We start from the raw sequence: 56260 nt of genomic DNA on the forward strand, positions 1-56260 counted from the left end.
CCGAATTCGTATCGGCCGTCGAGCCAGGCCTGACCGAAAAGGAGCAGGCATTGTTCGTAGTAGGGCAAGGGCGGCGTGCCGGGCGCGGCCGGCGCGGCGCGGCCACCGGGCACGCGCGCGACCTGGGTCGCCAGCGCGTCGGCGGCGCCCACCGCCTTGAGGTAGGGCAGCATCGCGCCCGCGAAGCCGAGCGGCGCCATGCCCCGCCCGGCGCCGCTGGCGGTGTCGACGTATTCGGGCAGGGGCTGTCGCTCGGCCAGCAGCTGGCCCGGGCCGCGCAGGTTCAGCAGCAGCATCTTGCGCGCCGGGTCCTTGTCGGAAAGCATGCCCGCCCAGAGGTAGTTGCGGATGGCGTCGTAGCTGCCGGTGGGCCCCTTCTGCGGGTCGGCCACGAAGGCGCGCTCGTCCGAGGACCATGCGCACCAGTCGGGCACGAAGCCCTTGGGCGTGACCGCGCCGAACATGCGCAGCGTGTTGTCGGTGACTTCGCCCCAGGGCCCCGTGGGGTCGGCCTGCTGGAAGTAGCGCAGCAGCTGCAGCGGCATGTAGCTGGGGTTGAGCCGCCATTGCGGGCCGCTGGCCACCGACTTGGGCCAGGGCAGCAGCATGCGGCCCAGGCCGGGCAGCGCCACCACCTCGTCTCGCACCACCAGCGCGAGCAGGCTGCGGCCGAGCGTGCGGTAGCCGGCGTCGTTCCACAGCCGGCCGCCTTCCATCAGCGCATAGGCGATCCAGAGGTCGGCGTCCGACGCGGCATTGGCGTCGAGCACGCCCCAGCCGCCTTCGGGCTTGCGGCCCCATTGCCAGGCGGGCAGCTTCTTCGCGAGGCTGCCGCCCGCGAGGTTGGCCTCGGTCCAGGCCAGGATGCGCGCGAAGGCGGCGCGGTCGTTGTGCACCAGCGCGAAGAACATGCCGTAGGACTGGCCTTCGGAGGTCGACTGCTGCTGCGGCGTGTTGAAGTCGATCACCCGGCCGTCGGCCTGGACGTGGCGCGCCGCGAAGGCGGCCCAGTCGGTGGCCGGGTGGCAGGTGGCGGGCGCCGGCTCCTGGGGCTGCGCGGCCGCGAGCTTCGGCAGCGCCAGCGCGAGCCCGGCCGCGCCGAGCAGGGCGCGCCGGGTGGCGGATGGGGTCGGCAGTCGTCGCATGGTTCGCCTGCCTACTTGTTCTTCGCGCTGCCCACCGACAGCCGGCGCCGCGCCCGCAGCTGCAGGCCGGCATACGACACGGCCGCGCCCAGCAGCGCCAGCACGAGCACCAGCCCGGCCAGCATCAGCGGGCTGCGCGACAGCGTCCACTGCACCCAGGCGACGGGCGGCAGGCGGCCGACGTAGTAGGTGTCGCCGCCGAGCACGCTGTTGACCTGCGTGTCGCGCATGATCGTCATGCTGCCCTGCACGCGCCGCAGCAGCTCGGGCGTCATCAGCGTGTTGAGCAGCGCCTCCTTCGAGTCGGGGCCGGTGATGGCGGCCACCACGCTGCGGCCGCCGCGCAGCGGCGACTCGAAGCCCGCGAGCACGGCGTCGCGGCCGTCGCCGCTGATGCCGATCTGCATCGAGCCCGGCAGGTCCTCGCGCGTGCGCGCGCCGATCACGAAGTCGATGGTGTTGTCGATCCAGCTGCCGAGCTTGATCTCGGGCGCGGCGCCGTTGCGCTTGAGCGGCATCCTGTCGGCCCATTGCGTGAAGAGCGGCTGGCTCTGCAGGTTGCCGATCACCAGCAGGTCCTTGTCGGCGAGCTGCGCGGCCTCCTGCGGCGTACCCACCTTCACGCGCAGCGCCGGGTAGCCGGTGGAGCGGCCGATCTGGCCGAGCAGGCCCAGGTAGGTCTCGGTGTCGGCGCTGTCGGGCTGCGCGGGCAGGATCACCGCGGTTTCCGACAGGTCGGCCATGCGCGAGAACGGGAAGCCGCCGTTGGCGTAGGCCGCGAGCTCGGGCATGGCGATGAAGTGCGGGAAGCCCGACACGTCGATGGTGGAGGTCGGGTCGATCGCGCCGCGCACGTTGTCCAGCTGCGGCACGCAGCGCCCGCCCACCGGCTCGAAATAGTAGTGCAGCCGAAGCTGGCTGCGCGGGCCCATGGCCAGCGGCGGCAGGATCACTTCCTTGTGCTCGGCCAGCGTGCCGTCGGGCATCAGCTTCACGGCCAGCGGGTTCCACCAGCGGTCGCCGGCCGGGTTGGCCGAGCGCAGCGGCAGGCCGCCCACGAAGTTCTCGTTGACGTTGACGTTCAGCGTCGACTGGTCCGGCCGCACGCGCGGCGTGTAGCGGTAGTTCAAATCGAGCGGAATGCCGCGGCTGCGCCAGGTGAACAGGTCGGGCGGCAGCTGCAGGTTCACGCGGACCACGTCGGGGTTGTAGCCCGACACCGAGAGATCGGCCGCCGTCGTCAGCTCGCCGAACTGCAGCGGGCGGTCGCTCGGCACCCAGCGCGGCGCGTCGTAGGGCTTGCGCGCCGGCGGCTCCTGGAAGGCGGTGACCGGCGCCGCGGCGCCCGCGAAGGCCTGGCTGTTGAGCGTCAGCGCGGCGGCGGCCGTGCGCAGGTCGGCCGGCGTGCGGCCCATCACCAGCAGCAGCTTGCCGGCGGCGTCGCGCGGGTTGTCGACCACGGCCAGGCCCGGCCCCTGGATCGCGGGCAGCGCGAGGCCGGGAATGTTCGACTCCGGCGTGACGAACACCACCGCGTGGCCCGTGGGCAGCTCGCCGCCTGAGACCGGGAAGGTCGCGCCGCGGTAGTCGGCCAGCGCGCCGAACCACGACGACACCACGCCCGCCGCCTCGAGCACCGGGCCTCCGGCGGCCGTGCCGAAGACGAAGGGAACGCGCGCGCGCTGCACGTCGCGGCGGTCGAAGAAGGGCAGCGGCAGCTTGGCCAGGTCGTTCGCGAGCTTCAGCGGCGCCACCGTCAGCTTCAGCGCGCTCGACGCGTCGATGTGCGCCCACAGGCTGGTGTGGGCCGGGTCCTCGCATTCGCGGGTGTAGTGGCCCACGAGCTGCACGTTGATGCGGTTGAACTCGGTGATCAGGCGCCGGTCGATCGGGATCTCGGCCGTCTGCGGCTTGCCCGCGTCGGCGCGGTTCACCGGCAGCGTGGCCACCAGCACGTCGTTGACCGTGACCTTCAGGTGCGAAAGCTCCGGGATCAGCGAGGGCGAGTACGCATAGTTCAGCTTGAACGACGCGGCCGTGACCAGCTCGTCGGCGCGCACGTTGAACGGGATGCCGATCGTGCCGCTGATGCCGCGCAGCTGCACGGCGTAGTCGATGCCCAGCTGCGTGAGGTTGAGCTCGCGCACGCTGGCGCCGGCACCCCCTGCCGTCGGCGCGGCGGCCGGGGCCGGCTGCGCAACCGCGTCCGTGGCGCCGATGACTCCCACGGCGCAGGCGAGGGCCGCGGCGAGCACCACGGCGGTGGCGGCGCGCGACGGCGCCCGGACGAGAGGCGCGTCGGGACGAGGCGCGCACAGGGTGGACATCACGTCGATTCCTTCGCTTTGACGGGACGCAGCCGCGAGGCGGCCGCACGGTAGTAGTGGCTGAACATGTCTCGGAAACCGGTGCCGCTGATGCTGATGATGTGGCCGAGCACGCGGTGGATCGGCACGCGCGGGTGGTTGCCCCAGCGCGCGGCCCAGATGTCGGCGCGCGCGGTCGTGCACTGCACCAGCGCGCGCTCCTGCGCGAAGCTCATCGGCGCGAAGCGCAGGCCCAGCCGCCTGCCGCCGCTGAAGCGCACCGTCGCCGCGAAGCGCGACTCCTGTTCGTTGCGGTAGAGCGCGATCTCCACCGGGGTCTCCGCGTCGAGCTTCATGTCCTGCGGCAGCTCCACGCCGAGCCCGCCGCTGGAGAAGTCGAAGGTGTTGCAGCGAAGCGAGCGGCCGTCCGCAAAGTACAGCGTGGCCGGCAGGCTGAGTTCCACACGGTGCGAACTGCGCAGTTGGCGCGACTCGTTGGCGGCGGCCACGCAGGCGCCCAGGATCATCATGTTGTAGACCGTCCAGGCCAGGTTGAGCCAGACGGTGGCGATGTTCTGCGGATCGACCCAGCTCAGGCGCCAAAGCCCCAGGCACACGCCCACGAAGTTCAGCGCCAGCAGCACCAGGCTGGCCTTGGCGATGCTGCTGTCGAAATATTCCTGCTGGATCAGGCCGCCCTTGGCCGTCACGTTGAAGCTGCCCAGCTTGGGGTTGATGAGCGCCACCAGCGTCGGGCGGAAGATGTACCAGGCCAGCACCGCCTCGTAGACCTCGTTCCACAGCAGGTAGCGGAAGCGCCCCTGGATGCGGCTGTTGGTGAGATTGGCGTGCAGGATGTGCGGCAGCGCGAACGCGAAGATCATCGACGCCGACGCGTGGATCACGCTCGCGCCGAAATACAGGTAGGCCAGCGGCGCCGTCAGGTAGATGAGCCGCGGCAGGCCGTACAGGAAGTGCAGCATCGCGTTCACGTAGCAAAGGCGCTGCGCCCAGTGCAGGCCGCGTCCGAACAGCGGGTTGTCGATGCGGAAGATCTGCGCCATGCCGCGCGCCCAGCGGATGCGCTGGCCCACGTGGCCCGACAGGCTCTCGGTGGCCAGGCCGGCCGCCTGCGGCAGCGCCAGGTAGGCGGTGGTGTAGCCCAGGCGGTGCATCTTCAGCGCGGTGTGGGCGTCCTCCGTCACGGTCTCCACCGCGATGCCGCCCACCTCCTCGACGATGGTCCGGCGCAGCACCGCGCAGGAGCCGCAGAAGAAGGTGGCGTTCCACAGGTCGTTGCCGTCCTGGATCAGGCCGTAGAACAGCTCGCCCTCGTTGGGCACCGTGCCGAAGGTGTCGAGGTTGCGCTCGAAGGGGTCGGCCGAGAAGAAGTAGTGGGGCAGTTGCACCATGCCCAGCTTCGGGTCGCGCCCGAACCAGCCCATGGCGATCTGCATGAATGAGCGCGTGGGGATGTGGTCGCAGTCGAAGATCGCGACGAACTCGCCCGTGGTGTGCTTCAGCGCGGCGTTGATGTTGCCGGCCTTGGCGTGGCGGTTGTTGTCGCGCGTGACGTGGGTCACGCCGACCTGCTCGCAGAACACCCGGAATTCGTCGCGGCGGCCGTCGTCGAGCACGAAGATCTTGAGCTTGTCGCGCGGCCAGTCGATCAGCTGCGCGGCCAGCACGGTGGAGCGCACCACCGACAGCGACTCGTTGTAGGTGGGAATGAACAGATCGACCGTGGGCCACTCGGCCGGGTCCGCCGGCAGCGGCACCGGCTTGCGCTCCAGCGGCCAGGCGGTCTGCACGTAGCCCAGCAGCAGCACCACGAAGGCGTAGAGCTCGGCCATCAGCAGGCCCACGCCGAGCACGAAGTCGACCGGGTTGTCCATGAACATGGTCTCGGTCACGCGCCAGTAGGTGTAGCGCGAGGACACGACGACCGACAGGAAGATCAGCACCAGGCTGGCGAAGCGACCGCGAAACCGGTTGGTGACGAGGGCGGCCAGGAAGATGCCCACCGACAGCGCGATCTGCTGCTCGAAGCTCATGGGCGCGATGATCAGCGCCGGCAGCGTCGCCAGCACGGCGATCCAGCCGAGGATGCGCACCGGCAGCAGCCGCAGGATGGCCGGGGCGGGCCGCGGCTCGGGTTGCTGCAGGGGAGCGGACGGGGCGCTTTTCATCGGTTCGGTTCCATGGTCCGCAGGGAGGGAAAGGCGGCGGCCTGCCGGGCGGTCTCGATGCGCTCGAGCACCCGGTCGGCGCAGGAGGAGAAGTCTTCCGCGGCCTGGCTCATCGGCGCGTAGCGCTGCACGGGCAGGGCCGAGGCCAGCGCTTCCGGAACCGCCTGGTCCAGGTGGAGCACGCCCAGCAGCTCGGGCCGCAGCCGCTGGCGCAGCACCTCGAAGACGTCGTTGTTCAGCCGCTTGCCCGGGTCGATCTGGTTCACCACGTAGCCGGTGCCGAGGTAGTCGGCGCGAGGGGTGGCGTACTTGCCGATCATGCGTTCGACGATCGGCAGCGTGGCGAAGGAGCCGGCGTCCGCCAGCACCGTGACGACGCCGAAATGCGCGGCGCGCAGCGCCTGCTGCAGGTAGACCGAGGCGCCGGGCGGCGTGTCCAGCAGCACCAGCGTGCCCTCGGGCAGCCCGAAGCGCTGCAGCGTCTCGGCCAGCCAGCCCGGGTGGCGCGCCAGCTGCTGCTCGAACGAGACCTGGCGTTCGTCGTCGACCTCGCCGAAGGGCAGCAGCATCGCGCCGCCGCTGGCCGGGCGGATCGCGTGGGCCCACGGGATCAGCCCGGTGGCGGCTTCCACCAGGCCGCTGTCGCAGGCCTGCGGTTCATTGGCGATGTGGAAGCGCAGGGCGTTCTGCGGATCGAGGTCGATCGCGAGCACCTGACGGCCGCGCTGCACGAGGGCAGTGCAGAGATTCGCGGCAATCGTGGTCTTGCCTACGCCACCCTTGGAGGAAATGACGGGGATGACGACCATCGTCACGTCGGCCTTCGCCAGCGTGACATGGGACCCGGCGCCGCGGCCGGCCTTTGCGGCCCTGCCAGGCGCGCAAACAGTTGCTCCAGCGGCGTCGGCGCGGAACCCGGGCCGGAGCCGGCGCCGGCCGAAGGCAGCGCCACGGCGGCCGGAGCCGGCGGGGGCTCGGGCGCGAACGCGGCGGCGGGCGGGGGCGCGAAGACCGGGAGCGAGGCCGGCGGGGGAACGGGAGCCGGTGCGGGCGAGGCCGCGGGCATCGCAGCCCCGACGGGAACGGACGCGGGCACCGGCGCGGGCTGGGGCGCGGCGACCGCCGGCGAATGGACGATCTTCTCGCCCGACAGCAGCGGCCACGCGCGCGGCGCCTCGGCGTCGGGGGGCGCGAATTCCCTGTAGCCGGTGCCGTTGCCGCCGAACTTGCCGAACAGGCCGGCAATGTCTTCGGGCAGGTGTTCTTCCGAACTCATGCGCCGACCCTCGACAGCCGCAAGTCGATGCGCGGGCCGGTCTCGGCCCTGGGCGGCAATGCCTGCACGCGCAGCGTCGTCGGCATGCGCTGCGCCTCGAACCAGGTCTGGTAGGCGCCTTCGAAGAAGCCGACGCTCCAGTCGGTCGATTCGGGGCCGAAGGCGGCGGCGACCGGGCTGCAGGCGTGGGTGATGGCGACGCCGTCGGCCTCCTCGTTCAGCACGGTGAAGCCCCAGTCGATGCCGTCCCACCGGGCGTTGAACTGGTCTTGCAGTTCATCGAGCGTGCTGCACGGCGCGATCGGCAGGGCATGCGCGAGACGCTGGCCGATGCGAAAGAAAAGCTGCCTCAGGTCCTCCGGAGGCAATCCGGCGCTCAACTCGGCGGCCATGCCGCGGTTGAATTCCAACCATTGCGCGCTGCAGGATTTCTTTTCGTAATAGTCGATATACGTCGCACCAGTTTCCATGCCGAGGCATTTTCTTGGATCAGTTAACCATTGACAATGAATGTGAACTAATTAGTACGAAAGGACTGTCTTTGACGGACCCGACTGTATGAATTCGGGGACGACCCAGGCCCCGAACCTTGCCGGTCGAGAAGCCTGTACGTCGCGCAGAGGCGATCGGATTTGTTTTTTTGGGGGAGCTTCAGTCCCGCTGCATCGGGGACGAGCACAGGCGCCGCCGCGGGCGCCTGTTTTCCGGTTCAGGGCCGCTCAGCGCGGTTCAGCGCGGCTCAGCCCGAAACGGCTTCGCTGGCGCGATGCTGCATGCCGCGCCGGCTGCGCTTGACCGCATACATGGCCTCGTCGGCCTGGCGCAGCGCCTGCGCGGCGGTGGTGGCGCGCGGGTCGACCGCCACCACGCCGACGCTGGCGCCGGCGTAGGCCAGCGTGGTGCCCTTCAGGCGCAGCTCGCCGGCGGTGCATTCGCTCAGCCGGTCGGCGAGCGCCCGCGCCGCGGCGGTCGTCGCCCCGCCGATCGCGGGGCCGGCGCCTATCACCACGAACTCGTCGCCGCCGCTGCGCGCCAGCAGTTCGCCGGCACGCAGCGAGGCCGACATCCGCCCGGCCATGGCCACGAGGAACTCGTCGCCCACGTCGTGGCCGTGCGTGTCGTTGATCTTCTTGAAGCCGTCCATGTCGATGAAGCCCACCAGCACGCTGCGCTCGTCGCGCTGGGTCTGCGCGAGCAGCCGGCGCAGGCCGTCGATGAGCGAGCGGCGGTTGGGCAGGCCGGTGAGCGCGTCGGTGGCGGCGAGGGTGACCAGCTCCGCATGGGCCTTCTCGAGCTTGCGGTAGAGCAGCTCGCGCTCGACCTGCTGGCCGATCAGCCGCGCGAACAGCTGCAGCACAGGCTCGGCGTGCGGCGCCAGCGGATGCTGCTCGGCGCTGGCGGCGCAGAGGGTGCCGAACAGGCCGCCGCTCTCGGTCTTGACCGGCGTGCTCACGTAGGTCTGGATGCCGAGTTCCCGCGCGGCGCCGGAGTCGCCCCAGCAGCTCGCGACGTCGCCGGTGTAGGTGCGGCCTTCTTCCATGGCGCGCTTGCACAGGGTGTCGGACCAGGGCACCGTGAGGCCCTCGGGAATGCTCAGCTGCCGCACGTTGCGCGAGAAGAGGATGTGCTGCTGCCCCTTGTCGAGGTCGATGGTGGTGAGGTAGGTCGATTCCAGTCCGGTCACCGCCTCGAGCATCTCGAGCATCGGGCGGGTCAGGTCCTCCAGCGTCCTGGCCGAAGCCACCGAGCCGGAGAGTTGTTCGATCAGGGATTCCATGCCCGCCATTCTGACGGCGAACATGACTTTGGGCACTTACGGGGTGGTTCGGCCGGCCCATAGCATCCGGCCATGACAGCGACCGACAGGACCTCATCTCCGATTCCCGAGGCGGCGCAGGATCCCGCGAGGCCGCGCGCCATCCTGGTCGTGGACGATCACGACCTCGTGAGGATGGGCGTGTGCGCGCTGCTGCAGGCCAACGTGTCGGCGACGCCCATCGAGGTGCTCGAGGCCGGCGATCTCGCGCAGGCGCTGGCCGTCTACGAGGACAACCAGGACGCGATCGAGCTGGTGCTGCTGGACCTCGCGCTGCCCGACACGCAGGGCCTGAGCGGCCTGATGGAATTCCGCTCGCGCCATCCCGCCGCGCGCATCGTGGTGCTTTCAGGTACAGGCACCACTTCGCTCGCGCAGGACACGCTGGCGCAGGGCGCGATGACGCTGGGCGCCTTCGCCTTCCTGCCGAAGTCCGCGACGCTCAGGGAGGTCGTGAGCTTCATCCGCGCCTGCGGGCTGCTGGGCGGCGACGCCGTGAACTACCCGGCCTTTCCCGCGCCGGCGGCCGTGGACGTCGCTCAGCCCTCGTCCAGCAATGCCCGCCACAAGCTGACGAAGCGGCAGCTGCAGGTGCTCAACTGGCTGCTGGAAGGAAAGAGCAACAACGAGATCGCGCTGCTCGCCGAGATCAGCGAGGGCACGGTGAAGAACTACGTCGCCGGCATCCTGCTGCAGTTCGGGATGCGCTCGCGCGCGCAGCTGATCAGCAGCCTGCGCTGAGGCCCGCCGCGGCGGGCGAGAAAACGGGGCTCGCGCAAGACCCCGCAGGGAGACAGAGGCAATGAACGACCAGACCCCCGGGCGCCTGCCCGTCGACGCCACGCTCGAGATGCGCGTGCTGCGCGAGCACGTGGCCTCCGTGTACGCGGGCAACACCACGGCCATTGCCGCGCACATGGGCTTCGCGATCGTGATCGGCTGCTTCGGCTACTTCTACGTGAACCCGGACTTCAGGCTGCTGATCGTCGCGCTGATCACGGTGATCGTGCTGGTGGACCTCTACGCGATGATCACGCCGCGCTGGACGCCGGCGGTGCCGCTGTCCGAGACGCCCTATTGGGAGCGGAAGTACACCCGCATCGTCACCGTCATCAGCACCGTCACCGCGCCCAGCAGCCTTTTCCTGGTCAGCATCCAGGAGCCGATGCTGACCACGCTCGTGACGGTGGTGATCATGGGCAGCTGGACCCGCGCCGTGCAGGCCCGCTGGCCGCTGAAAAGGGCGATGTTCGGCTACGGCATCCCGATGATGAGCGGGCTGATCGTCTCGCTGGCCTGGTACGGCGGCGCGCTCAACTGGTTCCTGGCCGGCTTCGCCTTCGTCAACCTGGTGCTGACGCTGAGCGAGGGCGTCAAGCAGAACAAGCGGCTCACGGCATCGCTGATCCTGCAGTTCGAGAACGAGGCCCTCGCGGCCCAGCTGCGCGAGCAGATCGCCGCCACCGAGCGCGCGAGCGCCGAGAAGACCCACTTCCTGGCTGCGGCCAGCCACGACCTGCGCCAGCCGATGCATGCCATCGCGCTCTTCGGCGCCGCTTTGGGCAACACGCTGCGCCATCGCCCCGAGGTCAGGAACGTCGAGCGGCTGATGCGCGCGGTCGACGCGCTCGGCGCCTCGCTGGACACCATGCTCGACATCTCGCGTCTCGACGCGGGCGTGGTCCAGCCCATGCCGCACGCGCTGGAACTCGACGAGCTGTTCCTGCCGCTGCACAACACCTTCTCGGTACTGGCCGAGCGCAAGAGGCTGCAGCTGCGCGTGCGCGCCAGCGGCCTGTGGGTGCGCAGCGATCCGCAGCTGCTGTACCGCATGCTCTCCAACCTCGTCGACAACGCCCTGAAGTACACGCGCCACGGCGGCGTGACGGTGGTCGCGCGCAGGCGCGGCGAGCAGGTGTGGATCGAAGTGCGCGATACCGGCATCGGCATCGCGCCGGAACAGGCGGACCGGATCTTCGAGGAGTTCTACCAGGTGAACAACCCGGGGCGCGACCGCTCGCGCGGCCTGGGCATTGGCCTGTCGATCGTGCGGCGCCTCGGCCGCCTGCTCGGCCATGCGGTCGAGCTGCGCTCGCGCCCCGGACGCGGCACGCGCTTTCGCCTCGCCGTGCCGCTGGCCGAGCCCACCGATGCGTCGCAGGACAGCCTTCCGCTGCAGGAACTCGAATCGCCCGTGCGCCACTTCTTCCAGGTGCCGGAGCTCGGCGGGCGCGTGCTGCTGATCGACGACGAGGAAGACATCCGCGAAGCGATGACCGAGCTCATGCGCGCCTACGGCATCGAGGTGGTGGCCGTGGCCGGCGAGGCCGAGGCCGTGGAGGTGCTGATGCAGCCGGACGCGGAACTGAACCCCGTGGCATTGCTGATGTGCGACTACCGCCTGGGCGAAGGTGCCGAGGGACTGCAGGTCGGGCTGCGGCTGCGCGAGCGCTTCCGGCTCGACGCGCCGATGCTGCTGATCACCGGCGAGACCGCGCCCGAGCGCCTGCAGCGCGTGCGCGAGTGGGGCGTGCCGGTGCTCTTCAAGCCGGTCAGCGCGGCCACGCTGATGCAGGCCATCGTCGAGCTCATGCAGGTCGAGGCGCACGCCGAGGGCGCCTGAGTTCGCCACAAGGCCGCCGCACCGGCACTGACATTCCTGGTCGCGCCGCGCGCGGGCGTGACAGCGAATGTCAGGCCAATACGTGCATTTCCGACGCAATGAATGCGATTGCATTCACCGGTGCGGGCAATGGCACGCCGTGCGCCGGCACAGTCGGATGGGCATGTGGTTTGCTGAATCATCTGTTTACAGATTTTGGCGAGCATGCATTCGTTGGACGATGACAAGAACGGCCTCTCCCTGGATCGCCGTGTTTTCCTTCTGGGTACCGCAAGCGCCCTGGCCCTTGGAACGACGGCTTGCGGAGGCGGCGGAGGCGGTGGCGGTGGCGGTGGCGGCGGCATCTCCCTTCCGCTGACGGGCGCCGGCGCGCAGACGACGACTGCCCCCACCGGTGCCACCGGCACCGGCACCGCCCCGACCACCGGCCCCGCGTCGCAGCCCCCCGCCACACAGGCCCGCAAGTTCGTCCACCCCGGCCTGCTGCACACCGAGGCCGACTTCGAGCGCATGCGCCAGAAGGTCGCGGCGCAGGCGCAGCCCTGGCTCGACGGCTGGAACGCACTGACCTCCAGCGGCCGCTCGCAGCTCGGCATGGCGCCGCGCCCGCTGGCCACGGTGATCCGCGGCGGCGACGGCCAGAACTTCGCGCAGATGTACATCGACATCTCGCGCGCCTACCAGCTCGCATTGCGCTGGAAGGTCTCGCAGGACAGGCGCTATGCCGACCTCGCCGTGGAGTTCCTGAACGCATGGTCGTCCACGCTGACGCTGGTCACCGGCAACTCCGACCGCTTCCTGGCCGCCGGCATCTACGGCTACCAGTTCGCCAACGCGGGCGAGATCATGCGCAGCTACGAGGGCTGGGCCGCGAGCGACTTCGCGCGCTTCCAGAACATGATGCTCACGCTGTTCTACCCGCTCAACCACAGCTTCCTGATCAACCACAACGGCTCCGAGATCACCAACTACTGGGCCAACTGGGACCTGTGCAACATCGCCTCGATGCTGGCCATCGGCGTGCTGTGCGACCGCACGGACATCTACGACGAGGCGATGAGCTACTTCAAGGCCGGCCAGGGCAACGGCGCGGGCCTGCAGGCGGTCTACCAGGTGCATCCGGGCTACCTCGGCCAATGGCAGGAAAGCGGCCGCGACCAGGGCCACTGCACGCTGGGCATCGGCCTGGCGGCCGCGTTCCACGAGATGGCGTGGAACCAGGGCGACGACACCTACGGCTACGAGAACAACCGCTTCCTCGCGGGCGCGGAGTACGTGGCCAAGTCGAACCTCGTCGACAGCAGCACCGGCACCTTCTACACCGTGCCTTTCTTCACCAACATCAACAGGCAGGGCACGCAGTCGGTGCTGTCGACCGGCGGGCAGGGCCACCGGCGCCCCGTCTGGGAGAGCGTCTACAACCACTACGCGAACCGCCTGGGCGTCGCCGCGCCCTACACCTTGAAGCAGGCGATACAGATGCGCCCCGAGTCCGACGGCGGCAATGGCGACCAGCTGGGCTTCGGCACGCTGACCTTCACGCGCGATCCGTTCTCGGCGCGGGGCAAGCCGAGCGGGCTCACGGCGCACGTGCGCGGCACGCAGGTGGTGCTGTCGTGGTGGGGCTGCCCCGATGCGCAGAGCTACACCGTCAGGCGCGCGAGCACCGCGGGAGGGCCCTACACCGACCTGGCGCCGGGCATCAGCGACACGCTCACCTTCACCGACAGCAGCGTCGCGGCCGGAGAGGTCTGGTACTACGTGGTCGTCGCGGTGAGCGCGTCGGGCGAGAGCGCCGCGTCCAACGAGGAAAGGGCGGCGATCAAGGCCGAGCTGCTGATGCAGCTGAAGTTCGACGAGCCCGGCGGTACGCAGGCCATCGACGCAACCGGCCGGTTCGCCGCGAGCGGGCTGCAAGGCGGCGCGACCCTGGTCGCCGGACACGAAGGCAACGCGGTCGCTCTCGACGGCACCACCGGCCACGTCGCGCTGCCCGCGGGCGCGGTGAAGAGCCTTGGCGACTTCAGCATCTCCACCTGGCTGCGCGTCGACACCCTCGCGGCCTGGTCGCGCGTCTTCGACTTCGGCTCGGGCGCACGCCGCTACATGATGCTGACCGTGCGCAACGACGGCGGCGTGCCGCGTTTCGCGATCGCCACCGAGCACGGCTACAACGAGCAGCGGATCGACGGCTCGGCGCCGCTGCCGGCCGGCCGCTGGGTGCATGTCGCGGTGACCGTGTCCGGCTCGCTCGGCACGCTGTACGTCGACGGCGTCGAGGCCGGCTCCAACACGCAGATGAGCCTCGCGCCCTTCGACCTGGGCGAGACGACGCAGAACTGGCTGGGGCGCTCGCAGTATTCCGGCGACCCCCGCCTGAAGGGGCGCATCGACGACTTCCGCATCTACGGCGGCGCGCTGGACAGCGCGGAGGTTGCGGCGCTGGCGCAGTAGGCGCTGCCGGCGCGCATCGCCTCAGCTGCTGTGCCGCACCACCAGCTCGAAGCCCAGGTCCACGGTGCGCTCGGCCACCGTCTCGCCGCGCATCAGCGCCAGCAGCATGGAGGCCGCGCGTTCGCCGATCTCGCGGCGCGGCGTGCGCACGGTGGTCAGCGGCGGCAGCATCTGGTCGCTGCCGCCCAGATCGTTGAAGCCGGCGATCGCCACGCGCTGCGGCACTGAAACTCCGGTGCGCAGCGCGGCCATCAGCGCGCCCTGGGCGAGGTCGTCGTTGCAGTAGAAGATGGCGTCCACGTCGGGGTGGCGCGCGAGCAGGTCCTCGAACTGGCGGCCGCCCAGCGCCATGGAGGTCGGGCCCGGCACCAGCAGCTCGAGCGCCGGGTCGTGGCAGCCGGCCGCGCGCAGCGCATCGCGATAGCCTTCCAGGCGCATCATCACGCGCGGATCGAGCTGGCCGGCCGCATAGGCGATGCGCCGGCGGCCGCCTTGCAGCAGGTGCTGCACGATGGCGCGGCCCGCGTCGCGCTGCGAGAAGCCCACGCTGTGCACGCCCTCATCGGCCGAGGTTTCCATCAGGTACACGCAGGGCGCGCTGCTGCGCTCGAGCATCTGCACGGCCGCGGCGCTTCGGTCGAAGCCCGTCAGCAGCACGCCCGCCGGGCGCTGCGAGAGGTAGCTGCGCAGCAGCGCCTCTTCCTGCTTCGGGTCGTAGTGCGTCACGCCGATGAGCGACTGGAAGCCGTGCGGCGACAGCGCGTCCTGCACCGCCTCGAGCAGCTCCACGAAGAGCTGGTTGGTCAGCGAGGGAATCAGCACCGCCACGTGCGAGCTGCGAGCCGAGGCCAGCGCGCGCGCCGCCACGTTGGGCACGTAGCCCAGCTGGTCCGCCGCCGCCTGCACGCGGACCTGCAGCTCGGGCGCCACGTTGCGCGCGCCGCGCAGCGCCCGCGACACCGTGATCGGGCTCACGCCGCAGGCGCGAGCCACGTCGTCGAGGGTGACGTGGCTGGAAGAGCGGGAGCGCGGGCGTTCAGGGGCGTCGGCCATGTTCGGTCGTTTCTCAGGGTTAATACCAATCCAGCTTTGGATAGCGCTGTCCTAGGATAGCGCTATCCCAGCCCGTGCCCGATTCGGAAAAACCCGAGCGCGCACCGGAGCTGGCTTTTTTTGAATTGTGCGGGACAGCGCTATCCAGACTGCCGTCCCACCCGCCGGGTTACCTTCGCGCCTTGCAGGCGAGGCCCGGATCCAGGAGACAACCCATGTTCGGAATGAGCCAAGAGATCTTCCTGCTCGTCGACGCCCTCGTGGCGATCCTCGGGCTGATCCTTCTGATCACGCGCTGGCGCGTGCACCCCTTCATCGCGCTGACGCTGGCCGCCGGCTTCCTGGGCCTGACCTCGGGTATGCCGGTGGACAAGGTGATGAAGTCCTTCCAGGACGGCTTCGGCGGCGTGCTGGGCTTCGTGGGCATCGTGCTCGGCCTGGGCACCATGCTCGGCAAGATGATGGCCGAGTCGGGCGGCGCCGACCGCATCGCGCGCACGCTGATCGACGCCTTCGGCCGCGAGCGCGTGCACTGGGCGATGATGTTCGCGGCCTTCCTGGTGGGCATCCCGCTGTTCTTCGAGATCGGCTTCGTGCTGCTGATCCCGCTGGTGTTCATCGTGGCGCGGCGCACCGGCGTGTCGCTCATCCGCATCGGCATTCCGCTGCTGGCGGGCCTGTCGGTGGTGCACGGCCTGGTGCCGCCGCATCCGGGGCCGCTGCTGGCCATCGGCGTGTTCGGCGCCGACATCGGCAAGACCATCTTCTACGGCCTGATCGTCGGCCTGCCCACCGCGATGATCGCGGGCCCGATCTTCGGCAAGTTCATCTCGAAGTACGTGCCCGGCGAGGCGTCGCCCGAGCTGATGGAACAGCTGGCGCGCGAACCCGAGGCGCGCGAGCTGCCCGGCTTCGGCATCACGCTCGTCACCGTGCTGCTGCCGGTGGCGCTGATGCTGCTGAAGACCTTCGCCGACGTGGCGCTGGACGAGAAGAACATCGTGCGCCAGTGGATGGACTTCATCGGCCACCCCATTACCGCGCTGCTGGCGGCGCTGCTGCTGTCGCTCTACACCTTCGGCACCGCGCGCGGCTTCACGGCCAAGCAGATCATGAAGTTCGTCGACGACAGCCTCGCGCCCACCGCGGCCATCGTGCTGATCATCGGCGCGGGCGGCGGCTTCAAGCAGATGCTGGTGGCCAGCGGCGTGGGCAACGCGATCGGGCAGATGGCGCTGCATGCGCAGGTCTCGCCGATCCTGCTGGCCTGGCTGGTGGCGGGGCTGATCCGCATCGCCACCGGCTCGGCCACCGTCGCGACCATCACCGGCGCTGGCATCGTCGCGCCGCTGGCGACCATGGTGCCGGGCGTGAACCGCGAGCTGCTGGTGCTGGCCACCGGCGCGGGTTCGCTGATCCTCTCGCACGTCAACGACGCGGGCTTCTGGCTGGTGAAGCAATACTTCAACATGAGCGTGGCCGAGACCTTCAAGACCTGGACCGTGATGGAAACGCTGATCTCGGTCGTGGCGATCGTCTTCATCATGCTGCTGAGCATGGTCGTCTGAGGAGAAAAGCATGGGTCGCATCGTCATCGGCGTCGACATCGGAACCACCAGCACCAAGGCCGTGGCCTTCACGCCCGCCGGGCGCGTGCTGGCGCACGACGCGACCGAATACCCGCTGCTGCAGCCCGAGGCCGGGGCCGCCGAGCAGGACCCGCAGCAGATCTTCGAGGCCGTGCTCTCGGCCATCGCCAGCTGCGTGAAGCAGGCCAAGGCCGCGCCCGCCGACGTGCTCGCCGTGTCCTTCAGCGCGGCGATGCACAGCCTGATCCTGGTCGACGACGCGGGCGTGCCGCTCACGAACAGCATCACCTGGGCCGACCACCGCGCCTCGGCCTGGGCCGTGCGCATCCGCGACGAGTGGGACGGCCTCGCGATCTACCGCCGCACGGGCACGCCCATCCATCCGATGTCGCCGCTGGCCAAGCTGGTGTGGCTGCGCCACGAGCGCCCCGAGCTCTTCTCGCGCGCCGCGCGCTTCGTCGGCATCAAGGAGTACGTGTTCTTCCGGCTCTTCGGGCAGTGGCAGGTCGACCATTCGATCGCCTCGGCCACGGGGCTCTTCGACATCGGCCGGCTCGACTGGGACGAAGGGGCGCTCGCGCTCGCGGGCGTGCGCGCCGACCAGCTCTCGCAGCCGGTGCCGACCACCTGGCACGTCGAGGGCCTCGCGCCCGACGTGGCCGCGCGGCTGGGCCTGTCGCGCGACACGCCCTTCGTCATCGGCGCCAACGACGGCGTGCTCTCCAACCTCGGCGTGAACGCGGTGGCGCCCGGCGAGGTGGCCGTGACCATCGGCACCAGCGGCGCGATGCGCACCGTGGTCGACCATCCCATGACCGACCCCGAGGGCCGCACCTTCTGCTATGCGCTCGCCGAGCGGCGCTGGGTGGTGGGCGGCCCCGTGAACAACGGCGGCATCATCCTGCGCTGGGTGCGCGACGAGTTCGCGTCGGCCGAGGCCGAGACCGCCAAGCGCCTTGGCATCGACACCTACGAGGTGCTCACGCGCATCGCCGAGCGCGTCTCGGCCGGCTCCGAAGGGCTGGTGTTCCATCCCTTCCTCACCGGCGAGCGCGCGCCCTACTGGAACGCCGACCTGCGCGGCTCCTTCTTCGGGCTGGGCATCCACCACCGCAAGGAGCACATGATCCGCGCGGTGCTCGAGGGCGTGATCTTCAACCTGCACAGCATCCTGCCGGCGGTCGAATCCATCGCCGGGCGCAGCGCCCGCATCAAGGCCACCGGCGGCTTCGCGCGCTCGGGCATGTGGCGCCAGATGATGGCCGACGTGTTCGACCGCGAGGTGGTCGTGCCCGAGAGCTTCGAGAGCTCCTGCCTCGGCGCCGCGGCGCTCGGCCTGTACGCACTGGGCCACGTCGATTCGCTCGACGCGGTCGCGGGCATGGTCGGCGCCACCCATCGCCACACGCCCAACGCCAAGAACGCCGCGCTCTACCGGCAGCTGCTGCCGGTGTATCTGTCGCTCCCGCGCAAGCTCGGCGAGGAGTACAGGCTGCTCGCCGCGTTCCAGCAGCAGACGGTGGTGCCGGCGCCGGCGCGGCGAAGCTGACGACTTCCGGGTCGTCGTTGTCCATCGGAGATTTGCTGGAGGAACCCTGGTCTTGCTCAACACGATGACATCGGCCCTTGCCACCCAGGCCCATGCGAGGGCCCTGCTGCCCGCGGCGCCGGCGCGGCGGCATGTTTCGCGCGGCATGGACACGCTCGCATGGCGTGCACCGGCAGCTCCGGCACAGGCCCGCGGCGAGGCGAGCGAGCTTTCCGCCACGGTCCGATGCGAGGCCGCCGCCGCGCCTTCGGCCCAGGCGGGCGCGGCACGCTGCCTGCACGATCACGAACTGCACCTGATAGGCGCCGTGCCCGCGCGCCTTCGCATCGGCATCGGCGCCGACGAGGAGACGCACAGCTTCGCCCCCGGCACCGTCGTGCTGCTGGGCCCGCGGCTGCCGCGCAGCCTCGCGTTCGAGCATCGCGCGCTGCCGGGCGGCAGTGGCAGTGGTGGCAGCGGTGGCATTGGCTCGGGCGGACTGGTGCTGCGCTTCAGCGACGAGCCGCTCAAGCGCGGCATGGCGCTCTTTCCTGAACTCGCCGACGCGGGGCCGCTGCTGGCCCGCGCGCGGCTGGGCGTGCAGTTCGTCGGCCTGGAGGCGGGCACGCTCGCGCGCCTGCGCCGCATCGAGACGCTGCAGGGGCTCGCGCGCTTCTCCGAATTCACCGCGCTGCTGAACGAGCTGGCGCAGTGGGGCGACTATCGCGTGCTCTCCGGCGTGGCGCTGGCCGGCGAGGGCCTGGGCGAAGACATGCAGGCGCTGCGCATCCACAAGGCGCTCGACCACATCCGCGAGAACTACGCCGAGGCGCTGTCTCTGGCCGAGGTGGGCGCGCTCGTGGGCATGCGCGAGAACGCGTTCTCGCGCAGCTTCCGCCGCGCCACGGGGCAGACCTTCACCGACTTCGTGATCGGCCTGCGCGTGGCCAAGGCCTGCCGGCTGCTGGCCTCCACGCGCCAGCACGTGAGCAGCATCTGCTACGAGGTGGGCTTCAACAACATCTCGAACTTCAACCGGCACTTCCGGCGGATCGAGGGGATGACGCCGGGCGAGTTCCGCGCCCGGAGGCACGGGAACAGCGCCTGATCAGGCCAGCCCGCCCTGGCACACGTACTTGATGTGCATGTAGTCCTCCAGCCCATGGACCGAGCCCTCGCGGCCGTAGCCCGACTCCTTCACGCCGCCGAAGGGCGCCGCCTCGGCCGCCAGGGCGCCTTCGTTGATGCCGACGATGCCCGACTCCAGCGCATCGGCCACGCGCCAGATGCGCTTCACGTCCGTCGAATAGAAGTACGCCGCGAGCCCGAAGGGCGTCTCGTTGGCCGCGGCGATCACCTCGGCCTCGTTCTCGAAGCGCGTGACCGGCACCACGGGACCGAAGGTCTCCTCGCAGCTGCACTCCATCGCCGAGTCGGCATTCACCAGCACCGTGGGCGCGTAGTAGTTGGGGCCGTCGCAGCGCGCGTCGCGCAGCCGCTTGCCGCCGACCACCACGCGGGCGCCGCGGGAGACGGCGTCGCGCACGTGGCGCTCGATCTTGTCGACCGCGCGCGCGTTGATCATCGGCCCGATCTGCGAGGACTCGTCGCTGGCCGGCCCCACGCGCAGCGCGCCGACCCGCGCGGCCAGCTTGTCGACGAAGGCATCGTGCACGCGTGACTGCACGAACACGCGGTTCGGGCACACGCAGGTCTGGCCGCCGTTGCGGAACTTGGCCGCCATCAGGCCTTCCACGGCCGCGTCGATGTCGGCGTCGTCGAACACGATGAAGGGCGCGTTGCCGCCGAGCTCCAGCGAGAGCTTCTTCAGCGTGTCGGCCGAGCGGCGCGCGAGGTGCTTGCCCACGGGCGTGGAGCCGGTGAAGGTGATCTTGCGCACGCGCGGGTCGTCGAGCCATGCGTCGACCACCTCGGGCGTGCGTTCGCGCGAGGCGGTCACGATGTTGAGCACGCCCGGCGGCACGCCGGCGTCCTGCGCCAGCTTCACCAGCGCGAGCGAGGTCAGCGGCGTGTCCTCGGCCGGCTTGCACACCACCGTGCAGCCGGCGGCCAGCGCCGGCGCGATCTTGCGCGCGATCATCGCGGCCGGGAAGTTCCACGGCGTGATCGCGGCGACCACGCCCACGGGCTCGCGCAGCGCGAGCATGCGCCGGCCGGTCACCGGCGCGGGAATGATCTCGCCGTTGGCGCGCGTGGCTTCCTCGGCGAACCATTCGATGTAGCTGGCCGCGTAGGCGACCTCGCCGCGGCCCTCGGCCAGCGGCTTGCCCTGCTCGCGCGAGATGAGTCGGCCCAGGTCTTCCTGGTGCGCCATCACGAGGTCGTTCCAGCGCTTGATGATCTGCGCGCGCTGCTTGGCCGGCACGGCGCGCCATGCGGGAAAGGCGGCGTGCGCCGCGTCGGTGGCGGCACGTGCGTCGGCGGCGGTGCCGTCCGGCACGCTCGCGAAGACGGCGTCGGTCGCAGGGTCTCTGACGTCGAGGCGGCGCGCATCGCCGGCTTCGCGCCATTCGGCGCCGATGAGATGCCGCCCGGGCATCAGGTCCTGGTGTTGCAGTTCGAGTGTCATGGTCTGGGGATCCTTCTTCAGTTCATGGCGCGGTTCATGGCGCCGAGACGCGCTCGGCGATGGCGATGCCCACCTCGGTGGTGTTCGCCGAGCCGCCGAGGTCGCGCGTGCGCGGACCTTCGCGCAGCACCGCCTCTATCGCGCCCAGGATGGCGTCGTGCGCCGCGCGGCCGGCGCCCTGGCCCTGCGTCAGGAAATCCAGCATCAGCGCGCCCGACCAGATCATCGCGATGGGATTGGCGATGTTCTGGCCGTAGATGTCGGGCGCCGAGCCGTGCACCGGCTCGAAAAGCGAGGGGAACCGGCGTTCCGGGTTCAGGTTGGCCGAGGGCGCGAGGCCGATGGTGCCGGTGGTCGCGGGCCCGAGGTCGGAGAGGATGTCGCCGAACAGGTTGCTCGCCACCACCACGTCGAAGCGCGTGGGCTGCAGCACGAAGCGCGCCGACAGGATGTCGATGTGCTGCTTGTCCGCCGTCACTTCGGGGTAGTCGAGGCCAATCGCGTCGGCGCGCGCGTCCCACCAGGGCATGCTGATCGCGATGCCGTTGCTCTTGGTGGCCACCGTCAGGTGCCTGCGCTTGCGCGCGCGGGCGGCCTCGTAGGCGAAGCGCAGCACGCGGTCGGTGCCGTGGCGCGAGAACACCGACTCCTGGATCACGATCTCGCGCTCGGTGCCCGCGTACATCACGCCGCCGAGCGAGGTGTATTCGCCCTCGGTGTTCTCGCGCACCACGAGGTAGTCGATGTCGCCGGGCTTGCGGCCGGCCAGCGGGCAGGGCACGCCCTCGAACAGGCGCACCGGCCGCAGGTTGATGTACTGGTCGAACTCGCGGCGGAACTTCAGCAGAGAACCCCACAGCGACACGTGGTCGGGCACGGTGGCCGGCCAGCCGACGGCGCCGAAGTACAGCGCGTCGACGCCCTTGAGCTGCTCCTTCCAGTCGTCCGGCATCATCTGGCCGTGCGCCGCGTAGTAGTCGGCGCTGGCCCAGTCGAAGACGCGGCAGTCGAGCTCGAAGCCGAAGCGTGCCGCGGCGGCCTGCACCACGCGCAGGCCCTCGGGCATCACTTCCTTGCCGATGCCGTCGCCGGGAATCACGGCGATGCGGAATGTGGGTGTCATCTCGGTCTTTCTCATGATGCGATGGCGGCGGCAGCCGCTCTGTCCACGTCGTCGAGCCAGCCCTGGCGCAGCTCGGGCACCGAGCGCGCGAGCAGCTCGTAGTAGGGGTGGTGCGGGCCGCGGTCGTAGTCGGCGCGCGCCACCTGCGCGAGCTTGCGGCCGTGCTGCATCACCACGATCTCATCGCACACCGCGCGCACCGTGTGCAGGTCGTGGCTGATGAAGAGGTACGACACGCCCAGCTCGCGTCGCAGCTCCGCCATCAGGTCGAGCACCGCGGCGCCCACCACGGTGTCGAGCGCGGAGGTCACCTCGTCGCACAGGATCAGGTCGGGTTCGGCCGCGAGCGCGCGCGCGAGGTTCACGCGCTGCTTCTGCCCGCCCGAGAGGCCGCCCGGCAGGCGCCCGGCCACGGTCTGCGGCAGCTTCACCAGGTCGAGCAGCTCGCGGATGCGCCGCCGCAGCGGCTCGCCGCGCAGGCCCTTGTAGAACTCCAGCGGCCGCGCCAGGATGCGCTCGATGGTCTGCGAGGGGTTCAGCGCCGTGTCGGCCATCTGGAACACGATCTGGATGCGCCGCAGCTCGTCGCGCTCGCGCTGCTGCAGCGTCGGCTTCAGTTCGCGGCCGTGGAACAGCACGCTGCCGCTGCTGGGCTTCAGCAGCCCCGCCACCGCACGTGCCAGCGTGGTCTTGCCCGAGCCCGATTCGCCGATCACGCCGATGGCCTGGCCGCGATACAGCTTCAGGTCGATGTCCTGCAGGATCGGCTTGGCGGGCCGTCCCTGCGCATCCACCGGGCCGTAGCCGGCCGACAGCTGGCGCACCTCGAGCAGCAGCTCGCGGCCGTCGTCCGGCGCGGCGCCCGATGCGCGCGGCGCCGGCCGCGCGGCGGCCAGCAGGCTCTTCGTGTAGTCGTCGGCCGGCGCGGCGAGGATCCGGCCGGTCGCGTTCATCTCGCGCATGCCGCCGTTGCGCAGCACCAGGATGTGGTCGGCCATCTGCGCCACCACAGCGAGGTCGTGGCTCACGTACACCGCGGTGGCGCGGCGCTCGCGCACCACGCGTCGGAAGGCGCGCAGCACCTCGATCTGCGTGGTCACGTCGAGCGCGGTGGTCGGCTCGTCGAGGATCACCAGGTCGGGGTCGGCGATCAGCGCCATCGCCGCCATCAGCCGCTGCAGCTGTCCGCCCGAGACCTGGTGCGGATAGCGCGAGCCGATGCCTTCGGGATCGGGCAGCGCGAGCTCGCGGAAGAGCTGCACCGCCTTCGCCTCGGCCTCGGCGCGCCTGCACAGGCCGTGGATCACGGTCGGCTCCACCACCTGGTCCATGATCGTGCGCGAGGGGTTGAAGGAGGCCGCCGCGCTCTGCGCGATGTAGGCGACGGTGCGCCCGCGCAGCGCGCGCTGCGCACGGGCATCGAGCGCCAGCACGTCCGTGTCGCCGATGCGCACCCGGCCGGCCGAGATGCTGCAGCCGTGGCGCGCATGGCCCATCAGCGCGAGCGCGGTGGTGGTCTTGCCCGAGCCCGACTCGCCGATCAGCGCCAGCACCTCGCCGGGCTGCACCGAGAAGCTCAGGTTGTCGACCAGCGTAGTGGGGCCGGCGCAGATGCTCAGGCCTTCGACGGTGAGTGGTGCGCCCATCAGCGTGCTCCTCGTTCGCGCGCGGCACGGCCGGGCAGGTTGTCGATCACCAGGTTGACCGAGATGGTGAGGCTCGCGATGGCCAGCGCCGGCACGATCACCGAGGCGCCGCCCATGGCCAGCGCGCCGATGTTCTCGCGCACCAGCGATCCCCAGTCGGCGGCAGGCGGCTGGATGCCCAGGCCCAGGAAGCTCAGGCTCGCCAGCAGCAGCACGATGTAGACGAATCGCAGCCCCAGGTCGGCCAGCATCGGGCCGACGATGTTGGGCAGGATCTCGCGCAGCATGATGTAGAGCGTGCCTTCGCCGCGCGTGCGCGCTACCGTCACGTAGTCGAGCGCGTTGATGTTTACGGCCAGCGAGCGCGCGATGCGGAAGGCGCCCGGCACGTAGATGATGGCCGCCGTGACCACCAGCATCGGCACCGAGGAGCCGAAGCCCGCCACCATGATGAGCGCGAACATCTTGCTCGGGATGGCCGTCAGCGTGTCGAGGCAGCGGCTGAGCGTCGCGTCGGTCCAGCGGCCGCTGGCGGCGGCCAGCAGTGCCAGCGTGGTGCCGGTGCCGCTGGCCAGCAGCGTCGCCAGCAGCGCCACGCCGACGGTGTAGCGCGCGCCTTCGATCACCAGCGCCAGCATGTCGCGGCCCAGGTAGTCGGTGCCCAGCCAGTGCGCCGCGCTGATCGGCGCGAAGACGTTCGAGGTGCCGGCGCCCGCCGAGCTGTGCGACAGCAGCCAGGGGCCCAACGCCGCCGCGAGCAGCCAGAAGAGCAGCACCGCGAGGCCGAGCAGTCCGGTGAAGCCGAAGCCCGCGAGCCAGCGAAGCGGGCTGCGGCGGGGCGCGGGCGGCAGCGCGGGGGCGGCCGTGTTCAGGGCGGGGGAGGAAGTGGACGATTCCATGATGGCTCTGCCTCGTCAGCGATGCCGCAGCCGCGGGTTGGCGACGATGCCGCAGACGTCGGCCGCGGTCACCAGGATCAGGTAGGCGCCGCAGAAGATCATGGCGCAGGTCTGCACCAGCGGCATGTCGCGCTGCGAGACGCCGTCGACCATCAGCTTGGCGATGCCCGGGTAGTTGAAGATGGTCTCGACGATGATCACGCCGCCCAGCAGGTACGACAGGCTCAGCGCCACGGCGTTGGCGATCGGCCCCACCGCGTTGGGCAGCGCATGCGCCAGCACCGTGCGCATCGGCGAGGCGCCCTTGAGCCGCACCATCTCGATGTAGGGCGCCTCCAGCTGGTCGATGACGGCCGCGCGCGTCATGCGCATCATCTGCGCGACGATCACGCAGCACAGCACCAGCACCGGCATCGCGAAGGCCTGCAGCATCTGGCCGAGCGAATCGATGTCGCTGACGAACGAAAGCGCCGGCAACCATCGCAGCTTCACCGCGAACACCAGCACCGCCAGCGTCGCCACCAGGAACTCCGGCACCGACACCACCGCCACCGCGGAGGTCGAGACCGCCCGGTCGAACCACGAGCCGCGCCACACCGCCGACGCGATGCCCAGCGCCAGCGCGATAGGCACCGAGAACAGGGCCGTGACGGCAGCCAGCAGCAGCGAGTTGGGCAGCCGGCTCGCGACCAGTTCCGACACCGGCATCTGCGTGGTGGCCGAGCGGCCGAGGTCGCCCTTCGCCATGCTCAGCAGCCACTGCGCATAGCGCTTCGGCGCCGGCACATCCAGCCCCATCTGCGTGCGCAGCGCGGCCAGCGCCTCCGGTGTGGCGTCCTGCCCGAGCTGCTCCTCGGCCGCGTCGCCGGGCAGCACCGCGGTGATCGAGAACACGATCACCGACACCGCCAGCAGCGACAGCAGCGCGAGCGCGATGCGCTGTGCAAGGAGCTTGAGGATTACCTGATTCATGTCAGCGACTCCGATTGCCTATTTGCCATGTCCCACCGCGGGCCGGCGTAGCCCGGCCTGTTCGGGGGACACCGCGGAACCGGCTTTGCCGGGCCGCAGGTGTCGCCCCCTGCAAGGGGGTTGGCGCAGCGACACGAAGTGCGCGAAGCCTGGGGGTGTGCTCATGCATCCAGCCAGACGTTCTCTGCGAAGTTGTAGCCCATGAGGCCGCCGAGCGGAATCGGCGACAGCCCCTTGAGCTTCGAGCTGTGGCCGTCGATGCTGGCCAGGAACAGCGGAATGCCGATGCCCGCGTCCTGGTGGATCATGGTCTGCATGTCGGCGTACATCTGCTTGCGCTTGGCCAGGTCGGTCTCGGCGCGCGAGGCCAGCAGCAGCTGGTCGAACTTCTCGCTCTTCCAGCGCGATTCGTTCCAGGCCGCGCCCGACTGGAAGAACTGCGTGAGCAGCACGTCGGCGCTCGGGCGCGGGTTGACGTTGCCGAAGCCCACCTGGCTGTTGAGCCAGTGGTTCGACCAGTAGCCGTCCGCCGGCATGCGCTTGATGTCGATCTCCAGGCCGACGCGCTGCGCGGTCTGCTGCAGCATCAGCGCGATCTCCACCGAGTACAGCGCCGCGGGCGAAGCCACCATCGGCACCTTGCCGGTGATGCCGGCCTTCTGCAGGTGGAACTTCGCCTTCTCGGGGTCGAAGGGGCGCTGCGGCAGGCCTGCGAAGTGGAAGCGGTTGGTCGGGTCGATCGGCTGGTCGTTGGCGACCACCGCGTAGTCGAGCGCGATGGTCTTCTTCATCTGCTCGCGGTCGAACAGGTGCTTCATGCCGAGCACGAAGTCGGGGTTGGCGCCGGGGCCCACGTCCTTGCGCATCACCAGGTCGGAGTACTGGCCCGACTGCGTGACGAAGATGCCGAAGCCGGGCGTGCCCTTCACGCGCTCCACCGAGCGCGGGTTGACCGAGCCCACCAGGTCCATGCCGCCCGACAGCAGCGCGTTGACGCGCGCGCTCTCGTCGCCGATGCCGACGAACTCGATCTCGTCGAGGTACGGCTTGCCCGGCTTCCAGTAGGCATCGTTGCGCACCACCACCGAGCGGATGCCGGGCTTGAATTCCTTGAGCTTGTAGGGGCCGGTGCCGATGCCGGCGTTGAAGTCGGTGGTGCCGTCCTTGACGATGTGGAAGTGGAAGGTGCCCAGGATCACCGGCAGGTCGGCGTTGGGGGCGCTCAGCACCACCGTCACCTCGTTCGCGCCGGTGGCCTTCACGCTCTCGATCTGGTCGGCGAGCACCTTGGCCTTGGAGGCGGTGGCCGGGTCCTTGTGACGCATCACCGAGAACACCACGTCGGCGGGCGACAGCGCCTTGCCGTCGTGGAACACCACGCCCTTGCGCAGCGTGAACACCCAGGTCTTGGCGTCCTTGGTGGTGAACGACTCGGCCAGCGCGGGCTGCGGCGTGAGGCTGCCGTCCAGCGAGGTGAGGCAGTTGTAGATCATGTTGCCGCGCGAGTAGTCGGTCTGGTTCGACTGCTTGGCGGGGTCCAGCGTGTCGGTGGCCGCGGCGGTAGCGCCGGCCACCCGGATGCGGCCGCCGCGCCGCGGCGCCTGCGCGTGGGCCGAGACGGCCACGCCAGCGAGGCTGCCCGCCAGCGTGGCCTGCATGCCGCCGGCCACCAGCATCGACAAAATGTCGCGCCGCGTGGCACCGCGTCGAAGCGATGCCATCACGCGAAGGCTTTCGTCGGGGCCGACGAGGTTCTGGAAGCTCTTGTAGTCGCTGCTGCTGTCGCTCATGGTGAGTGCTCCTGGGGGCCGTGGGGTGAAAGAAACCAGTCGAAAGAAAGAACGAACGCCGGACAGCCTGCCCTCAGGCCAGCCTGTCCTTGAGCCGGTAATAGAGGCCCACCGCCGGCAGGAACCACGGCGGGCCGAAGTGGCCGGGAATGGCGGGCCAGTCGCGGCCCTGCCAGGGGTTGGCTTGCGCGTCGCCGCCCATCACGGCAGCCATGCGCTCGCCCATGTGCACCGACATCTGCGTGCCGTGGCCGCTGTAGCCCATGGCGTAGTAGAGGCCGTCGCGTTCGCCGGCGTGGGGCAGGCGGTCCTGCGTCATGTCGACGAGGCCGCCCCAGCAGTAATCGAGCCGCACCGCGCCGAGCTGCGGAAAGGTCTCCGCCAGGCCCGCGCGCAGGATCTCGCCGCTGGCCGCGTCCGACTGCGGGCTCGAGATCGCGAAGCGCGCGCGCCCGCCGAACACCAGCCGGTGGTCGGCCGTGAGCCTGAAGTAGTGGTGGATGTTCGCGATGGTCGTGTAGGTGCGCCGGCCCGCGAGCAGCTCCCGCGCGCGCTGCTCGCCCAGCGGCTCGGTCACGACGATGAAGCTGCCGATGGGCACGATGCGCCGGCGCAGCCAGCCGAAGCTGCCGTAGCCGCCGTGGCGCGTTGCGCCGGTGGCCAGCAGCACCTGCTGCGCCGCGACCGTGCCGCGCGCGGTGTGCAGCCGGTGCGCATGGCCGCTGCCCACGCGCTCGATGCGGCGCACCTCGGTGCCGGTGTGGATCTGCGCGCCGGCGCGCTGCGCGGCCGCGGCCAGCCCGTGCGCGAAGCGGCCCATGTGCATCTGGCCGCTGCGCTTGTAGAGTAGGCCGCCGTGGAAGCGATCGCTCTGCACTTCCGCGCGCACGCGCGCCGCGTCGAGTATCTCCACGTCGCAGTCCACGCCGTCGTCGACCAGGCGCCGCGCGCTGTGCTCCAGCGCCGCCATCTGGTTGGCCCGCGTGGCGAGCTTGAGCTTGCCGTGGCGCATGAAGTCGCAGTCGATGGCTTCCTCGCGCACCAGCCGCGCCACCGTGTCGACCGCCGCGTCGTACGCGTGATACCAGCCGCGCGCGCGCTCCACACCGACCTTGGCCGCCACATCGGCATAGTCGACGGCCAGGCCGTTGTTGACGTGGCCGCCGTTGCGCCCCGAGGCCTCGGCCGCCACCCGCGTGCCGGCTTCCAGCACCGCGACGCTGGCACCGCGCCGGGCCAGCGCCAGCGCCGCCGACAGGCCGGTGAAGCCGCCGCCGACGATCGCGACGTCGACTTGCGCCGGAAGCTCGCGGGCTTCGGGCACGAAGGCCGGGGCCGAATCGGTCCAGTAGGAGTCGAGCTTCATGGCGAGGCTGCTTCCGGCAGGAAAGATCAGAGACCCACGACGCCCGGCAGGCCGCCGATGTCCTTGATTTCCGTGTAGCGGTAGGCCGGATTGCCGGGGCCGTGGCCACGGTTGACGAACACCTTGTTGACGATGCCCAGGTCGTCGGCCGACATCAGGTCGTAGCGCAGGCTGGACGACACGTGCAGCACGTCTTCGGGGTTGCAGCCCAGCGAGTCGAGCATGTACTCGAAGGCCGTCAGGCGCGGCTTGTAGGCCTGGGCCTGCTGCGCGGTGTAGACGCGGTGGAAGGGCGCGCCCAGCAACGCGACGTTCTTCTGGATTTGGTCGTCCGAGGCGTTCGACAAAATCACCAGCGGAATTTCCTTGGCCACCTTGGCCAGGCCGGCGGGCACGTCGTCGTGCGGGCCCCAGGTGGGCACGGCGTCGTAGATGCGCTGCGCGTCGATGTCGAAGTACTGGATCTTCCACTTGCGGCACAGGCGCCGCACGGCGTTCTTCAGCACCACCTCGTAGGGCTGCCACGCGCCCAGCACCTCGTCGAAGCGGTAGGCCGAGAAGTCGGCGATGAACTGCTCCATGCGGTCGGCCGGAATGCGGTCGGAGAAGAACTCGCGCGCCAGCTCCTTCATGCGGAAGCGGGTCAGCGTTCCGTAGCAGTCGAAGGTCACGTACTTGGGCTTGAAAGTCATGGTCTCGGGTCCTTTGTTTCGGTGGTTCGGTGGTTGTCCAAAAACCGGCCGCAGGCCTCTTCTTCAGATGGCAATTGCGACAAGCAAATTACGGATTGATTGCAGCACGCAGTCGCTCGGCAGTTGTAGGGAAATACGTTGCCTGCCGCGACGAAGCTGCGGTTTGGAGGGCCGGCGACGGCATGCCATGCGGTCTGCCCTTCATGCGTGCGGCGGTGCACCTCGGTGCGTCGCGGCGAAGTCGATCAGCACGCTTTTGAAGCGCAGATGGGCCGCGGCCGAGCGGCGCCCCGGGTCCTTTCAGATGGCCGATGGGTGGTAACCCCCGGCAGGAATCGCGAAGCCGGCGCTGCCGCTGCACGGCGACGGCGCGGCCCGAAGGCAAGTGGATCTGTCGCGGGTCGAAGGCTTGCATGGACTCGGATCTATAGGGCACCGCGGAAGCGGCGATCGATCCTAGGCAGCTTGCCGCAGCATTTGTATGCGTACGCGGGCGCCTCACCGCAGCGAATTGCAAAACCCGGGCGCGCGGCAGCCGAAGCTTGCAAGTTGCGCCGGGGCGCTATTTCGGTCTGGCCTCGCGCGCCGATGTCGTCCAAGATGGCAGGGACATTTCCTCGCCGAGAGACTCTCCGATGCCCGACCAGACCCCGAATGCACCCGCCGGCGACGGCGTGGTGCTCAGACCGATGACGCCCGCCGATCTGCCGTCCACCCACGCGTTGACGAACCTGCTGCGCTGGCCGCACCGGCTGGCGGACTGGGAGCAGGTGTTCGCGCATGCCGAAGGCATCGTGGCCGAGCGCGACGGCGAGATCGTCGGATGCGCGCTGCGCTGGCTCTGGGGCGAGCGCCACGCCACCGTCGGCCTCGTGATCGTGACGCCGGCCTGCCAGGGCCGCCGCATCGGCCATCGGCTGATGAGCGCGGTGCTCGAAGGCCTGGAAGACCGCACGGTGCTGCTGCACGCCACCGCCGAAGGGCGCGGCCTCTACGAGCGGCTGGGCTTCGTGCGCACCGGCGAGCTGCGCCAGCACCAGGGCATCGCGCAGCCCGCGCCGCTGGTGGCATTGCAGCCCGGCTGGCGCCTGCGGCCTGCCGGCGTGAACGAGGTCGCGGCGCTGCAGGCCCTCGACGCCGCCGCGCGCGGCATGCCGCGCGATGCACTCGTCTCCGACCTGCTGGCCACCGCCGACGCGTGCGTGGTGCTGGACCACGACAACCAGCCGCGCGGCTTCGCGATGCTGCGGCGCTTCGGGCGCGGGCATTCGATCGGCCCCGTGGTGGCGCCCGACCTCGATGGCGCGAAGGCGCTGATCGCGCACATGGCCAGCGTCAATGCCGGCAACTTCACGCGCATCGACATCGACTTCGACACCGGGCTGGCGGAGTGCCTGGAAAGCATCGGCCTGCTGCGGGTGGATGCGCCCACGACGATGGTGCGTGGTGCGCCGCTCGTTTCGCCGGCCGGGGGGCCTTCCCTCTTTGCCATCGTCACGCAGGCTGTCGGGTGAGCGCCTGTCGTTGGGGGCGCGATCACGCCGACGGGGTACCTTGCTCCGCGAATGTCCCCCGGCCTTCGGCCTCCTCCTTTATTTCGCTGCGCAAGGCACCCCATCGGCGTGATCGACGGGCGCTGCGGTCGAACCGCCGGCATGAGCAGAGCGTCCATGTGCGAATGGCACCGGGTGCTCCCCGCAGCGAAATAAAGGAGGAGCCGAAGGCGGGGGACATTCGCGGAGGGGAGTACCCGGTGCCATTCGCACGCACCGTGAACGTGTTCCGAGTCGAGTTCTGCCAATCATGAAAACCACCTTCCTCTATAAATCCGACCCGGCCAGGGGCCGCCTCTGGGCCGAAGTGTTCCGCCGCCGCGCCCCCCACATCGACTTCCGCATCTGGCCCGACATCGGCGATCCATCGCAGGTGCGCTTCCTCGCGGCATGGGAGCCGCCGGATGACCTGGCGACGCGCTTTCCGAACCTGAAGGTGCTGTTTTCCTCCGGCGCGGGTGTCGACCAGTTCGACTTCACGGCACTTCCTGCCGAGTTGCCCGTGGTGCGCATGGTCGAGCCCGGCATCGTGCGCGGCATGGTCGAGTACGTGACGCATGCGGTGCTCGGGCTGCACCGCGACATGCCGCAATACCGGCGCCAGCAGCAGGAGGGCCTGTGGAAGCCGCTGCCCGTGCGTACCGCCCGCGAGCGGCGCGTGGGCGTGCTCGGGCTGGGCTCGCTCGGGCAGGCGGTGCTGGAGCAGCTCGTCGCGCTGGGCTTCGACTGCGCGGGATGGAGCCGTTCGCGGCATGAAGTGGCAGGCGTGCAATGCCATGCCGGCGTCGGCGAACTGCCGACCTTCCTCGCGCGCACCGACATCCTCGTGTGCCTCCTGCCGCTGACCGAATCGACGCGCGGCTTCCTGGACGCGCGGCTGTTCTCGCAGCTGCCCGAAGGCGCCGGCCTCGTGCACGTGGGGCGCGGGCCGCAGCTGGTCGATGCCGACCTGCTGGCCGCGCTGGAGAGCGGCCGCATCGGCGACGCCGTGCTCGACGTGACCGACCCCGAGCCGCTGCCGCGCGAGCACGCCTTCTGGCGCCATCCGCGCGTGCAGCTCACGCCGCACATCGCCAGCATGACGCAGCCGCTGAGCGCGGCCGAGGTGGTGCTCGACAACATCGAACGCTTCGAGGCGGGCGAGCCGATGCTGGGGCTGGTCGATCGCGCGCGTGGCTACTGAGCGAAGAAAGAGCCGCCGCACGATCTGCTGCGCGCCGCACGCACAACCGCAGCCTGCTTCGTGCGGCGCCCCCAAAGCAGCACCACCTCATGCGACGCGCGGCCTAAGCTGAAGGCATCGAAAGCTCCTTCCGCTCTCGCACCTTCACACCCATGACGCACCCCACCGCACTGCCCCAGCAAGCCGCGCTCGACGCCATCGACCGCGCGCACCTCATCCACCCCGTCTCGCCCTGGCGCGTGCACGAGCAACGCGGGCCCACCGTGCTGGCCTCGGGCAAGGGCGCATGGCTCACCGACGGCAACGGCCACCAGCTGCTCGACGCATTCGCCGGCCTGTGGTGCGTGAACGTGGGCTACGGGCAGGAAAGCGTGGTGCAGGCCGCCACCGAGCAGATGCGCCGGCTGCCGTACGCCACCGGCTACTTCCACTTCAGCAGCGAGCCGGCGATCCGCCTCGCCGAGAAGCTGGTGCAGATCACGCCCGCGTCGCTGACGCGCGTGTACCTCACGCTGGGCGGCTCCGAGGCGGTGGACGCGGCCGTGCGCTTCGTCGTGCAGTACTACAACGCCACCGGCCGGCCGTCGAAGAAGCAGTTCATCTCGCTGGAGCGCGGCTACCACGGCTCGTCGTCCACCGGCGCGGGGCTCACCGCGCTGCCGGCCTTCCACCGCGGCTTCGACCTGCCGCTGCCCACGCAGCACTACATCGCCTCGCCCTATGCCTACCGCCACGAGCACGGCGCCGACCCGCAGGCGCTGATCGCCTCCTCGGTCGCGGCGCTGCGCGCCAAGGTGGCCGAGCTGGGCGCGGACAACGTGGCTGCCTTCTTCTGCGAGCCGATCCAGGGCTCGGGCGGCGTCGTCGTGCCGCCCAGGGGCTGGCTCACGGCCATGCGCGACGCCGCGCGCGAGCTCGACATCCTGTTCGTGGTCGACGAGGTCATCACCGGCTTCGGCCGCACCGGCCCCATGTTCGCCTGCGAGGCCGAAGGCGTGGAGCCCGACCTCATGACCATGGCCAAGGGCTTGACCGCGGGCTACGTGCCGATGGGCGCGACCATGATGTCGGAGAAGGTCTACGCCGGCATCGCCGACGGCGCGCCGGCGGGCGTTCCCATCGGCCATGGCGCGACCTATTCGGCGCACCCGGTGGGCGCCGCCGTCGCGCTCGAGGTGCTGCGGCTCTACGAGGAGGGCGGCATCCTCGCCAACGGCCAGCGCGGTGCGGCGCATTTCGCGGCCGGCCTCGACGCGCTGCTCGACCATCCGCTGGTGGGCGATTCGCGCCACCGCGGCCTGCTCGGTGCGCTGGAGCTCGTGAGCGACAAGGCCACCAAGCGCCGCTTCGACGCGTCGCTCGGGCTGTCCGACCGCATCTTCGCGGCCGGCTACCGCAACGGCCTGGTGTTCCGTTCCTTCGGCGACCACATCCTCGGCTTCGCGCCCGCGCTCACCTTCACCGAGGACGAGTTCGCGCAGCTGTTCGCGCGGCTGAAAAAGACGCTCGACGAGGTGCTGGCCGCGCCCGACGTCCGCGCCGCGCTGGCCGCCTGAAACGGCGCCGCCCAGCACCCGCAAGACACCCGCAAGACCCGGCCGCCGACGCAGAATCGGGATCTCTCGTTTCGTTATCGGGCACCGCCATGACAGAAGCTTTCAAGATCGACCGGCTCGACCTGCGCATCCTGGCCCAGCTGCAGAAGAACGGGCGCATGACCAACGTCGACCTGGCGGATGCGGTCGGCCTGTCGCCCAGCCCCTGCCTGATCCGCGTGAAGCGGCTCGAGCAGGCCGGCTACATCGCGGGCTACGGCGCGCACCTGCGGCTCGAGAAGCTCGGCGACACGCTCACCGTGTTCACCGAGGTCACGCTGCAGGACCACCACCGCGAGGACTTCGTGCGCTTCGAGGCCGCAATCCGCGAGGTCGACGAGGTGCTCGAATGCCACCTCGTGAGCGGCGGCTACGACTACCTGCTGCGCTTTCTCACGCGCGGCGTGAACCACTACCAGGAAGTGATCGAGGGGCTGCTCGAACGCAACATCGGCATCTCGAAGTACTTCAGCTACATCGTCATCAAGTCGCCGTTCATCAAGACGCACTGTCCGATCGAGCGGCTCTTTCCCCACGAGCGCTGAAGCGGCGCTCCCCTCGACCCTTTCTCATGCCCGAATCCCCGCCTCGCTCCCGGCCGCCGGCCCGCTTCGTGCGGCTCGCGGAAACCGACCGGCCCGCGCTGACCCTGCACATCGACGGCGAGGCCCGCAGCGCGCTGGCCGGCGACACGCTGCTGGTGGCCCTGCTGAGCAACGGGCGGCGGGTGCGCGACAGCGAGTTCGGCGACGGTTCGCGCGCCGGCTTCTGCCTGATGGGCGCCTGCCAGGACTGCTGGGTGTGGACGCCGGCCGGCGAGCGCCTGCGCGCATGCTCCACGGCGGTGGAGGAGGGCATGTCCGTGCTGACCCGCCCGCCGGCGCGGCAGTGGCCCGTCACGCCGGACCTGCGGCAGTCGCTCGCGCGGCATGCCGCGGAGGCCGGGGCATGAGCGGCGAAGCTGCTTCCTCCCCGCGCATCGTCGTGGTCGGCACCGGCCCGGCCGGCGTGCGCGCCGCGCAGGCGCTGGTGCAGGCCGGCGTGCGGCCGGTCGTCGTCGACGAGGGCCGGCGCGACGGCGGCCAGATCTACCGGCGCCAGCCCGAGGGCTTCAAGCGCCCCTACGCCAAGCTCTACGGCACCGAGGCCGCGAAGGCGCAGGCGCTGCACGGCGACTTCGACGCGCTGCGCGAGCGCATCGACTACCGCGGCGACACGCTCGCCTGGAACGTGAGCGCGGGCGAGCTTCACGTGGTGCATGCCGGCGAGCCGCGGACGCTGCCCTTCGACGCGCTGTTGGTGTGCAGTGGCGCCACCGACCGCCTGATGCCCGTGGCGGGCTGGCACCGCGCCGGCTGCTACAGCCTGGGAGCCTCGCAGATCGCGCTGAAGGCGCAGGCCTGCGCGATCGGCTCGCGCGTGGTCTTCATGGGCAGCGGCCCGCTGCTGTACCTCGTGGCTTCTCAATATGTGCAGGCCGGCGCCAGGGTGGCGGCGGTGCTCGACACGGCCCCGGCTTCCAAGCCCTGGGGCGCGGTGGCCGGTTTGCTCGCGCGGCCGCGCCTCGCGCTGCGCGGCCTTGGGCTGATCCGCGGCCTGCGCCGCGCGGGCGTGCCCGTGCTGCAGGGCGTCGTTCCGCTGCGCATCGAGGGCGACGACAGCCTGGGCGTGCAGGCCGTGGCGGTGCGCGATGCCGATGGACGCGAGCGTCGCTTCGAGTGCGACGCCGTCGGGCTCGGCTGGCACCTGCGCGCGGAGACGCAACTGGCCGACCTCGCGCGCTGCGAATTCGAGTTCGAACCCGTGAGCCGCCAGTGGCTGCCGCGCATCGATGCCGACGGCCGCAGCAGCACGCGGGGCGTGTACCTGGCGGGCGACGGCGTTCGCATCCTCGGTGCTGATGGCGCCGAGGCAGCAGGCCGGCTGGCCGCGCTCGCGGCGCTCAAGGACCTGGGCCACGCGCAGGGCAGCGCTTTCCACGCCGCCGAATCCGCCGCGCTGCGCCGTACGCTGGCGCAGATGGACCGCTTCCGCCAGGGCCTCGCGCGCGCCTTTCCGTGGCCGCACGCGCAGGCCGCGTCGCTGCCCGACGAGGCCATCGTGTGCCGCTGCGAGGCCGTCACGGCCGGCGAGCTGCGCCGCTGCGTCGACGAGATGGACAGCCGCGAAGTCAACCGCGCCAAGGCCTTCAGCCGCGTCGGCATGGGCCGCTGCCAGGGCCGCTTCTGCGGCCATGCATCGGCCGAGATCGTGGCGCAGGCCAGCGGCGTGCCGGTCGAGCTGGTGGGGCGGCTGCGCTCCCAGGCGCCGGTCAAGCCGCTGATGATGGACACGCGCGAGGTGCAGGCATGAGCGGCGCGACGACAACGACCGACACCGACGTGCTGGTGCTCGGCGGCGGCCTCATGGGCACCACCGCGGCCTTCTTCCTGCGCCGCCAGCACGGCCTGTCGGTCACGCTGCTCGAGCGCGAACTCGTGGGCCGGCAGGCCAGCGGCACCAACTTCGGCAACGTGCGCCGGCAGGGCCGCGCGCTGGAACAGATGCCGCTGGCCAACCGCGCGCGCGCCGTCTGGGGCCGCGTGAAGGAACTGCTGGGCGAAGACCTGGAATTCGTGCCCTACGGCCACCTGCGCGTCTGCTACACCGAGAAGCAGGCGGCGGTGCTGGAGCAGCACGCGAGGGACGTGAAACCGCTGGGCCTCGATCTCGAACTGTTCGACGCGGCCGGCCTCGCCAGGCGCTGGGGCATCTTCGCGCCCGGCATCGTGGCGGGCTCGCTCTCGCCGAACGACGGCCATGCCAATCCGCGCCTGGCCGGCCCGGCCTTCGCGCGCGCGGCGCGGCGGGCCGGCGCGAACATCGTCGAGCATGCCGAGGTGATGCACGTGGAGCGCGACGGCCATTCGGGCTTCGTTGCGCACACGGCGGACGGCCGGCGCTTTCGCGCGGCCCAGCTCTTCGTGGCCTGCGGCGCCTGGTCGAACCGCATGGCCGAACAGTTCGGCGAAGGCGTGCCGATGGAGGCTCGCGGCCCGCAGATGGGCGTGACCGAGCCGCTGCCCCATGCGATCGGGCCGTCCATCGGCATCTCGTCGCCCATCGAGCACGAGGGCCTGTACTTCAGGCAGATCGCGCGCGGCAACATCGTCTTCGGCGGCGGGCTCAAGGGGCCGGCGCACGCGGACCACATCCGCGCCTACGTGAAGCCCGACAACGTGCTGCGCCAGATGCGCGAGCTGCGCCGCTTCGTGCCGGCCTTCGCGCACGTGCAGCTGATCCGCGTGTGGAGCGGCATCGAGGGCTATACGTCGGACTGGCAGCCCGTGATGGGCCCGAGCGCGCGCGTGCCGGGCCTGTACTACGCCTTCGGCTTCAACGGCGAGGGCTTCGCGATCAGCCCCGGCGTGGGCGAGACGATGGCCGAGCTGATCGCCACCGGATACACCTCCACGCCCATCGAGAGCTTCTCGATCGGGCGCTTCGCGAACGAACTGGCGCAGCAAGCGGCCTGAGCCGCTGCCGCCTGTTCCTTTCCCTATTGCTGCGCGAGAACGACGAAGACCTTGCGCAGGGTATCTTGCACATGCCACTCGCCGGTGGTGTGCGCCGGAAAGAACAGCGTGTCCCCCGCGCGGATCTGCAGCGCCTCGCCGCCCGTGGGCGTGAAGGTGCAGGCGCCGGCCAGGATGTGCATGACCTCGGCGTTGGCGAGCTGGCGCTCGAAGCGGCCCGGCTCGCATTGCCAGATGCCGCTCTTGTTGTCGCCCGCGCCGGCGAGATCGATGTCGATGCCGCTCAGCCCGCAGGGCGGCTGGCTCAGCGGCCGTGTGGGCGTGCCCTGGTCTTCGAGGCCGCCGATGGTGGCCGACTGGCGCAGGATGGTGATGCCCGTCATGTCCATCAGCGTCCCGCCTCGACGGCATCCGCCAGCTCGGCCAGCGTGTGGAAGTGGTAGTCGGGCACGGTGTGCTTCGACTCGATGGTGCCGCCCGAGCCCTTCTGCGCGTGGCGCCGCTCGATCCAGCAGGTGGTGATGCCCAATTGCTTCGAGATGCCGATGTCGTGGTACTGGCTCTGCGCCACGTGCAGGTTGTCGGCCTGCCTGAAGCCCCAGGCGCCCTCGAAGCGGCCGCGTGCATAGGCGAAGTAGCGCGCGTCGGGCTTCTCGCACAGCGCGTCGTCGCAGCTCAGCAGCATGTCGAAGGGCGAGCCCAGGGTCTTGTCGAAGTGCGCGAGCGCCCAGGCCTGGGCGTTGGTCATGGTCACCAGCTTGAAGCGCTTGCCCAGGCGCTCGAGCGCTTCCACCGAGTCGGGGAAGGCCGGCCATTGCGAGACCGAATCGCGCAGCCCGCGTGCGATGGCATCCGTGTCGGGCAGGCCCAGCGCGGGAGCCACGGCATGCCAGCAGCGCTCGAGGTCGTCCGGATACCAGCCGGCGTTGCCGTCGGCGCGCGCGCGCCGGTAGGCGGCGAGGAAGTCGTCGTCGCTCACCTCGGCATCGGGCGCCACGCTGCGCAGGTAGGCGAGCATGCCGCCCTCGAAGTCGATCAGCGTACCGACGACGTCGAAGGTGAGGACCTTGAAATATTGCAGGGACATGGTGGAAGCGCTCCAGGAGGATGAAGTGGGAATGGCTTCATCGAGCATAGGTGCGCTGCCCGGATGCACGTTCCGAACTGAAGGCGCCTGGCGGCACAGGATGCGGTTGTGCCGGCGCGGCCGGCATCTTCTTGCGCAGCGCGCTCAGCCCCCGCCGGCGTGGCCCTGGTGCTGCGGCAGGTCGTCCGTGATCGTGAACCACGGCGCCTTCGAGCCCACGAAGATGTGCGCGCTCGGACGGATGGAAGGCGCATCCACCAGCGTGCCCAGCGTGACGTGCACGTACTGCCCCTCGCGCACCACCGAGCACAGTAGCGAGCCGCACTTCGCGCAGTGCAGGTCGCCCGCATCGGGCTTGCCGTAGATCGTCAGCCCGTCCGCTCCCTGCGTGATGGCGAACTTGCCGCGCTCGATGCCGGCGAAGGGCTTGAAGGCCGAGCCGGTCGCGCGCCGGCAGTCCGAGCAGTGGCAGTTCAGCGAGTAGGCGAACTCGTCCGCCACCTCGTAATGAACGGCGCCGCACAGGCACCTGCCGGCGAGGATGCTCAACCTGCCAGCCCCACGTACACGTTCTGCACGTCGTCGTTCGCGTCGATGGCGGCGAGGAAGGTTTCGACTTCCTCCAGCGCCTCGGCGCTCAGGCTCGCGGGATCGATGGGGTTCTTGGGCTTGTAGCCCAGCTTGGCCGACAGCACCGTGAAGCCCTGCGCGGGCAGTGCGCGGCTTACGAGGTCGAGGTCGGTGGGGTCGGTGAGGAAGACGGCGGGGTGGTCCTCGCCGGCCGGCTCGAAGTCCTGCGCGCCGGCTTCGATGGCGGCCACTTCGGCATCGGCGTCGGGCGTGGCGGGTTCGGCCTCGATCATGCCGACGTGGTCGAAGTCCCACGACACCGAGCCCGAGGTGCCGAGCTGGCCCTTGCGGAACAGCACGCGCATCTCGGGCGCTGTGCGGTTCACGTTGTCGGTGAGGCATTCGACCATCACCGCCACGCGGTGCGGAGCGAAGCCTTCGTAGATCACGTGCTCGTAGTTGACCGATTCACCCGTCAGGCCCGCGCCCTTCTTGATGGCGCGGTCGAGCGTGTCCTTGGGCATCGATGCCTTGCGGGCCTGTTCCACCGCCAGCCGCAGGCGCGAGTTGGAGGCGGGGTCGGCGCCGTTGCGCGCGGCCACCACGATTTCCTTGACGAGCTTGCCGAACAGCCGGCCCTTGGCGTTGGCGGCGATGTCCTTGTGCTTGGCTTTCCACTGGGCGCCCATGTCGTTTCCTTGAATGAATATGTATTGCTTGCGGCCTTGTCTGGCTCTTTTGAAGAAAGAAGGGCTCGATGACCGGGAGGGGCGACTACTGTAGCCTTCTTCCCATGACCGCTCCACAAGACACCTCGTACGTCACGCCGTTCGAAGCAGGCAACGGCAACCAGACCGCCACCTGGGCCGAATGCATCGCCTTCTACGAGCGGCTGGCCAGGGACTTCCCCGGCGTGCTGCGCTGGGGCGAGATCGGCATCTCCGACACCGGCGTTCCCCTTCATGCCGGCGTGGTCACTTCAGATGGCGTGTTCGACCGCGAGACGCTCAAGCAGCAGGGCCGCCCGGTGTTCTTCAACAACAACGGCATCCACCCCGGCGAGCCCGAGGGCATCGACACCTGCATGGCGCTGGTGCGCGATTTCTGCACGCAGCCCGAAAAGCTTGCGGCGCTGGGCCGCACGGTGTTCCTCTTCATCCCGGTCTACAACGTGGACGGCTGCATCGACCGGCAGAACACCTCGCGCGTGAACCAGCTCGGGCCGGAGTCGTTCGGCTTTCGCGGCAACGGCCGGCACCTCGACCTCAACCGCGACTTCATCAAGTGCGACAGCCTCGCAGCGCAGGTGTTCAACCGCTTCTTCACCGCGTGGGACCCCGACGTGATGGTCGACACCCACACATCCAACGGCGCGGACTACAGCTACACCATGACGCTGATCCCGACCCAGCCCGACAAGCTCGGCGGCGGGCTCGGCGCCTTCCTGCGCGAGAACATGCTGCCCGCGGTCTACGCCGGCATGGAGCGGCGCGGCTGGCCCACCTGCCCCTACATGAATCTGCTGGCCGAGACGCCCGACGACGGCATCGAGGACTTCCTCGACACGCCGCGCTTTTCCACCGGCTACGCAGCGCTGCACCACACCATCGGCTTCATGCCCGAGACCCACATGCTCAAGCCCTTCGCCGACCGCGTGGCCTCGATGCGGGCGCTGGTGGAGACGGTGCTCGACTTCGCCATCGCGAATGCGGCGCGCATCCAGGAACTGCGCCGCGAGGCAAAAGCGAAAGCCGCGCGGCAGGCGCGCTGGCCGCTGACCTGGCGCAACGACCGCAGCCGGCCAGCGAGCCTTCGCTTCAAGGGCTACGGCGCGGTCCGCACGCCCAGCCTGCTGGGCAGCTACGAGCGCCTGGCCTACGACCGCAGCCAGCCGTGGGAGAAGGACATCGTCCATTTCGACCGCTGCATCGAGGAAGCGACGGCCGAGGCGCCCAAGGCCTACCTCGTGCCGCAGGCATGGCGCGAGGCGATCGAGCGGCTGGCGTGGAACGGCGTCGAACTGCAGCGGCTCGACGAAGACCGGCTCTTCGACGCGGTGCGCGTCTACCGCATCCGCGACGTGACCTCACGCCCCAACGCCTACGAAGGCCACATGTTCCACGACGAGGTGGTGCTGTCGGAAAGCACCGAGCCCTTCCAGGCGCGCGCGGGCGACGTTCTCGTCTCGCTGGACCAGCCGCAGGCCCGCTACGCGGTCGAGACGCTGGAACCGCTCGCGCACGACAGCTTCTTGCGCTGGGGCTTCTTCAACAGCGTGCTGGAGAAGAAGGAGAACTTCTCGGCCTACGTCTTCGAGGACACCGCGCTGCGCATGCTGCAAGACGAGCCCGGGCTGAAGCGCCTGTTCGAGCAATGGAAAGCCGACAACCCCGACAAGCTGGGCGACCCGCAGGCGGTGCTGGGCTTCATCTTCGCGCACGGCCGACGCCATGCGGAAGCGGGGTGGCGACGCTATCCGGTCGTCGCGCTGATGGGGTAGGCGCGCCCCCGAGCGAACGACAGCAGTTTTTTCCAAGTCCTGGCGGCGCGTGGCTTCTAAGCTGCGGTTCTTTCCCCCAATCTTTCCGGAGCAAATGACCATGCCGCGAGCCAGCGACGCGCAACAGAAGACGGACCTCTTTCATCGGCTGCACGAAGGCCCCGCGCCGCTGGTGCTCGTCAACGCCTGGGACGCCGCCAGCGCCCGCATCGTGGAGCGCGCCGGAGCCAGCGCCATCGGCACCACCAGCGCGGGCATGGCCTGGTCGCTGGGCTATGCCGACGGCGAGCGCATGCCGGTCGATGAATTGCTCGCGGCCTGCGCGCGCATCTGCCGCGTGGCGAGCGTGCCGGTGAGCGTGGACATCGAGAGCGGCTTCGGCGACAGCGCGCAGGCGGTGCGCGAGGTCGCTGCCGAACTGATCGGCATGGGCGCGGCCGGCATCAACATCGAGGACGGCACCCTGCCCGGCACGCGAGAGCTGGCATCGCCCGAGGTGCTGCGCGAGCGCATCGCGGCCATCCGCGGGTTGGATGCGCGCTTCTTCATCAACGCGCGCACCGATGTCTACTTCGTGCCATGGGACGACCCGGTGGCGCGCTTCGAGGAGGCGCTGCGCCGCGCGAAGCTCTATGCGGCGGCGGGCGCGGACGGCATCTTCGTGCCGGGCATGTCCGACCCCGACGAGATCGCGCGGCTGGCCGGCGCGCTGGAACTGCCGCTCAACGTGTACGCGGGCTATGCGGGTGCGCCGTCGGCCGATGCCTTCGCGCGGGCCGGGGCGCGGCGCATCAGCCTGGGCTGCGGGCCGCTGCAGTCCGCGCTGGGGCTGGTGAGCCGCATCGCGGGCGAAGCTTTCGACCAGGGCCGCTTCGGCACGATGGGCGAGGGGATGCTGTCGGTCGGCGAGCTCAACGCGCTCTTTCCCGCCACTGCCTGAGCCTCGCCTGAACCCCGAGCCCGCGAGGCGGGTTCGGGTACAGTGGGCGCCCCTTGCCGCAGCCCAGCCCGTCAGATACCGATTCTTCGCACAGCATCCGCCTCGATGCGGTGACGCTGGTGCGCGGCAGCCACCGCGTGTTCGAAGGGCTGACGCTGGACCTGCAGGAGATGCGCATCGGCCTCGTCGGCGACAACGGCGCGGGCAAGAGCAGCCTGTTTCGCCTCATCAGCGGGCTCGACCAGCCGCAGCAGGGGCGCGTGGTGGTGCATGGCTGCGACACGCAGGCCGATCGCGGCCAGCTCGCGAAGCACGTCGGGCTGATGTTCCAGAACCCCGACGACCAGATCATCTTCCCGACCGTGGCCGAGGAGCTGGCCTTCAGCCTCACCGCGCGCGGCGAGACGCGGCAGGCAGCGCGGCAGCAGGCGCGCGACTTCCTCGCGCGGCGCGGGCTCGAAGCCTGGGCCGGGCGCGCGGTGAGCGAACTGAGCCAGGGCCAGCGCCAGCAGGTGTGCCTGCTGGCGCTGCAGATCAGCGAGCCGGCCACGCTGCTGCTCGACGAGCCCTTCGCCAGCCTCGACCTGCTGAGCCAGGCACGGCTGGCCGCGCAGCTGGAAGAGAGCGACCACCAGATCCTCGTGTCCACGCACCTGCTCGAGCATGTCTACGACTTCGAGCGCGTGCTGTGGCTCGAACAGGGCAGGGTGCGCGCCGACGGACCGGGCCGCGAGGTGTGCGAGGCCTACGCCGAGGACGTGCGCGAGCGCGCCGCGGCGGAGCGGGGGCGCCACCATGCGTAGCCTCTACTCGGAGCAGCCGACGTGGATGCACGCGATCGCGGCGTGGATCAAGCTCGCGGTGCTGTCGGTGTGCGGCACGCTGCTGGTGCTGGTCGAGCGGCCGTCGTACCTCGCCTTCGCCTGCGCGGCGGTGCTGCTGATCTTCGCGTCGCTCGGCCAACCGGCGTGGCGGCGCGTGCGCATGCTGCTCGGCGTGGCCATTGCGGGCGGGCTGATCGTCGGCTTCCACTGGGCGATGGGCACCACGCTGCTCGGCGTGGCGAGCGCGCTGCGCCTGGCCAGCGCGGCCACGCTCGCGCTGATGCTCACGCTCACCACGCGCTTCGAGGACCTGCTGGCGGTGCTCGAGGCCGTGCTGCATCCGCTGCAGCGCTTCGGCGTGCCCACCGAGCGGATCGCGCTGGGCCTTGGCCTGATGCTGCGCTTCGCCGAAAATTTCTACGTGCAGTGGCAGCGCCTCGACGACGCCTACCGCGCCCGCTCCGGCCACGGCGGCGGCCTGCGGCTGCTGGCGCCGCTGACCATCCGCACGCTGCAGACGGCGGAGCGCGTGGCGGATGCGCTGGCCGCCCGGCTCGGGCGCTGATCCTTCTTCTTCCGTCTTTTCTCGATTGCGACTGCCATGACCACCACTTCAGGCTCCCTCACTTCCTCCCGTTCGCTGTCGTACATCGCGCTGTTCGCGGCGCTGATGGCGGTTTTCGGCCTGATCCCGAAGATCGACCTGCCCTTCGGCGTGCCGATCACGCTGCAGTCGCTGGGCGTGATGCTCGCGGGCTGCCTGCTGGGGCCGCGCCGGGGCTTCCTGGCCATCGCGCTGTTCCTGCTGGCGGTGGCGCTGGGCCTGCCGCTGCTGCCCGGCGGCCGCGGCGGGCTGAGCGTGTTCGTGGCGCCGGCAGGCGGCTTCCTGTTCGGCTGGATGTTCGGCGCCTTCGCCTGCGGCTTGCTGATGCGCCTGGCCGTGCGACGCATCGGCGGGGCGACGGGGCTTGCGCTGCTGGCGGCGGCTTTCCTCTCCGCGCTGGTCGGCGGGATCGGCGTGGTCTACGCCTTCGGCATCGTCGGGCTTTCGTGGATCGCCCACATGTCGCTGTCGCAGGCAGCGGTGGCCATGCTGGTGTTCATTCCGGGCGACCTCATCAAGTGCGGCATCTGCGCGGTGCTGGTGCAGACCGTGATGCGCGGCATGCCGGCGTGGCGCCTCGACCGCGACTGAGCGGTTTCCCTCAGCCTCGCCGGCTGAAGACAGTTTCCGAAAGGTAGTCCTTGCGCGGGCCGTGCACCACGTGGCGGATGGTGAAGGTGCCGTCGGGCAGGAAGCGGTAGCTGCTGTCGTAGGTGTCGGGCGTGCACAGGTGCGTGGCCGAGCCGGCGAGCCCATTGCCGTCGCGCACGATGGCGATCGCGTGGAACAGGCGCGGCGGCGTCTCGGCGAAATGCACCGCGAAGCCGCCGGGCGCGCGTTCGAAGACGTATTCGCGGTGCCCTTCGAACTCCTTGCCGTCGGCCAGGCGGATGCGGCCTTCCTCGCGGTAGCTGAGCATTCCCTCGGCTTCCAGCGGCGTGAACCTGGCGACGCCGCTCATGGTCGCCTGGCCTTCGATGGTGCGCTGCAGCCTCCATTCGCCCGCGAGCCGGTCGAACACGGTGTCGGGGCTTCCCCAGAAGGACGGATGGGGTGAAAGGGCGTGGGCTGGCTCGCTCATGCGGGGACTCTACGACAGGCGCCGATCCGCCTTCCTGGCGGGCGATTGTTTCCAGGGTGTGAACACCGTGGTTCCATTGTCTAAGGGTTTTTACTTAGACAACGGGCGCACAATTCTTCCCATGGACCAGCCCTTCAGCTGATCCAGACCAAGAACCAGAACCGAACCAATTGAAGGACACATCCAAATGACCGCCTCGAAGCTCCTCTCCGCCGTTTCCCTCGCCCTGCTGGCCGCTGCCGGCGCCGCCCACGCCGAAACCTATGAAGGCGTGCACCCGCTGACCTCGGCCGCCAGCCGCGCCGACGTCGCCAGCCAGGCTGTGGTTGCCGCCCACAGCGCCAACCCCTACGCCACCGGTGCCAACGCCGGCCCGGCCCCGGTGATCGTCTCGACCGCCAGCCGCGCTGCCGTCCGCTCCGAAGCCGTGGCTGCCGCCCGCAGCGGCGACCCGTACGCCGAAGGCGCTTCGTCGGGCGTGGCCCCGATCGTCGCCAGCTCGGTGGACCGCGCCGCGGTTCGTGCCGCAGCCCGCGCTGCCGCCCATGGCGATGCGCTGCCGCTGTAATCCGCTGCAGAGCTGAAGACTCGAAAGCCGGGCCATGCGTATGCATGGCCCGGCTTTTTTGCGTCCGCCTTTTAAATCAGCGTGCGGGCAGCAGCCGCAGCTGCGCGGTGAGGATGGGCGCGCAGCCGTCGTCCAGGGCCTCTTGCAGCTCGACGGACCACCGCGAGGCATCGAGCCCGGCCTCCGCGCGCAGCTCGCAGGCATAGAGTAGCCGGCCGTCGCGTGTCTCCTCGCGCGAGGCGACGGCTTCGCAGCAGCGTTCGCCGGCGGCATCGGCTGTGCGGTGCCGCATCAGGCGCATGGCGATGCGTTCAGGCGCCACCGTGCGCTCGTCCTCCTGTGCGGCCGGCACCGTCGCGCGCAAGCGCAGTTCCAGCGGCTCGCCCACGCGAAAGCCTTCGCCGCGCTCCAGCGAGATGTTCTCCAGCGCCACCCGCACCCGGCGGCGTTCGCGCAGCCTCATGACGACGGCCAGCACCGACAGCACCGAGAAGACGCCGAAGAAGGGCAAGCCCACCAGCATCCAGAGCCATTGCCATCCGCCGGCCAGCGACCAGCGCATCGCCTGGAAGCCGAAGAGGGCCATGAACACCAGCACCGCCAGCGCGACCAGCCAGGCGATCCGGTCGGCGGCCGTCCTTTGCATGCGCTCCGTGGCCTGCGGCATGGCGGAGGTCCACGAGGTGGGCAGGCGCTCGTCGGCCGATGCGGAGGCGGGGTCTGGAAGGCGGTGTTGCTGCGGCATGGAGAGCCGCCGAGCATAGCCAGCGGCCCCGGGCTAACCCGGCCTTATGGCGGAGCCGGCTTCGCCATAAGGCGCATTGCCTTGCCATGGCGCATCCTTCATGATGGTGCGATACGGAAGGGGTGGCCGTCGGACATCATGCTTTCGCATTACCGCGTCATCGTGGTGCGCCCGGGTGAAAATACCGGCACGCTTCCGCCAGGAAAAAAGAAAGCATGACCCGTTGCCGCCGAGGCGGCAGCCCAACACGCATGGCACTCACTCTCGACCCCGAAGACACGCGCGGACGCATCCACGACCTGGTGTGGAGCGGCTTTTATCCCGATGCCGATGTCGAGTGGATGATCACCGACGAGTACCTCGACCCCGACGAAATCACCAGCGAAGACCGTGCCTGGGTCAAGGCCGAGGCAGCGAGCGCATGCGCCGCCAAGCGCGCCGCCGAGGCCGCGTGGCCCGCGCAGACCGAATACGACCGGCTCGAGGCCGTGTTCGCGCAGCTGCGCAGCGAGAAGATCATCGCGCTGCATCGCGCGGGCAACACCCTCGCCGACGGCCACGACGACGTGCGCGAGCAGTGGCGCGCGGCCGGCCGGGCGGAGTCGGGCATCCGGGGCTGCTGCTTCTATCACGCACAGGACCTCGAACGTGCGGTGCGCACCGGCCGCCTGCACCTGGCCTTCAGCGGCGGGATGATTCCCGAGATCGACCAGCGCGAGGCCAACACCATGGCCGTGGGCCGCCGCATCGTCGACTTGCTGCGCGCGGCCGGCTTCGGCGTGCAGTGGAGCGGCAACATCGAGGAGCGCATCGAAGCCGACCTCGGCCAATGGCGCAAGCGAGGCCCCTCCGCGTGAGCGTGCAGGCCTGGCAGCCGCCGCGCCGCATCGACGCGATCGACTTCTGGCTGCGCTCGCGGCTCCTGGCCACCGCCCACGCGCTGCGCGAGACGCTGCGGCCCTCGGCTCGCCGGTGGACCGAAGGCAGCCACGCACTGGCCGATGCGCCGGTGCTCGCCCACTACCGCACTCCGTTGTGGACCGACGGCCGCGCCGACGAATTCCCGCTCGTGGCCGGCAAGGTGCAGAACCTGCGCGTCGCGCGCCGCGCCTTCGATGCCGTCGAGGTACCGGCCGGCGAGGTGCTGAGCTTCTGGCGGCAGCTGGGCAGGCCCGCCGCGTGGCGCGGCTTCGTGCAGGGCCGCGAGTTGCGCGGCGGCTGCGTGGTGCCGACGCTGGCCGGCGGGCTGTGCCAGCTGTCGAACGCGCTCGCCACGGTGGCGTCGCGTGCGGGCTTCGAGCTGGTGGAGCGGCACGGGCACACGGCGCGCATCGAGCAGGCCGGCGAGCCGGGCTCGGATGCCGTCGACGCGACGGTGTTCTGGAACTACGTCGATCTGAAGGTGCGCGCCAGGCACGCGTGGCGGCTCGAAGTGGAGCTGACCGGCTCGGAGCTGGTGCTGCGCATCCGCGGCCGCGGAGCATCGGCCGTGCCTTTCGCGCCCGTCACGATGCGCCGCACGAACGAAGACGCGAGCGCCCCTCTGCCGGTGGCGCGCGGCTGCCTCAGCTGCGACCAGACGGCCTGCTTCCGCCATCGCCCGCAGGTCGATGTCGGCCCGCAGGGCCTCACCGTCGCGCTGCTCGACACGTGGACGCCGGAGTTCGCGCGCTACCTGCGCGAGGAACATCCGAGCGCGCAGCGCATGCAGCCGGTGCCGATGCGGCTCGCCTTCTGGCGCCGGCCCGCGACGGGCTGGCACCGCGAGCCGGCGGCCGTGGCCCCGCAGACACCGTGGGCACCGTGGACCGCAAGCCTGCGCCGCGCGCTGTGGCAGCGGCTGTGGGCCCGGCGCGCGGGACGGCGCCAGGCCAGCCTGATCGACGGCCAGCGCTGGCTCGCGCAGGCTTTCGCGGCGCGGCTGAAGCCGGAGCACACGCAGCTGGTGGTCGAACAGTCGCTGCTGCCGCACCTGCAGCGCCTCGGCGCGCTCGACGGCCGCAGCGTCGTCGTGCTGGCAGGCGCGCTGCCGATGGCCGACATCGAGCAGCGGTTGGACGAGGCCTCGCGGCGCTGGCCCGATGACGCCACCTTGCGCGACTTCCGCGCCGATCCGTCGCTGGTGCGTGCGGAGTCGCTGGCAATGGCGCGCGCGTCGGCCATCGTCACGCCGCATGCCGAAGTCGCACGGCGGCTGGCGGCCCTGGCTCCGCAGGCGATGCTGCGGAAGCTCGAATGGGCGCTGCCTCGGGCCGGGGCCGTCGTTCGTACGGATGCCGATCACCCGCTCATCGTCTTCGCAGCGAGCGCGCTGGCGCGCAAGGGCGCGCGCGAGCTGGCCGCGGCGCTGCAGGACTGGCCGTGCCGCCTGCGCGTGCTGGGCTCGCCCTCGGACGATGCGCGGCTCTGGCGGGGCATCGGCCACGTGGAATACATGAACTGGCAGGGCGACTGGCTGGCCGGCGCCCACGTCGTCGTGCTGCCGGCGCATGTCGAGCACTCGCCGCGCGCGCTGCTGCGCGCCGTGGCGGCCGGCGTGCCGGTGGTGGCGTCGACGGCATGCGGCCTGGGCGCGCTGCCGGGCGCGCGCGAGATTGCACCCGGCGACGTGGAGGCGCTTCGCACCGCGCTGCGGGCGGCGTGCCGGGCCGACGATCTCGCCGATGCTTTCGGTTGGTAGAGCGCCGCTGCAATAGAAAAAAACGGGAGCAGCATTTCAGACATGACCATCGATCTCCAGACGCTCAAGTGCGGCGAATGCGGCAGCAGCGTGCTCAAGCGCACCGGCCTCAACGAATACACCTGCGAGCACTGCGGCTCCGTCACGCTGGTGGAAGACAACGTCTCCGACCGGCTGGAGCGCGTGCTCAACCAGGTGAAGAACGAGGCCGGACGCCGCCTCGCGGCCGAAGAGGCGCGCAGGCAGGCGCTGATGATGCGCAAGGTCGGCATCGGGGTGGCCGTCGCGGTGGGCGCGGTGGTGCTCTTCGGCGTTGTGGGCGTGTTCCTCGGCAGTCGCAATGCCGACACGCGCGGCACATCCGCACCGCAGCGTGTGGTGGCCGCCGTCGACCGCACCATTCCCGTCGAGGGGCTCAAGCTCGACGAGCCGCGGCAAGTACTCGTGGGCAGCGGCAGCTCGGCCACCCCCAAGCTGCTGGTGGTGGCGCGCAACGAGACGGGCAAGCCGCTGTCGCGCGCGGGCATCCGGGCCGTGTACTACGACGGCGAGAGCAAGCTCGACGAACGCAGCGAGACGCTTCCGGTCGCCGTGCTCGAGCCCGGCGAAAGCGCTCCGATGCTGGTCGACATGCCCAGCGGCAAGAACGTCACGCGGCAGGAGCTGCGCGTGCAGAAGCTGGCCGAGCCCTACAGCGCGGTGAAGGGGCCGCGCATGGCGTTCTCGCGCGTGCGGCTGGTGCAGCAGGGCGACCGGGTGCGGCTGGTGGGCCGCATCGTCAACGACCGCAAGGACGCCACCGTGCTCGGCGGCTTCGAGGTGCTGGTCACGCTGTACGACGACGCGGGGCAGGTGATCGGCTTCGGCCACGGCTACGGGCAGGCCAACGAGATCCAGCCCGGCGGGCGGACCTCGGTGGACGTGAGCATCTCGCGCTTCGGCCGCGCGGCGGCCATCGCGGCGTGGGACTACCGCATCGGCTACAGCACCGTCGAGGCCTCGGGCGGACGCACGCCGGTGCTGAACGCGGAGCGCGTGATCCGCACCGCGGGCGGACCGGAGAGCTTCAACCCCGAGCTGCGCCTGGGCACCGACGACCTGCTGGCCGACGACAGCGAGCGCTTCGACGAGAAGCAGCTCGAGCTGCTGCCGCTGGTGGACGGGCGCAACAACATCCAGCAGCGGCTCTTCCTGGGCGAACTGGTCAACCGCAGCACCGATGCCGTCGTGCTCGCGCCGGGCGGCGTGATCTCGCGCTTCAGCGGCAGCAAGGCGCACGGCACGACCACGATCTCGGGGCTGGCGTACCTGTATCCCGGCGAGCGCTTTCCCATCTACCTGGAGCCGCAGGACATGGAGCGCATCACCGACACGCGCATCGAGTGGAAGCCGATGCGCCGCGCGGCGCTGCCCGGCCCGCGCAAGCCGCTGGAGGTGAAGGTGGCGGGCACCAAGGCCGAGATCGGCAGCGTGCTGCTCAACTTCAGCCAGCGCTTTTCGTACAAATACGTGGTGGTCAGCGGCAGCGTGAAGAACCCGGGCACGGGCATCGTCGGCAAGGTGCGGCTGTGGGTGAGCCTGCGCGATCGCAACGGGCAGCTCACGGGCTTCAAGCTGGTGGACAACCTGCCGGCCATTGCGCCGGGCGAGAGCGTGCCCTTCCAGGCGAGCGTGGAGCAGAACGGCCGCGACTTCGCGAGCGTGACCACGCTATACCAAACCGAATAGCCCCTGCGGCGACGGAAATGGGCGCTTCGCGCCATGATCGCGCCCATGATTCCGTTCTCCATCCTCGACCTTTCCCCGATCACCGAGGGCAGCGACGCCGCGCAGTCGTTCCGCAACTCGCTCTCGCTGGCGCAGCATGGCGAGAAGCTGGGCTACACGCGCTACTGGCTGGCCGAGCACCACGGCATGCCGGGCATCGCGAGCGCGGCCACCGCCGTGCTGCTGGCCTACGTGGGAGCGGGCACTTCCACCATCCGCATCGGCGCCGGCGGCGTGATGCTGCCGAACCACTCGCCGCTGGTGATCGCCGAGCAGTTCGGCACGCTGGAGTCGCTCTACCCCGGGCGCGTCGACCTCGGGCTGGGGCGCGCTCCCGGTTCCGACCAGCGCACCGCGCGGGCCCTGCGGCGCAACCTGGAGTCGGACGCTGACCAGTTCCCGCAGGACGTGATCGAGCTGATGGACTTCATGTCGAAGAACCCGCAGCAGCCGGTGCGCGCCGTGCCCGGCGCGGGGCTGGAGGTGCCGGTGTGGATCCTCGGGTCGAGCACCTTCGGCGCGCAGCTCGCGGCGCACCTGGGGCTGCCCTATGCCTTCGCCTCGCACTTCGCGCCGCAGCAGATCATGCAGGCCATCCAGATCTACCGCGAGACCTTCAAGCCCTCGGCGCAGCTGCAGAAGCCGTACGTGATGCTGGGCTTCAACGTGTTCGCGGCCGACACCGACGAGGAGGCCGAGTTCCGCGCCACCTCGTGGCAGCAGGCCTTCGTGAACCTGCGCAGCGGCCGGCCGGGGCGTCTGCCGCCGCCGGTGGAGGGCTACCGGCAGAAGGTCGGTCCGGCGGAGAACGCGCTGCTCGACTCGGTGCTGTCGTGCTCGGCAGTGGGTTCGGTCGAGACGGTGAAGAAGGGCGTGGAAGCCTTCGTCGCGCGCACCGGCGCGGACGAGCTCATGATCACCTCGCAGGTGTTCGACCACGTGGCCCGGCTGCGCTCTTACGAGCTGCTCGCCGAAGCCTTTCACTAGGCTCGCCCCCAGGCTTCGCGCACTGCGTGTCGCTTCGCCAACCCCCTACCGGGGGCAACACCTGAGGCCCGGCAAAGCCGGTTCCTCGGTGTTCCACGAAAAAGCCGGGTGCCGCTCGGCTGCTATGCCGCCCGCTTGCGGGCTTCCTCGTCGACGAGGTCCTTCTTCGAGAGCTTGCCCACGGCGGTCTTGGGCAGCTCGGCGCGGATTTCCAGCGCGCCGATCATCTCGTGCTTGCCCAGGCGGTTCTTCAGGAAGGCCTTGAGTTCGTCGAGCGTCAGCTCGGACGCGCCGTCCTTCAGCTTCACGAAGGCCTTGGGCGACTGGCCGCGGTACTCGTCCGGAATGCCGATCACGCAGACCTCGGCCACCGAAGGGTGTTCGTACACCGCCTCCTCCAGCACGCGCGGATAGACGTTGTAGCCGCCGCACAGCAGCATGTCCTTGGTGCGGTCGACGATGTAGAGGTAGCCGTCGGCATCCATCTTCGCGACGTCGCCGCTGCGGAAGTAGCCGTCGGGCGTCATCGAATCGGCGGTGGCCTTGGGGTTGTTCCAGTAGCCCTTCATCACGTTGGGGCCCTTGATGCAGAGTTCGCCCGCTTCGCCGAAGGCGGTCACGTCTTTGGAGGGATCGTCCAGGCTCACCAGCTTGATGCGCACCTGCGGCAGCGGCATGCCGCACGAGCCCGCCTTACGAAGGCCGCGCGCGGGCGTGAAGGTGCCCACGGGCGAGGTCTCGGTCATGCCCCAGCCTTCGTTGAGATGGCAGCCGGTGAGCTCGAAGAAGCGCTGCTCCACCTCCACCGGCAGCGGCGCACCGCCCGAGCCGCAGAACTTGAGCGAGCGCAGGTCCATCTCCCTGGCCTTGGGGTGCGAGAGGATCGCGGTGTACATCGTCGGCACGCCGGGGAACACGCTGATGCGGCTGGCGGCGAGCTCGTTCATCACCGCGTCGACGTCGAAGCGCGTGTGCAGCACCAGCGCCGCGCCCAGGCGCACGCCGAGCAGCATCGCCGCGCTCAGCGCGAAGATGTGGAAGAGCGGCAGCACCACCAGGAAGCGTTCCTTGCCTTCCTCCAGGATGGGCGGCTCGCCCCGGGTCGATTCGTAGTATTGCGCGGAGGCCGACGTGAGATTGGCGTGCGTGAGCATCGCGCCCTTGGGCAGGCCGGTGGTGCCGCCGGTGTACTGCAGCACCACGATCTCTTCTGCGAGGTCGCCCAGCGGATAGGTCCTGTGCGTGCCTTCGCTTTTCAGCAGGTCGGCGAAGCGCACGTGCCGGTCGTCCACGGGCACCGGGGCGATCTGGCCGGCGCCCTGCAGCTGGGCCTGCACCTTGTCGCCCATGGCGCCATAGTCGCCGAGGCTGCCGACCACCAGTGTCTTCAGGCGCGAGTTGTCGAGCAGGCGCGCCATCTGCGGGTAGAGGTTGACGAGGTCGAGCGTGACGAGGATGTCGGTGCGGCTGTCCTCGATCTTGTGGGCCAGCACGCGCTCGGCGTCCAGCGGCGAGTAGTTGACGACCGTGCCGCCGGCCTTCAGCACCGCGAAGAAGGCGATCGGGTAGTGCGGCGTGTTGGGCAGGTAGAGGCCGACGTGCACGCCGGGCTTCACGCCCAGGTCCTGCAGGCCCTTGGCCGCGCGTTCGACCGCGGCACCGAGCTCGCGGTAGGTGATGGCCTGGCCCATGAATTCGACCGCCGAACGGTCGGGCCAGCGCTCGACGGCCTCGTCGAGCATCTGCTGCACCGGCTTGATGGGCAGTTCGGCATCCCAGCGCATGCCCTGCGGGTAGGCGCTGATCCAGGGCGTGCTTTCGCCGAAGGAAGCTGGGGAAGGGGCGGCCATGCGTCTTGTCTCCGCTGGTTGTTGTTGCTGCAAATCGCCTGGCGGATCTGTGCCGCCTTCGTCCGGAGGCACTTTAGCGCCGGCCTTCGCGGCGCGAAGCCGCGGGCTGACAAACCGGCGACACGGGTTTTCCCGATTTCCCACACGCCACGGCCCCCTTGCGCGGGGCTGGGACAATAGGGGGCTTATGGCAAAGCATCGGATCGTTGTGGGACTCAGCGGCGGAGTGGACTCCGCGGTGACGGCGCACCTGCTCAAGCAGCAGGGGCACGAGGTGGTCGGCATCTTCATGAAGAACTGGGAAGACGACGACGACAGCGAGTACTGCTCGTCGAACATCGACTTCGTGGACGCCGCCAGCGTGGCCGACGTGCTGGGCATCGAGATCGAGCACGTCAACTTCGCGGCCGACTACAAGGACCGCGTGTTCGCCGAGTTCCTGCGCGAGTACAAGGCCGGCCGCACGCCCAACCCCGACGTGCTGTGCAACGCCGAGATCAAGTTCAAGGCCTTCCTCGACCACGCCATGCGCCTGGGCGCCGAGAAGATCGCCACCGGCCACTACGCCCGCGTGCGGCTGAACGAGGCCACCGGTGGGCACGAGTTGCTCAAGGGGCTCGACCCCTCGAAGGACCAGAGCTACTTCCTGCACCGCCTGAACCAGGCGCAGCTGTCGAAGACGCTGTTCCCGGTCGGCGAACTGCACAAGACCGAGGTGCGCCGCATCGCCGAGGAAATCGGCCTGCCCAACGCGAAGAAGAAGGACTCGACCGGCATCTGCTTCATCGGCGAGCGGCCGTTTCGCGAGTTTCTGAACCGCTACATCTCCAAGGAGCCGGGCCCGATCAAGGACGACCGCGGCCGCAAGCTGGGCGAGCACCAGGGGCTGAGCTTCTACACGCTGGGCCAGCGGCAGGGCCTGGGCATCGGCGGGGTGAAGGAAAAGGGCGCGCAGCGCGGCTCCGGCGACCATTCGCCCTGGTTCGTGGCGCGCAAGGACATCGAGAAGAACACGCTGTGGGTGGTGCAGGGGCACGACCACCCGTGGCTGCTGTCGTCGCAGCTGAAGGCGGACGACGCGAGCTGGATTTCCGGCGAGCCGCCGGTGCCGGGCGGCTACGGCTCGAAGGCGCGCTACCGGCAGGCGGATGCGGCCTGCGAGATGGAAGCGGAAGCGGGAGAGGCCGGCACCTTCGGCCTGCGTTTCGGGCAAGCGCAGTGGGCGGTGACGCCGGGGCAGTCGGCCGTGCTCTACGACGGCGAACGCTGCCTTGGCGGCGGCGTCATCGTCTGAGCCTCTTCAATCAGGAGCGGATCGCACGGAGTCGTCGACGTGGACGACGTCCAGCGGGTGGCGCTTGCCGGCGAGGTGGTCCTCGATGCACTGCAGCAGCAGCGGGCTGCGATGCCGGGCAACGCTGGCCCGGATTTCATCGGCCGTCATCCACAAGGTGCGCACGATGCCTTCGTCGAGCGCACGGTCTGACTCGAAGGCGCCCAGCGTGCCTGTGAACGCGAAACGCATGTAGGTGGTGTCTTCACCGCGTTCCGCCTGCGGCCGGGAACGCGCCATATAGATGCCGATGAGCGCAGTTGGTGTGAAATGATGGGCGGTTTCCTCCAGCGTTTCGCGCGCGCAGCCCTCGGCGGGCGATTCGCCGGGGTCCAGGTGCCCGGCCGGTGTGTTGAGCCGCAGGCCGTCGCTGGTCTGCTCCTCGACCAGCAGGAAGCGCCCGTCGCGCTCGATCACCGCAGCCACGGTGACGTTGGGTTTCCAGCGCGGACCTGCCATGTTTTCTGTTCCCCTATTTCAGTGCGTAGCCGCTGAAGCGCCAGACGCGGTCCTGGTCGAGATGGAAGCTCACGAGTTCGCGCACAGTGCCGTCTGGCTTGCTCGCGAACCGGGTCTCGTATTCGATGCTGACGTACTGGCCGGCCGTGTCGCTGTCCGGGGCGGTAACGACCTGGCGGTTGACCGACACCCAGGTGCGCATCTGCGGCATGCCGATCTGAGCCCGGCTGCGGGCGACCTGGCTGACGAACTCGGCGCGCGTCACCCGCTTGCGCGTGCCCGGGGCGGCGCCGTCCCACAGCTCGCCGGCCTTGCCCTGGTCGATCATGTCGATCGCCTGCATGCCGCCGCGCACCATGTCGCTCGCCTCCAATATTTCCTGCGCGGCGGCCGGGCCGAGCCAGCTCCAGAGCAATGTGGCGGCGAGCAGCAGCCGGATCATCGGATTCATTCGTCTCTTTCCTCGTGGCGTCGGGCGAATCGCCGCAGGCTACTTTAGCTCGCCGGAAATTCCGGGGTCAGCGTGCGTTGACTCCGGGCAACGCGTCGGCCTCGATGGTCTCGAGCCGGTAGCCCAGGCCGTAGATGGCCAGCAGCAGGAAGCCGTTTGCGGGGCGCAGGTCGAGCTTGGTCCGCAGGCGCGAGATGTGGGTGTCGAGCGAGCGCGAGAGCGCCTCGATGCCCAGGCCCCAGACGGCCTCGTGCAGATGCTCCCGCGAGAGCAGCCGGCCGAGGTTCTGAAACAGGAAGAGGGCGAGCTCGTACTCGCGGTTCTTCAACTCGACCTGCACGCCGCGGACCTTCAGCACGCGCGAGGGCGGATAGAAGTGATACGGGCCGAAGACCAGTTCGGCCTCGTGCTGCGCCGGATAGGAGCGGCGCAGCAGCGCGTTCACGCGGGCTTCGAGTTCTCCGGCGCGGGCCGGCTTGGCCATGAAGTCGTCCGCGCCGGCGTTGAGGCCTTCGACCATGTCGGCCTCGCCGGGCTTGTCGGACACGAAAAGAATGGGAAGCCGGCTGTTGAGATCCCGGCGGATGGTCGCTACCACCTCGGGGCCCTTCATGTCGGGAAGTTTCCAGCCGAGTATCAGCAGATCGAAGGTCTGGCGGCGCATTGCCTGCAGCAGTGCCTTTCCTTCCGTGTAGGGATGGCACTCGTGATCGAGTGCCGCCATGGTCCGGCTGATCCGCTTGAAGTGATCAACACCTTCATCGAGTACCGCGATTCGCATTCCTACCCCTTCTTCCTCCCTTCGTCAGCTTCCGTGAACTGGCGATTGTTAGTAGAAGTGTATCTATCTGCGACTAAGGTAAAGTTTTTGGATTTCCAAATAATGCACGCAAATCGAGTATTTCAACTTG

Annotated in this window: 50 protein-coding genes (1 of these 50 only partly in view); 24 read left to right on the forward strand and 26 right to left on the reverse strand. The window is 69.9% G+C overall.

Annotated features, from left to right (window positions below):
* The 7 genes from bcsZ to FHT32_RS17560 form a co-directional block, all read right to left on the reverse strand.
* On the reverse strand, positions 1–1145 hold the 5' portion of the coding sequence (gene bcsZ / locus FHT32_RS17530; protein ID WP_176665880.1) for a cellulose synthase complex periplasmic endoglucanase BcsZ. 61 nt of this gene lie to the left of the window's left edge; only the first 1145 of its 1206 coding nucleotides appear in the window; its start codon is at positions 1143–1145; the stop codon falls past the left edge of the window.
* Between the two features lie 11 nt (positions 1146–1156).
* Positions 1157–3472, reverse strand: coding sequence for a cellulose biosynthesis cyclic di-GMP-binding regulatory protein BcsB (gene bcsB, locus FHT32_RS17535; protein ID WP_218088259.1), 2316 nt, complete (start codon positions 3470–3472; stop codon positions 1157–1159).
* Positions 3472–5640: a UDP-forming cellulose synthase catalytic subunit gene (gene bcsA, locus FHT32_RS17540; protein ID WP_176665882.1), complete on the reverse strand. Its 2169-nt coding sequence runs from the start codon at positions 5638–5640 to the stop codon at positions 3472–3474. The genes bcsB and bcsA overlap by 1 nt, the downstream gene beginning before the upstream one ends.
* Entirely contained in the window at positions 5637–6449 is an 813-nt protein-coding gene (gene bcsQ, locus FHT32_RS17545) for a cellulose biosynthesis protein BcsQ (RefSeq protein ID WP_176665883.1), read from the reverse strand. Before bcsQ ends, bcsA begins: the two co-directional genes overlap by 4 nt.
* A 2-nt stretch (positions 6450–6451) precedes the next feature.
* Entirely contained in the window at positions 6452–6916 is a 465-nt protein-coding gene (locus tag FHT32_RS17550; protein WP_176665884.1) for a hypothetical protein, read from the reverse strand.
* Positions 6913–7386, reverse strand: a complete 474-nt coding sequence (gene bcsD / locus FHT32_RS17555) for a cellulose biosynthesis protein BcsD (protein WP_176665885.1) — start codon at positions 7384–7386, stop codon at positions 6913–6915. Before bcsD ends, FHT32_RS17550 begins: the two co-directional genes overlap by 4 nt.
* A gap of 269 nt (positions 7387–7655) precedes the next feature.
* Positions 7656–8693: a sensor domain-containing diguanylate cyclase gene (locus FHT32_RS17560; RefSeq protein ID WP_176665886.1), complete on the reverse strand. Its 1038-nt coding sequence runs from the start codon at positions 8691–8693 to the stop codon at positions 7656–7658.
* 72 nt (positions 8694–8765) lie between these two features.
* Between FHT32_RS17560 and FHT32_RS17565 the strand changes: the two genes are divergently transcribed.
* From FHT32_RS17565 to FHT32_RS17575, 3 genes are all read left to right on the forward strand, one after another.
* Positions 8766–9473 carry a response regulator transcription factor gene (locus FHT32_RS17565; protein WP_176665887.1) on the forward strand — a complete coding sequence of 236 codons (708 nt, stop codon included), beginning with the start codon at positions 8766–8768 and terminating at the stop codon, positions 9471–9473.
* Between the two features lie 61 nt (positions 9474–9534).
* Complete coding sequence (locus tag FHT32_RS17570; protein WP_176665888.1) at positions 9535–11355, forward strand: hybrid sensor histidine kinase/response regulator; 1821 nt, start codon at positions 9535–9537, stop codon at positions 11353–11355.
* A gap of 204 nt (positions 11356–11559) precedes the next feature.
* On the forward strand, positions 11560–13809 hold the full coding sequence (locus tag FHT32_RS17575) for a LamG-like jellyroll fold domain-containing protein (RefSeq protein ID WP_176665889.1): 2250 nt from the start codon (positions 11560–11562) through the stop codon (positions 13807–13809).
* Positions 13810–13830: 21 nt separating this feature from the next.
* Here the strand turns inward: FHT32_RS17575 and FHT32_RS17580 are convergent, their stop codons facing one another.
* Positions 13831–14862 carry a LacI family DNA-binding transcriptional regulator gene (locus FHT32_RS17580; RefSeq protein ID WP_176665890.1) on the reverse strand — a complete coding sequence of 344 codons (1032 nt, stop codon included), beginning with the start codon at positions 14860–14862 and terminating at the stop codon, positions 13831–13833.
* Between the two features lie 215 nt (positions 14863–15077).
* Between FHT32_RS17580 and FHT32_RS17585 the strand changes: the two genes are divergently transcribed.
* The 3 genes from FHT32_RS17585 to FHT32_RS17595 all read left to right on the forward strand — a co-directional run bounded on the left by FHT32_RS17585 (position 15078) and on the right by FHT32_RS17595 (position 19087).
* Complete coding sequence (locus FHT32_RS17585; protein ID WP_176665891.1) at positions 15078–16430, forward strand: GntP family permease; 1353 nt, start codon at positions 15078–15080, stop codon at positions 16428–16430.
* A 10-nt stretch (positions 16431–16440) separates the two neighbouring features.
* Positions 16441–18000: a gluconokinase gene (gene gntK / locus FHT32_RS17590; protein ID WP_176665892.1), complete on the forward strand. Its 1560-nt coding sequence runs from the start codon at positions 16441–16443 to the stop codon at positions 17998–18000.
* Positions 18001–18064: 64 nt separating this feature from the next.
* Complete coding sequence (locus FHT32_RS17595) at positions 18065–19087, forward strand: AraC family transcriptional regulator (protein ID WP_256099035.1); 1023 nt, start codon at positions 18065–18067, stop codon at positions 19085–19087.
* On the opposite strand, the gene FHT32_RS17600 is transcribed toward FHT32_RS17595, so the two are convergent.
* From FHT32_RS17600 to FHT32_RS17635, 8 genes are all read right to left on the reverse strand, one after another.
* Positions 19088–20569: an NAD-dependent succinate-semialdehyde dehydrogenase gene (locus tag FHT32_RS17600; protein ID WP_176665893.1), complete on the reverse strand. Its 1482-nt coding sequence runs from the start codon at positions 20567–20569 to the stop codon at positions 19088–19090.
* A 34-nt stretch (positions 20570–20603) separates the two neighbouring features.
* Entirely contained in the window at positions 20604–21692 is a 1089-nt protein-coding gene (locus FHT32_RS17605; protein ID WP_176665894.1) for a tartrate dehydrogenase, read from the reverse strand.
* 11 nt (positions 21693–21703) lie between these two features.
* Positions 21704–23338: an ABC transporter ATP-binding protein gene (locus FHT32_RS17610; protein WP_176665895.1), complete on the reverse strand. Its 1635-nt coding sequence runs from the start codon at positions 23336–23338 to the stop codon at positions 21704–21706.
* Positions 23338–24237: an ABC transporter permease gene (locus FHT32_RS17615; RefSeq protein WP_176665896.1), complete on the reverse strand. Its 900-nt coding sequence runs from the start codon at positions 24235–24237 to the stop codon at positions 23338–23340. The genes FHT32_RS17610 and FHT32_RS17615 overlap by 1 nt, the downstream gene beginning before the upstream one ends.
* Before the next feature lie 15 nt (positions 24238–24252).
* Positions 24253–25209: an ABC transporter permease gene (locus FHT32_RS17620; protein ID WP_176665897.1), complete on the reverse strand. Its 957-nt coding sequence runs from the start codon at positions 25207–25209 to the stop codon at positions 24253–24255.
* A 161-nt stretch (positions 25210–25370) separates the two neighbouring features.
* Positions 25371–26999, reverse strand: coding sequence for an ABC transporter substrate-binding protein (locus FHT32_RS17625; RefSeq protein ID WP_176665898.1), 1629 nt, complete (start codon positions 26997–26999; stop codon positions 25371–25373).
* Between the two features lie 73 nt (positions 27000–27072).
* Positions 27073–28365 carry an FAD-binding oxidoreductase gene (locus FHT32_RS17630; RefSeq protein WP_176665899.1) on the reverse strand — a complete coding sequence of 431 codons (1293 nt, stop codon included), beginning with the start codon at positions 28363–28365 and terminating at the stop codon, positions 27073–27075.
* A gap of 26 nt (positions 28366–28391) precedes the next feature.
* Complete coding sequence (locus FHT32_RS17635) at positions 28392–29057, reverse strand: haloacid dehalogenase type II (protein ID WP_176665900.1); 666 nt, start codon at positions 29055–29057, stop codon at positions 28392–28394.
* A 635-nt stretch (positions 29058–29692) separates the two neighbouring features.
* Between FHT32_RS17635 and FHT32_RS17640 the strand changes: the two genes are divergently transcribed.
* The 7 genes from FHT32_RS17640 (at position 29693) to FHT32_RS17670 (ending at position 36903) form a co-directional block, all read left to right on the forward strand.
* Positions 29693–30571, forward strand: a complete 879-nt coding sequence (locus FHT32_RS17640; protein WP_176665901.1) for a GNAT family N-acetyltransferase — start codon at positions 29693–29695, stop codon at positions 30569–30571.
* Between the two features lie 289 nt (positions 30572–30860).
* Complete coding sequence (locus FHT32_RS17645) at positions 30861–31793, forward strand: glyoxylate/hydroxypyruvate reductase A (RefSeq protein WP_176665902.1); 933 nt, start codon at positions 30861–30863, stop codon at positions 31791–31793.
* Between the two features lie 152 nt (positions 31794–31945).
* The gene (locus FHT32_RS17650; RefSeq protein ID WP_176665903.1) at positions 31946–33349 is read left to right on the forward strand and encodes an aspartate aminotransferase family protein; all 1404 of its coding nucleotides are present in this window, start codon (positions 31946–31948) and stop codon (positions 33347–33349) included.
* A gap of 89 nt (positions 33350–33438) precedes the next feature.
* Positions 33439–33933 carry an Lrp/AsnC family transcriptional regulator gene (locus FHT32_RS17655; RefSeq protein WP_176665904.1) on the forward strand — a complete coding sequence of 165 codons (495 nt, stop codon included), beginning with the start codon at positions 33439–33441 and terminating at the stop codon, positions 33931–33933.
* 26 nt (positions 33934–33959) lie between these two features.
* Positions 33960–34340: a (2Fe-2S)-binding protein gene (locus FHT32_RS17660; RefSeq protein ID WP_176665905.1), complete on the forward strand. Its 381-nt coding sequence runs from the start codon at positions 33960–33962 to the stop codon at positions 34338–34340.
* The gene (locus FHT32_RS17665; protein ID WP_176665906.1) at positions 34337–35740 is read left to right on the forward strand and encodes an NAD(P)/FAD-dependent oxidoreductase; all 1404 of its coding nucleotides are present in this window, start codon (positions 34337–34339) and stop codon (positions 35738–35740) included. The genes FHT32_RS17660 and FHT32_RS17665 overlap by 4 nt, the downstream gene beginning before the upstream one ends.
* On the forward strand, positions 35737–36903 hold the full coding sequence (locus tag FHT32_RS17670; RefSeq protein WP_176665907.1) for an FAD-binding oxidoreductase: 1167 nt from the start codon (positions 35737–35739) through the stop codon (positions 36901–36903). The genes FHT32_RS17665 and FHT32_RS17670 overlap by 4 nt, the downstream gene beginning before the upstream one ends.
* 23 nt (positions 36904–36926) lie before the next feature.
* Here FHT32_RS17670 and FHT32_RS17675 read toward each other — a convergent pair whose 3' ends face one another.
* The 4 genes from FHT32_RS17675 to FHT32_RS17690 form a co-directional block, all read right to left on the reverse strand.
* Positions 36927–37292: a cupin domain-containing protein gene (locus tag FHT32_RS17675; protein WP_256099036.1), complete on the reverse strand. Its 366-nt coding sequence runs from the start codon at positions 37290–37292 to the stop codon at positions 36927–36929.
* Positions 37292–37990 carry an HAD-IA family hydrolase gene (locus FHT32_RS17680; RefSeq protein ID WP_176665908.1) on the reverse strand — a complete coding sequence of 233 codons (699 nt, stop codon included), beginning with the start codon at positions 37988–37990 and terminating at the stop codon, positions 37292–37294. Before FHT32_RS17680 ends, FHT32_RS17675 begins: the two co-directional genes overlap by 1 nt.
* Positions 37991–38134: 144 nt before the next feature.
* Positions 38135–38539 (reverse strand): GFA family protein, encoded by a 405-nt coding sequence (locus FHT32_RS17685; protein WP_176665909.1) that lies wholly within the window; start codon positions 38537–38539, stop codon positions 38135–38137.
* Positions 38536–39249, reverse strand: a complete 714-nt coding sequence (locus FHT32_RS17690) for a YebC/PmpR family DNA-binding transcriptional regulator (protein ID WP_176665910.1) — start codon at positions 39247–39249, stop codon at positions 38536–38538. Before FHT32_RS17690 ends, FHT32_RS17685 begins: the two co-directional genes overlap by 4 nt.
* A 104-nt stretch (positions 39250–39353) precedes the next feature.
* Here FHT32_RS17690 and FHT32_RS17695 point away from each other — a divergent pair, with 104 nt between their 5' ends.
* The 5 genes from FHT32_RS17695 (at position 39354) to FHT32_RS17715 (ending at position 44019) form a co-directional block, all read left to right on the forward strand.
* Positions 39354–41060: a M14 family zinc carboxypeptidase gene (locus tag FHT32_RS17695; protein WP_176665911.1), complete on the forward strand. Its 1707-nt coding sequence runs from the start codon at positions 39354–39356 to the stop codon at positions 41058–41060.
* Between the two features lie 100 nt (positions 41061–41160).
* Positions 41161–42000: an isocitrate lyase/phosphoenolpyruvate mutase family protein gene (locus tag FHT32_RS17700; RefSeq protein ID WP_256099037.1), complete on the forward strand. Its 840-nt coding sequence runs from the start codon at positions 41161–41163 to the stop codon at positions 41998–42000.
* 53 nt (positions 42001–42053) lie between these two features.
* Positions 42054–42803, forward strand: a complete 750-nt coding sequence (locus tag FHT32_RS17705; protein WP_176665913.1) for an energy-coupling factor ABC transporter ATP-binding protein — start codon at positions 42054–42056, stop codon at positions 42801–42803.
* Positions 42796–43389 carry an energy-coupling factor transporter transmembrane protein EcfT gene (locus FHT32_RS17710; protein ID WP_176665914.1) on the forward strand — a complete coding sequence of 198 codons (594 nt, stop codon included), beginning with the start codon at positions 42796–42798 and terminating at the stop codon, positions 43387–43389. The genes FHT32_RS17705 and FHT32_RS17710 overlap by 8 nt, the downstream gene beginning before the upstream one ends.
* A gap of 36 nt (positions 43390–43425) precedes the next feature.
* Complete coding sequence (locus FHT32_RS17715) at positions 43426–44019, forward strand: biotin transporter BioY (protein WP_176665915.1); 594 nt, start codon at positions 43426–43428, stop codon at positions 44017–44019.
* Between the two features lie 10 nt (positions 44020–44029).
* Here FHT32_RS17715 and FHT32_RS17720 read toward each other — a convergent pair whose 3' ends face one another.
* The gene (locus FHT32_RS17720; RefSeq protein ID WP_176665916.1) at positions 44030–44509 is read right to left on the reverse strand and encodes a DUF6314 family protein; all 480 of its coding nucleotides are present in this window, start codon (positions 44507–44509) and stop codon (positions 44030–44032) included.
* 187 nt (positions 44510–44696) lie between these two features.
* On the opposite strand from FHT32_RS17720, the gene FHT32_RS17725 reads away from it, so the two are divergent.
* Entirely contained in the window at positions 44697–45077 is a 381-nt protein-coding gene (locus tag FHT32_RS17725; RefSeq protein ID WP_176665917.1) for a helicase SNF2, read from the forward strand.
* A gap of 76 nt (positions 45078–45153) precedes the next feature.
* Here the strand turns inward: FHT32_RS17725 and FHT32_RS17730 are convergent, their stop codons facing one another.
* The gene (locus FHT32_RS17730; protein ID WP_256099038.1) at positions 45154–45822 is read right to left on the reverse strand and encodes a hypothetical protein; all 669 of its coding nucleotides are present in this window, start codon (positions 45820–45822) and stop codon (positions 45154–45156) included.
* Positions 45823–46073: 251 nt separating this feature from the next.
* Here FHT32_RS17730 and FHT32_RS17735 point away from each other — a divergent pair, with 251 nt between their 5' ends.
* From FHT32_RS17735 to FHT32_RS17750, 4 genes are read left to right on the forward strand one after another with little or no spacing between them, the layout of a single operon-like run.
* Complete coding sequence (locus FHT32_RS17735) at positions 46074–46679, forward strand: hypothetical protein (RefSeq protein WP_176665918.1); 606 nt, start codon at positions 46074–46076, stop codon at positions 46677–46679.
* Entirely contained in the window at positions 46676–48502 is a 1827-nt protein-coding gene (locus tag FHT32_RS17740) for a VanW family protein (RefSeq protein WP_371132189.1), read from the forward strand. The genes FHT32_RS17735 and FHT32_RS17740 overlap by 4 nt, the downstream gene beginning before the upstream one ends.
* A gap of 42 nt (positions 48503–48544) precedes the next feature.
* On the forward strand, positions 48545–50230 hold the full coding sequence (locus FHT32_RS17745) for an FxLYD domain-containing protein (RefSeq protein WP_176665920.1): 1686 nt from the start codon (positions 48545–48547) through the stop codon (positions 50228–50230).
* A 45-nt stretch (positions 50231–50275) separates the two neighbouring features.
* A complete protein-coding gene (locus FHT32_RS17750; RefSeq protein WP_176666090.1) occupies positions 50276–51256 on the forward strand; it encodes an LLM class flavin-dependent oxidoreductase in 981 nt (326 codons plus the stop codon).
* 122 nt (positions 51257–51378) lie between these two features.
* On the opposite strand, the gene FHT32_RS17755 is transcribed toward FHT32_RS17750, so the two are convergent.
* On the reverse strand, positions 51379–53106 hold the full coding sequence (locus tag FHT32_RS17755; protein WP_176665921.1) for a long-chain fatty acid--CoA ligase: 1728 nt from the start codon (positions 53104–53106) through the stop codon (positions 51379–51381).
* A gap of 187 nt (positions 53107–53293) precedes the next feature.
* On the opposite strand from FHT32_RS17755, the gene mnmA reads away from it, so the two are divergent.
* Complete coding sequence (gene mnmA, locus FHT32_RS17760) at positions 53294–54400, forward strand: tRNA 2-thiouridine(34) synthase MnmA (RefSeq protein ID WP_176665922.1); 1107 nt, start codon at positions 53294–53296, stop codon at positions 54398–54400.
* Positions 54401–54406: 6 nt separating this feature from the next.
* Here mnmA and FHT32_RS17765 read toward each other — a convergent pair whose 3' ends face one another.
* The 3 genes from FHT32_RS17765 to FHT32_RS17775 all read right to left on the reverse strand — a co-directional run bounded on the left by FHT32_RS17765 (position 54407) and on the right by FHT32_RS17775 (position 56130).
* The gene (locus FHT32_RS17765; protein ID WP_176665923.1) at positions 54407–54898 is read right to left on the reverse strand and encodes an NUDIX hydrolase; all 492 of its coding nucleotides are present in this window, start codon (positions 54896–54898) and stop codon (positions 54407–54409) included.
* Between the two features lie 13 nt (positions 54899–54911).
* The gene (locus tag FHT32_RS17770; protein WP_176665924.1) at positions 54912–55349 is read right to left on the reverse strand and encodes a DUF4019 domain-containing protein; all 438 of its coding nucleotides are present in this window, start codon (positions 55347–55349) and stop codon (positions 54912–54914) included.
* 67 nt (positions 55350–55416) lie between these two features.
* The gene (locus FHT32_RS17775) at positions 55417–56130 is read right to left on the reverse strand and encodes a response regulator transcription factor (RefSeq protein ID WP_176665925.1); all 714 of its coding nucleotides are present in this window, start codon (positions 56128–56130) and stop codon (positions 55417–55419) included.
* Positions 56131–56260 lie beyond the last annotated feature (130 nt).

It is taken from the genome of Variovorax sp. SG517 (assembly GCF_013376045.1).
Taxonomy (GTDB): Bacteria; Pseudomonadota; Gammaproteobacteria; order Burkholderiales; family Burkholderiaceae_C; genus Variovorax.

Coding starts and splice junctions, on each gene's coding strand:
- bcsB (WP_218088259.1), bottom strand. CDS start 3,472: ATGTCCACCCTGTGCGCGCCTCGTCCCGACGCGCCTCTCGTCCGGGCG.
- bcsQ (WP_176665883.1), bottom strand. CDS start 6,449: ATGGTCGTCATCCCCGTCATTTCCTCCAAGGGTGGCGTAGGCAAGACC.
- FHT32_RS17640 (WP_176665901.1), top strand. CDS start 29,693: ATGCCCGACCAGACCCCGAATGCACCCGCCGGCGACGGCGTGGTGCTC.
- FHT32_RS17755 (WP_176665921.1), bottom strand. CDS start 53,106: ATGGCCGCCCCTTCCCCAGCTTCCTTCGGCGAAAGCACGCCCTGGATC.
- FHT32_RS17565 (WP_176665887.1), top strand. CDS start 8,766: ATGACAGCGACCGACAGGACCTCATCTCCGATTCCCGAGGCGGCGCAG.
- FHT32_RS17625 (WP_176665898.1), bottom strand. CDS start 26,999: ATGAGCGACAGCAGCAGCGACTACAAGAGCTTCCAGAACCTCGTCGGC.
- bcsA (WP_176665882.1), bottom strand. CDS start 5,640: ATGAAAAGCGCCCCGTCCGCTCCCCTGCAGCAACCCGAGCCGCGGCCC.
- FHT32_RS17675 (WP_256099036.1), bottom strand. CDS start 37,292: ATGGACATGACGGGCATCACCATCCTGCGCCAGTCGGCCACCATCGGC.
- FHT32_RS17710 (WP_176665914.1), top strand. CDS start 42,796: ATGCGTAGCCTCTACTCGGAGCAGCCGACGTGGATGCACGCGATCGCG.
- FHT32_RS17620 (WP_176665897.1), bottom strand. CDS start 25,209: ATGAATCAGGTAATCCTCAAGCTCCTTGCACAGCGCATCGCGCTCGCG.
- FHT32_RS17635 (WP_176665900.1), bottom strand. CDS start 29,057: ATGACTTTCAAGCCCAAGTACGTGACCTTCGACTGCTACGGAACGCTG.
- FHT32_RS17605 (WP_176665894.1), bottom strand. CDS start 21,692: ATGACACCCACATTCCGCATCGCCGTGATTCCCGGCGACGGCATCGGC.
- FHT32_RS17680 (WP_176665908.1), bottom strand. CDS start 37,990: ATGTCCCTGCAATATTTCAAGGTCCTCACCTTCGACGTCGTCGGTACG.
- FHT32_RS17695 (WP_176665911.1), top strand. CDS start 39,354: ATGACCGCTCCACAAGACACCTCGTACGTCACGCCGTTCGAAGCAGGC.
- FHT32_RS17765 (WP_176665923.1), bottom strand. CDS start 54,898: ATGGCAGGTCCGCGCTGGAAACCCAACGTCACCGTGGCTGCGGTGATC.
- FHT32_RS17550 (WP_176665884.1), bottom strand. CDS start 6,916: ATGAGTTCGGAAGAACACCTGCCCGAAGACATTGCCGGCCTGTTCGGC.
- FHT32_RS17575 (WP_176665889.1), top strand. CDS start 11,560: ATGCATTCGTTGGACGATGACAAGAACGGCCTCTCCCTGGATCGCCGT.
- FHT32_RS17585 (WP_176665891.1), top strand. CDS start 15,078: ATGTTCGGAATGAGCCAAGAGATCTTCCTGCTCGTCGACGCCCTCGTG.
- FHT32_RS17665 (WP_176665906.1), top strand. CDS start 34,337: ATGAGCGGCGAAGCTGCTTCCTCCCCGCGCATCGTCGTGGTCGGCACC.
- FHT32_RS17600 (WP_176665893.1), bottom strand. CDS start 20,569: ATGACACTCGAACTGCAACACCAGGACCTGATGCCCGGGCGGCATCTC.
- FHT32_RS17690 (WP_176665910.1), bottom strand. CDS start 39,249: ATGGGCGCCCAGTGGAAAGCCAAGCACAAGGACATCGCCGCCAACGCC.
- FHT32_RS17615 (WP_176665896.1), bottom strand. CDS start 24,237: ATGGAATCGTCCACTTCCTCCCCCGCCCTGAACACGGCCGCCCCCGCG.
- gntK (WP_176665892.1), top strand. CDS start 16,441: ATGGGTCGCATCGTCATCGGCGTCGACATCGGAACCACCAGCACCAAG.
- FHT32_RS17610 (WP_176665895.1), bottom strand. CDS start 23,338: ATGGGCGCACCACTCACCGTCGAAGGCCTGAGCATCTGCGCCGGCCCC.
- FHT32_RS17630 (WP_176665899.1), bottom strand. CDS start 28,365: ATGAAGCTCGACTCCTACTGGACCGATTCGGCCCCGGCCTTCGTGCCC.
- FHT32_RS17750 (WP_176666090.1), top strand. CDS start 50,276: ATGATTCCGTTCTCCATCCTCGACCTTTCCCCGATCACCGAGGGCAGC.
- FHT32_RS17730 (WP_256099038.1), bottom strand. CDS start 45,822: ATGCCGCAGCAACACCGCCTTCCAGACCCCGCCTCCGCATCGGCCGAC.
- bcsD (WP_176665885.1), bottom strand. CDS start 7,386: ATGGAAACTGGTGCGACGTATATCGACTATTACGAAAAGAAATCCTGC.
- FHT32_RS17735 (WP_176665918.1), top strand. CDS start 46,074: ATGGCACTCACTCTCGACCCCGAAGACACGCGCGGACGCATCCACGAC.
- FHT32_RS17560 (WP_176665886.1), bottom strand. CDS start 8,693: ATGGAATCCCTGATCGAACAACTCTCCGGCTCGGTGGCTTCGGCCAGG.
- FHT32_RS17775 (WP_176665925.1), bottom strand. CDS start 56,130: ATGCGAATCGCGGTACTCGATGAAGGTGTTGATCACTTCAAGCGGATC.
- FHT32_RS17580 (WP_176665890.1), bottom strand. CDS start 14,862: ATGGCCGACGCCCCTGAACGCCCGCGCTCCCGCTCTTCCAGCCACGTC.
- FHT32_RS17720 (WP_176665916.1), bottom strand. CDS start 44,509: ATGAGCGAGCCAGCCCACGCCCTTTCACCCCATCCGTCCTTCTGGGGA.
- FHT32_RS17700 (WP_256099037.1), top strand. CDS start 41,161: ATGCCGCGAGCCAGCGACGCGCAACAGAAGACGGACCTCTTTCATCGG.
- FHT32_RS17655 (WP_176665904.1), top strand. CDS start 33,439: ATGACAGAAGCTTTCAAGATCGACCGGCTCGACCTGCGCATCCTGGCC.
- FHT32_RS17650 (WP_176665903.1), top strand. CDS start 31,946: ATGACGCACCCCACCGCACTGCCCCAGCAAGCCGCGCTCGACGCCATC.
- FHT32_RS17595 (WP_256099035.1), top strand. CDS start 18,065: ATGACATCGGCCCTTGCCACCCAGGCCCATGCGAGGGCCCTGCTGCCC.
- FHT32_RS17670 (WP_176665907.1), top strand. CDS start 35,737: ATGAGCGGCGCGACGACAACGACCGACACCGACGTGCTGGTGCTCGGC.
- FHT32_RS17570 (WP_176665888.1), top strand. CDS start 9,535: ATGAACGACCAGACCCCCGGGCGCCTGCCCGTCGACGCCACGCTCGAG.
- FHT32_RS17745 (WP_176665920.1), top strand. CDS start 48,545: ATGACCATCGATCTCCAGACGCTCAAGTGCGGCGAATGCGGCAGCAGC.
- mnmA (WP_176665922.1), top strand. CDS start 53,294: ATGGCAAAGCATCGGATCGTTGTGGGACTCAGCGGCGGAGTGGACTCC.
- FHT32_RS17725 (WP_176665917.1), top strand. CDS start 44,697: ATGACCGCCTCGAAGCTCCTCTCCGCCGTTTCCCTCGCCCTGCTGGCC.
- FHT32_RS17660 (WP_176665905.1), top strand. CDS start 33,960: ATGCCCGAATCCCCGCCTCGCTCCCGGCCGCCGGCCCGCTTCGTGCGG.
- FHT32_RS17645 (WP_176665902.1), top strand. CDS start 30,861: ATGAAAACCACCTTCCTCTATAAATCCGACCCGGCCAGGGGCCGCCTC.
- FHT32_RS17715 (WP_176665915.1), top strand. CDS start 43,426: ATGACCACCACTTCAGGCTCCCTCACTTCCTCCCGTTCGCTGTCGTAC.
- FHT32_RS17770 (WP_176665924.1), bottom strand. CDS start 55,349: ATGAATCCGATGATCCGGCTGCTGCTCGCCGCCACATTGCTCTGGAGC.